General features: G+C 63.1%; 51 protein-coding genes (2 of these 51 cut by a window edge). 36 read left to right on the forward strand and 15 right to left on the reverse strand.

All coding sequences use genetic code 11. The features are described from left to right. Positions 1 to 493, forward strand: partial view of a TRAP transporter large permease gene (locus R1T44_RS09180; RefSeq protein WP_317291903.1) — the 3' end only. It extends 785 nt beyond the left edge of the window; only the last 493 of its 1278 coding nucleotides appear in the window; the start codon falls outside the window, past its left edge; its stop codon occupies positions 491 to 493. Positions 494 to 499: 6 nt separating this feature from the next. Further along, positions 500 to 1261, forward strand: coding sequence for a M15 family metallopeptidase (locus tag R1T44_RS09185; protein WP_084589267.1), 762 nt, complete (start codon positions 500 to 502; stop codon positions 1259 to 1261). Positions 1262 to 1387: 126 nt separating this feature from the next. On the opposite strand, the gene R1T44_RS09190 is transcribed toward R1T44_RS09185, so the two are convergent. Both R1T44_RS09190 and R1T44_RS09195 read right to left on the reverse strand, forming a co-directional pair. Continuing rightward, positions 1388 to 2665, reverse strand: a complete 1278-nt coding sequence (locus R1T44_RS09190) for a Zn-dependent hydrolase (RefSeq protein ID WP_156961857.1) — start codon at positions 2663 to 2665, stop codon at positions 1388 to 1390. Positions 2666 to 2788: 123 nt separating this feature from the next. Then, entirely contained in the window at positions 2789 to 3625 is an 837-nt protein-coding gene (locus R1T44_RS09195; protein ID WP_317291904.1) for a FadR/GntR family transcriptional regulator, read from the reverse strand. 230 nt (positions 3626 to 3855) lie between these two features. On the opposite strand from R1T44_RS09195, the gene R1T44_RS09200 reads away from it, so the two are divergent. Next, positions 3856 to 5301, forward strand: coding sequence for an NAD(P)/FAD-dependent oxidoreductase (locus R1T44_RS09200; RefSeq protein WP_043332111.1), 1446 nt, complete (start codon positions 3856 to 3858; stop codon positions 5299 to 5301). Between the two features lie 188 nt (positions 5302 to 5489). On the opposite strand, the gene R1T44_RS09205 is transcribed toward R1T44_RS09200, so the two are convergent. Then, complete coding sequence (locus tag R1T44_RS09205) at positions 5490 to 6716, reverse strand: alpha-hydroxy acid oxidase (protein WP_317291905.1); 1227 nt, start codon at positions 6714 to 6716, stop codon at positions 5490 to 5492. 258 nt (positions 6717 to 6974) lie between these two features. Here R1T44_RS09205 and R1T44_RS09210 point away from each other — a divergent pair, with 258 nt between their 5' ends. From R1T44_RS09210 to R1T44_RS09275, 14 genes are all read left to right on the forward strand, one after another. Next, a complete protein-coding gene (locus R1T44_RS09210) occupies positions 6975 to 8900 on the forward strand; it encodes a phosphotransferase (protein WP_317291906.1) in 1926 nt (641 codons plus the stop codon). Then, positions 8893 to 9795, forward strand: coding sequence for a GAK system ATP-grasp enzyme (locus tag R1T44_RS09215; protein WP_317291907.1), 903 nt, complete (start codon positions 8893 to 8895; stop codon positions 9793 to 9795). The genes R1T44_RS09210 and R1T44_RS09215 overlap by 8 nt, the downstream gene beginning before the upstream one ends. Next, the gene (locus R1T44_RS09220) at positions 9792 to 10985 is read left to right on the forward strand and encodes an HprK-related kinase B (protein ID WP_317291908.1); all 1194 of its coding nucleotides are present in this window, start codon (positions 9792 to 9794) and stop codon (positions 10983 to 10985) included. Before R1T44_RS09215 ends, R1T44_RS09220 begins: the two co-directional genes overlap by 4 nt. A 2-nt stretch (positions 10986 to 10987) precedes the next feature. Next, positions 10988 to 11980 carry an NUDIX domain-containing protein gene (locus tag R1T44_RS09225; RefSeq protein WP_052384349.1) on the forward strand — a complete coding sequence of 331 codons (993 nt, stop codon included), beginning with the start codon at positions 10988 to 10990 and terminating at the stop codon, positions 11978 to 11980. Between the two features lie 126 nt (positions 11981 to 12106). Next, the gene (locus R1T44_RS09230) at positions 12107 to 12847 is read left to right on the forward strand and encodes a histidine phosphatase family protein (RefSeq protein ID WP_317291909.1); all 741 of its coding nucleotides are present in this window, start codon (positions 12107 to 12109) and stop codon (positions 12845 to 12847) included. Positions 12848 to 13120: 273 nt separating this feature from the next. Beyond that, positions 13121 to 14413 carry a metallophosphoesterase gene (locus R1T44_RS09235; RefSeq protein ID WP_054555997.1) on the forward strand — a complete coding sequence of 431 codons (1293 nt, stop codon included), beginning with the start codon at positions 13121 to 13123 and terminating at the stop codon, positions 14411 to 14413. Between the two features lie 20 nt (positions 14414 to 14433). Next, entirely contained in the window at positions 14434 to 14715 is a 282-nt protein-coding gene (locus R1T44_RS09240; RefSeq protein ID WP_054555998.1) for an amphi-Trp domain-containing protein, read from the forward strand. Positions 14716 to 14881: 166 nt separating this feature from the next. Next, entirely contained in the window at positions 14882 to 15877 is a 996-nt protein-coding gene (gene bla / locus R1T44_RS09245; RefSeq protein ID WP_317291910.1) for a class A beta-lactamase, read from the forward strand. Positions 15878 to 16072: 195 nt separating this feature from the next. After that, on the forward strand, positions 16073 to 17179 hold the full coding sequence (locus R1T44_RS09250) for an NADH:flavin oxidoreductase/NADH oxidase (protein ID WP_317291911.1): 1107 nt from the start codon (positions 16073 to 16075) through the stop codon (positions 17177 to 17179). A 434-nt stretch (positions 17180 to 17613) separates the two neighbouring features. After that, the gene (locus tag R1T44_RS09255) at positions 17614 to 18486 is read left to right on the forward strand and encodes a DMT family transporter (RefSeq protein ID WP_197738730.1); all 873 of its coding nucleotides are present in this window, start codon (positions 17614 to 17616) and stop codon (positions 18484 to 18486) included. Positions 18487 to 18788: 302 nt separating this feature from the next. Next, on the forward strand, positions 18789 to 19745 hold the full coding sequence (locus R1T44_RS09260; protein ID WP_153635634.1) for an NAD(P)-dependent oxidoreductase: 957 nt from the start codon (positions 18789 to 18791) through the stop codon (positions 19743 to 19745). Positions 19746 to 19885: 140 nt separating this feature from the next. Continuing rightward, entirely contained in the window at positions 19886 to 20635 is a 750-nt protein-coding gene (locus R1T44_RS09265; protein WP_197738731.1) for a class II aldolase/adducin family protein, read from the forward strand. An 87-nt stretch (positions 20636 to 20722) separates the two neighbouring features. Further along, a complete protein-coding gene (locus R1T44_RS09270; RefSeq protein WP_317291912.1) occupies positions 20723 to 21397 on the forward strand; it encodes a TetR/AcrR family transcriptional regulator in 675 nt (224 codons plus the stop codon). Between the two features lie 2 nt (positions 21398 to 21399). Continuing rightward, on the forward strand, positions 21400 to 22584 hold the full coding sequence (locus R1T44_RS09275; RefSeq protein ID WP_043332811.1) for a pyridoxal phosphate-dependent aminotransferase: 1185 nt from the start codon (positions 21400 to 21402) through the stop codon (positions 22582 to 22584). Between the two features lie 178 nt (positions 22585 to 22762). On the opposite strand, the gene R1T44_RS09280 is transcribed toward R1T44_RS09275, so the two are convergent. Together R1T44_RS09280 and R1T44_RS09285 are read right to left on the reverse strand one after the other, a co-directional pair. Beyond that, positions 22763 to 22981 carry a TIGR02450 family Trp-rich protein gene (locus tag R1T44_RS09280; protein WP_043332808.1) on the reverse strand — a complete coding sequence of 73 codons (219 nt, stop codon included), beginning with the start codon at positions 22979 to 22981 and terminating at the stop codon, positions 22763 to 22765. A 108-nt stretch (positions 22982 to 23089) separates the two neighbouring features. Continuing rightward, positions 23090 to 23995: a LysR family transcriptional regulator gene (locus R1T44_RS09285; RefSeq protein ID WP_043332806.1), complete on the reverse strand. Its 906-nt coding sequence runs from the start codon at positions 23993 to 23995 to the stop codon at positions 23090 to 23092. 407 nt (positions 23996 to 24402) lie between these two features. Between R1T44_RS09285 and cuyA the strand changes: the two genes are divergently transcribed. The 7 genes from cuyA (at position 24403) to cuyB (ending at position 32056) form a co-directional block, all read left to right on the forward strand. After that, positions 24403 to 25416 carry a D-cysteate sulfo-lyase gene (cuyA, locus tag R1T44_RS09290; protein WP_043332804.1) on the forward strand — a complete coding sequence of 338 codons (1014 nt, stop codon included), beginning with the start codon at positions 24403 to 24405 and terminating at the stop codon, positions 25414 to 25416. Positions 25417 to 25544: 128 nt separating this feature from the next. After that, positions 25545 to 26861 carry a histidinol dehydrogenase gene (gene hisD / locus R1T44_RS09295; protein ID WP_064503251.1) on the forward strand — a complete coding sequence of 439 codons (1317 nt, stop codon included), beginning with the start codon at positions 25545 to 25547 and terminating at the stop codon, positions 26859 to 26861. 9 nt (positions 26862 to 26870) lie between these two features. Beyond that, positions 26871 to 28079, forward strand: coding sequence for a DegT/DnrJ/EryC1/StrS family aminotransferase (locus R1T44_RS09300; protein ID WP_317291913.1), 1209 nt, complete (start codon positions 26871 to 26873; stop codon positions 28077 to 28079). Positions 28080 to 28247: 168 nt separating this feature from the next. Next, positions 28248 to 29186 (forward strand): TRAP transporter substrate-binding protein, encoded by a 939-nt coding sequence (locus tag R1T44_RS09305; protein ID WP_213114127.1) that lies wholly within the window; start codon positions 28248 to 28250, stop codon positions 29184 to 29186. 135 nt (positions 29187 to 29321) lie between these two features. Continuing rightward, positions 29322 to 29879, forward strand: coding sequence for a TRAP transporter small permease (locus R1T44_RS09310; RefSeq protein ID WP_043332799.1), 558 nt, complete (start codon positions 29322 to 29324; stop codon positions 29877 to 29879). Positions 29880 to 29883: 4 nt separating this feature from the next. After that, positions 29884 to 31164: a TRAP transporter large permease gene (locus R1T44_RS09315; RefSeq protein ID WP_043332797.1), complete on the forward strand. Its 1281-nt coding sequence runs from the start codon at positions 29884 to 29886 to the stop codon at positions 31162 to 31164. Between the two features lie 172 nt (positions 31165 to 31336). Then, a complete protein-coding gene (cuyB, locus tag R1T44_RS09320) occupies positions 31337 to 32056 on the forward strand; it encodes a cysteate racemase (protein WP_176676946.1) in 720 nt (239 codons plus the stop codon). A 9-nt stretch (positions 32057 to 32065) separates the two neighbouring features. On the opposite strand, the gene R1T44_RS09325 is transcribed toward cuyB, so the two are convergent. Beyond that, entirely contained in the window at positions 32066 to 32944 is an 879-nt protein-coding gene (locus R1T44_RS09325) for a helix-turn-helix domain-containing protein (protein ID WP_176676947.1), read from the reverse strand. Between the two features lie 156 nt (positions 32945 to 33100). Here R1T44_RS09325 and R1T44_RS09330 point away from each other — a divergent pair, with 156 nt between their 5' ends. Together R1T44_RS09330 and R1T44_RS09335 are read left to right on the forward strand one after the other, a co-directional pair. After that, positions 33101 to 34357: an MFS transporter gene (locus tag R1T44_RS09330; RefSeq protein ID WP_176676948.1), complete on the forward strand. Its 1257-nt coding sequence runs from the start codon at positions 33101 to 33103 to the stop codon at positions 34355 to 34357. 191 nt (positions 34358 to 34548) lie between these two features. After that, on the forward strand, positions 34549 to 36459 hold the full coding sequence (locus tag R1T44_RS09335; protein WP_317291914.1) for a bifunctional 2',3'-cyclic-nucleotide 2'-phosphodiesterase/3'-nucleotidase: 1911 nt from the start codon (positions 34549 to 34551) through the stop codon (positions 36457 to 36459). Positions 36460 to 36624: 165 nt separating this feature from the next. On the opposite strand, the gene R1T44_RS09340 is transcribed toward R1T44_RS09335, so the two are convergent. Next, positions 36625 to 36930: a hypothetical protein gene (locus R1T44_RS09340; RefSeq protein WP_043332791.1), complete on the reverse strand. Its 306-nt coding sequence runs from the start codon at positions 36928 to 36930 to the stop codon at positions 36625 to 36627. Positions 36931 to 37107: 177 nt separating this feature from the next. On the opposite strand from R1T44_RS09340, the gene R1T44_RS09345 reads away from it, so the two are divergent. Next, positions 37108 to 37950, forward strand: a complete 843-nt coding sequence (locus R1T44_RS09345; RefSeq protein ID WP_225996418.1) for an alpha/beta fold hydrolase — start codon at positions 37108 to 37110, stop codon at positions 37948 to 37950. Between the two features lie 127 nt (positions 37951 to 38077). Here R1T44_RS09345 and R1T44_RS09350 read toward each other — a convergent pair whose 3' ends face one another. Then, the gene (locus tag R1T44_RS09350) at positions 38078 to 38776 is read right to left on the reverse strand and encodes a GNAT family N-acetyltransferase (protein WP_317291915.1); all 699 of its coding nucleotides are present in this window, start codon (positions 38774 to 38776) and stop codon (positions 38078 to 38080) included. 339 nt (positions 38777 to 39115) lie between these two features. Here R1T44_RS09350 and R1T44_RS09355 point away from each other — a divergent pair, with 339 nt between their 5' ends. Genes R1T44_RS09355 through R1T44_RS09370 form a run of 4 tightly spaced genes read left to right on the forward strand, consistent with a single transcriptional unit; the run spans position 39116 to position 44089 of the window. Continuing rightward, positions 39116 to 40738, forward strand: a complete 1623-nt coding sequence (locus tag R1T44_RS09355; protein WP_317291916.1) for an ABC transporter substrate-binding protein — start codon at positions 39116 to 39118, stop codon at positions 40736 to 40738. Beyond that, positions 40735 to 41661 carry an ABC transporter permease gene (locus tag R1T44_RS09360; protein ID WP_054556011.1) on the forward strand — a complete coding sequence of 309 codons (927 nt, stop codon included), beginning with the start codon at positions 40735 to 40737 and terminating at the stop codon, positions 41659 to 41661. Before R1T44_RS09355 ends, R1T44_RS09360 begins: the two co-directional genes overlap by 4 nt. Continuing rightward, a complete protein-coding gene (locus R1T44_RS09365; protein ID WP_197738734.1) occupies positions 41658 to 42575 on the forward strand; it encodes an ABC transporter permease in 918 nt (305 codons plus the stop codon). The genes R1T44_RS09360 and R1T44_RS09365 overlap by 4 nt, the downstream gene beginning before the upstream one ends. After that, complete coding sequence (locus R1T44_RS09370) at positions 42572 to 44089, forward strand: ABC transporter ATP-binding protein (RefSeq protein WP_242007776.1); 1518 nt, start codon at positions 42572 to 42574, stop codon at positions 44087 to 44089. The genes R1T44_RS09365 and R1T44_RS09370 overlap by 4 nt, the downstream gene beginning before the upstream one ends. 216 nt (positions 44090 to 44305) lie before the next feature. On the opposite strand, the gene R1T44_RS09375 is transcribed toward R1T44_RS09370, so the two are convergent. Both R1T44_RS09375 and rhtA read right to left on the reverse strand, forming a co-directional pair. Continuing rightward, on the reverse strand, positions 44306 to 44845 hold the full coding sequence (locus R1T44_RS09375) for a TspO/MBR family protein (RefSeq protein WP_240548752.1): 540 nt from the start codon (positions 44843 to 44845) through the stop codon (positions 44306 to 44308). Positions 44846 to 45026: 181 nt separating this feature from the next. Next, on the reverse strand, positions 45027 to 45920 hold the full coding sequence (rhtA, locus tag R1T44_RS09380; protein WP_153635646.1) for a threonine/homoserine exporter RhtA: 894 nt from the start codon (positions 45918 to 45920) through the stop codon (positions 45027 to 45029). A gap of 147 nt (positions 45921 to 46067) precedes the next feature. Between rhtA and R1T44_RS09385 the strand changes: the two genes are divergently transcribed. The 3 genes from R1T44_RS09385 to R1T44_RS09395 all read left to right on the forward strand — a co-directional run bounded on the left by R1T44_RS09385 (position 46068) and on the right by R1T44_RS09395 (position 50038). Next, complete coding sequence (locus tag R1T44_RS09385) at positions 46068 to 46640, forward strand: helix-turn-helix domain-containing protein (protein WP_153635647.1); 573 nt, start codon at positions 46068 to 46070, stop codon at positions 46638 to 46640. 639 nt (positions 46641 to 47279) lie between these two features. Beyond that, positions 47280 to 48743, forward strand: a complete 1464-nt coding sequence (locus R1T44_RS09390; RefSeq protein ID WP_153635648.1) for a Na+/H+ antiporter NhaC family protein — start codon at positions 47280 to 47282, stop codon at positions 48741 to 48743. A 257-nt stretch (positions 48744 to 49000) separates the two neighbouring features. Then, on the forward strand, positions 49001 to 50038 hold the full coding sequence (locus R1T44_RS09395; protein WP_153635649.1) for a hypothetical protein: 1038 nt from the start codon (positions 49001 to 49003) through the stop codon (positions 50036 to 50038). 307 nt (positions 50039 to 50345) lie between these two features. Here R1T44_RS09395 and R1T44_RS09400 read toward each other — a convergent pair whose 3' ends face one another. From R1T44_RS09400 to R1T44_RS09410, 3 genes are all read right to left on the reverse strand, one after another. Continuing rightward, positions 50346 to 50861 (reverse strand): DUF3455 domain-containing protein, encoded by a 516-nt coding sequence (locus R1T44_RS09400; RefSeq protein WP_054556016.1) that lies wholly within the window; start codon positions 50859 to 50861, stop codon positions 50346 to 50348. 292 nt (positions 50862 to 51153) lie between these two features. Further along, the gene (locus tag R1T44_RS09405) at positions 51154 to 51693 is read right to left on the reverse strand and encodes a redoxin domain-containing protein (protein ID WP_153635650.1); all 540 of its coding nucleotides are present in this window, start codon (positions 51691 to 51693) and stop codon (positions 51154 to 51156) included. A 237-nt stretch (positions 51694 to 51930) separates the two neighbouring features. Beyond that, positions 51931 to 52500 carry a manganese efflux pump MntP gene (locus tag R1T44_RS09410; protein WP_153635651.1) on the reverse strand — a complete coding sequence of 190 codons (570 nt, stop codon included), beginning with the start codon at positions 52498 to 52500 and terminating at the stop codon, positions 51931 to 51933. A 384-nt stretch (positions 52501 to 52884) separates the two neighbouring features. Here R1T44_RS09410 and yghU point away from each other — a divergent pair, with 384 nt between their 5' ends. Beyond that, positions 52885 to 53748, forward strand: a complete 864-nt coding sequence (yghU, locus tag R1T44_RS09415) for a glutathione-dependent disulfide-bond oxidoreductase (RefSeq protein WP_153635652.1) — start codon at positions 52885 to 52887, stop codon at positions 53746 to 53748. Positions 53749 to 53920: 172 nt separating this feature from the next. On the opposite strand, the gene R1T44_RS09420 is transcribed toward yghU, so the two are convergent. Together R1T44_RS09420 and R1T44_RS09425 are read right to left on the reverse strand one after the other, a co-directional pair. Next, entirely contained in the window at positions 53921 to 54955 is a 1035-nt protein-coding gene (locus tag R1T44_RS09420; protein WP_242007777.1) for an alcohol dehydrogenase family protein, read from the reverse strand. Positions 54956 to 54981: 26 nt separating this feature from the next. Then, positions 54982 to 55503 carry a TetR/AcrR family transcriptional regulator gene (locus R1T44_RS09425; protein ID WP_153635654.1) on the reverse strand — a complete coding sequence of 174 codons (522 nt, stop codon included), beginning with the start codon at positions 55501 to 55503 and terminating at the stop codon, positions 54982 to 54984. 384 nt (positions 55504 to 55887) lie between these two features. On the opposite strand from R1T44_RS09425, the gene R1T44_RS09430 reads away from it, so the two are divergent. Further along, positions 55888 to 56377, forward strand: partial view of a TonB-dependent siderophore receptor gene (locus tag R1T44_RS09430; RefSeq protein ID WP_242007778.1) — the start only. 1661 nt of this gene lie beyond the right edge of the window; the window shows 490 of its 2151 coding nt (coding positions 1-490); the start codon lies at positions 55888 to 55890; the stop codon falls past the right edge of the window.

Here is a 56377-nt window from a genome sequence, read left to right on the forward strand (position 1 = left end):
CGATGTGTGGGGTGCCATCAAGGACACGGCCCGCCTGACCAGCGCCATCTTCGTGATCATGGCGGTGTCGTCCATCGTCAGCTGGCTGCTGTCCTATGCCCAGGTGCCCAATCAGTTCGTGGCATTGCTGACGCCCTATATCGACAGCCCGATCCTGATCCTGCTGCTGCTCAGCGCCATCACCTTCGGTACCGGCATGTTCATGGAGGAAGTCTCGGCCTTGATGCTGTTGACGCCGATCTTCGTGCCCGTGGCCATGGCCGCCGGCATCGACCCCGTGCACCTGGGTGTCATCATCACGCTCAATATCACCATCGCGCTGATCACGCCGCCGATGGGTGCCTGCGTGTTCGTGGCCGCCGCGGTCAGCAAGCTCGAGATCACCTCGCTGTTTCGCACCATCTGGCCGTTCGTGCTGGTGGCGGTCGCGGTGCTGCTGATGCTGATCATCTTCCCGCCTCTTACCCTGTGGTTGCCGACCCTGTCTGGATAACAACTCATGACGTCAACATTGAATCGCCCAATTCCCCCCATCCCGAGTCATGACGAGCCGGACTGGACGCAGGTTACCCGAATCCCCGTCAAGGGTTGTGACAGTACTCTGGTGCCGACCAGCCTCGGGCCGTCATGTCTGAAGGTCTATCCTGCCTACGCGCGCCTCGGTATCCCCGGGGCGGTCAATGAATGTCTGGTACGGCGCGCGGTGTATCAGCGCCTGTTGCAGGCCGCGCGCGCCTTGCCGCCAGGGCTGTCGTTGGTGGTGATGGATGGCTGGCGACCCTGGCGGGTGCAGCAGTATCTGTTCGAGACGCTGTATCAGTCGCTCAAGACGCATGACCCTGAGCTTGATGAGGCCCAGCTGCTGGCGCGTACGCGCGAATTCGTCTCGCTGCCCAGCCGTGACCCGGACGCGCCGAGTCCGCATCTCACCGGCGGCGCCGTCGATGTCACCCTGTGTGACGCCGATGGCTTGCTGCTCGAGATGGGGACGCTGTTCGATGAGGCGACCCCCGAGTCCCACGCCGATCATTTCGAGCGTCATCCGCCTGCCAGCAATACGCCCCAGGCCGAGGCACGCGACAACCGCCGTCTGCTCTATCACGTCATGACCGAGGCCGGGTTCACCAATCTGCCCAGCGAATGGTGGCACTTCGATTTCGGTGATCAGCTCTGGGCCTGGTACCGCGGCGAACCCGAGGCGCTGTTCGGTCCGGCGGAGATGGACAGCATCGAGAGTCTCTGGAAACGCTCACTGGCGTGAAGGTGTCAGAGCATGCCTGACAGCCGCTGGCCTGCAAGACACGAAAGCCCCGCTCGATGGCGACTCGAGCGGGGCTTTCGTTTCAGCAGCTTATGCGATCAGCGTTCAGCGAGCCGTGCCTGATGCTCAGCTGACGATCTCGGCCTGATCGAGCATGGCATGGAAGAGCACGTTGCAGCCGGCGTGCAGATCCTTGGGCGCGGCGTTCTCGATCTCGTTGTGGCTGATGCCGCCTTCGCAGGGGACGAAGATCATGCCGGCGGGAGCGATACGGCCCATGAAGATGGCGTCGTGGCCGGCGCCGCTGACGATGTCGAGATGCGAGTAGCCGAGCTGGCTGGCGGCGTTGCGCACCGCGTTCACGCAGTTGTCGGCGAAGTGTTCCGGCACGAAGTCGGCGGTGGGGGTGAGCTCGTAGGTCAGACGATGCCGCTGACTGACGGCTTCGACGACTTCTTTCAGCTCCGCGACCATCGCGGTGAGGGAGTCGGGTTCCAGCGAGCGCAGATCGATGGTCATGTTGACCTGCCCGGGGATGACGTTGCGCGAGCCCGGGTGGACCTGCATCACGCCCACGGTACCGCGGCCATGCGGCGCGTGATCGATGGCGATGCGATTGACGGCGACGGTGATCTCGGCCGCGCCAAGCATGGCGTCCTGGCGCAGTGACATGGGCGTGGGGCCCGCGTGCGCCTCCTGACCGGTCAGGATCAGATCGAACCAGCGCTGACCCAGCGCGCCCATCACCACGCCGATGGTAGTCGCTTCATCTTCCAGAATCGGGCCCTGCTCGATGTGGCTCTCGAAGAAGGCGCGCACGTTCTCGCGGGGGATCTCATCGCTGCCGCGATAGCCGATGGAATCCAGTGCCTCACCGGCGGTCACGCCGTCGCTGTCCTGCTGGGCGAGCATCTCATGCAGTGACAACTGGCCGGTATGCACGCCGGACCCCATCATGCAGGGCGCGAAGCGACAGCCTTCTTCATTGGTCCAGACCACCACTTCCACCGGGCAGCGGGTCTTGATGTCGTGCTGGTTGAGGCTGCGCAGGACCTCAAGCCCGGCCATCACCCCGAAGCAGCCATCGAACTTGCCGCCGGTCGGCTGGGTGTCGATGTGGCTGCCGGTCATCACCGCCGGTGCGTCCGGGTCGGTGCCGGCACGGCGCGCGAAGATGTTGCCGATGGCATCGATACGGATCGTGCAGCCCTCGGCCTTGCACCATTGAATGAAGAGGTCGCGCGCCTGGCGGTCCAGCTCGGTCAGTGCCTGGCGGTTGACGCCGCCCTTGGGCGTGGCACCCAGCTCGGCCAGGGTCATCAGTGATTGCCACAGGCGATCGCTGTCGGTGCGCAGCTCGCTCAGGGTATTCGCGGGCGATGTGTCCATCTGGGCAGTGGTCATCGGCTTCATCCTCTCGTGGATATTGTTGTTGTGCTTCCGGTTCCGCTCTCGGTTCTGCTCTTGTATCAATTCCGCTCTTGTTTTGGGCTCCGCTCCTGTTTCGGTCCAGGCTTCGGCTGCGGGTCAGGCTCTGCTGCCGGCCATCAATTGCGCGGGGGTGACGAGCAACTGGTCGGCCATTTCCACCTCGAGTGCCGTCATGTGGTGCTCGGCATCCTGCATATGTTCTGTCATGAGCTGTCTGACCTGCTCATGGTCCTCGTGGCGAAACGCCGTGATCAGGCCGGAGTGGTAATGCTGATTGGCCTGGTCGAACTGCTTGCGCTCCGGCAGGTAGGCTTTCTTGATGACGACCAGCTCATGCAGCATGTCGTTGAGGAACTGGCACATGAAGCTGAGCAGCGGGTTGGGGCAGGCGCGGGCCAGCACCTGATGGAATTCGATTTCCAGGAAGCGCTGGCGCCGCTGGTCCTCGTCCTGTGGCTGGTGGCAACTGCAGTCATGGACATTGTTCTCGAGCGCCACCAGGTCCTCTTCGCTGAGCAGGCCCACCACCGAGACCGCCATCTCGACTTCCAGCAGTCGGCGTAGCTGATAGACCTGGGCGCCATTGAGCGTCTTGAAATGCAGGAAGCTTCTCAGCATGCGGCTGGCCGGTTCCATGCTTGGCGCATTGAGTACGGCGCCGCCATTGGGCCCCGTCTTCAGGGTGATCAAGCCCTCGACCTCGAGAATCTTGAGGGCTTCGCGCAGCGTGCCCTTGGCGCAGCCGTACTGGGCCATCAGCGCCTTCTCGTTGGGCAGCCGGTCGCCTTCGCTCAACCCATTGCGCACGATGCTGCGCCTCAGGTCATCACTGATCAGCTCGGCCAGCTTCTGCCGCTTGGGCAGGTGGGCGTCGGAGGCGTTGGCACTGGTGCTGGCACGTGAAGTGTCCAGGGGGGAGGGCGATGTCGGCATGCGATGTCCTGAGCGGCAGCGAGTCAGTTATATTTATTCGTATAAATAAGCTTTAGTCGCGGACTCGAGTGCTGTCAAACCCCAAGGTGGCCTCAAGCGTTGCGCAGGCGATCACGCCAATGATGCGTCGCATCAAAGGCAGCGCATTGGCGAAGTCATGCGTGTCAGTCTTGAAAAGCACCTGGTCTGACATAAGGTTTCCATATTCGACCCCGCTAAAGGAGGCCCCTATGGAAACGCATGATCCTCAGCGAACGCGCGACGCCGATATCGTCATCGTCGGTGGCGGTGCCGGCGGACTGGAGCTGGCGGTTCGCCTCGCCAAGGCAGGCCACAAGGACGTCTTGCTGATAGACCGCGACACCAGTCACGTATGGAAGCCACGACTGCATGAGATCGCGGCGGGCCTCGGGCGGCGTCAGGTCGATGAGCTGGGGTATGCCGGTCTGGCCGAGCAGTGGGGGTTCCGCTATGAGTGCGGCACACTCGAAAGCGTGGAGCCTGCACAGCGTCAGATCACCCTGGCCGCGATCCCGGGCAGGGAAGATCACGCGAGCGCCGAGGTGCCGGCGCGCGTCAGGGGCTATCGTCAGCTGGTGCTGGCCCTGGGCGGTGTGACGCCGGACATGGGGGTCGAGGGTGTGCTGGAGCATGCCTGCCTGCTGGATTCCCCCGACGATGCCGAGCGCATCGCCCAGCAGTTCTCGCGTGGCCTGCTGGCCAACCATGTGGCGATGGAAACAGCAGCGACAGGCGATGCTGGCGTGTCAGCCAGCCAGGGCGGCGCTCAGGTTGGCACTGAGGGAGGCACTGAGGGCGGCACGCAAGATAGTGCCAAGCAGTCCCCGGGGCGGCCGTATCAGGTGGTGATCGTCGGTTCCGGCGCCACCGGTGTCGAACTGGCCGCCTACCTGCATGAGGCGCGTGGCATGCATGACGCCCCTGCACCCAAGGGCGCGCAGGTCGAGATCACGATTCTCGAGGCCACCGAGACCTTCATGCCCGGTGTCTCACAGGAACTGCGCGAGTCGATCCATCAGCGACTCGAGGAGCAGGGCATCAAGATCGAACTGTCCCGTCAGGTCGCCAAGGTGTCCCCCGGCAGTGTCGAGATCAGTGAAGGCGACGAGTCGGTGACGCGGGACGCGGATCTGGTGGTCTGGGCGGCAGGGCGCGTCGGGCCTGCCATCGTCGAGAAAATCGATGCCCTGGAAAGCAACAAGAAGCGTCAATTCACGGTGACGCCCGGGCTGCAATGCCTTGGCCATGACAGCATCTTCGCGCTGGGCGATTGTGCCAACATCGATGAGGCACCGCTGCCGCCCACCGCTCAGGTGGCCAGCGAGCAGGCCGAGTTTCTCGCCGATGAACTGCCGCGTCGCCAGCAGGGTGAGCCGGCTCAGGCCTTCGAGTTCAAGGACCGCGGTACCTTGCTGTCACTCTCCAGCGCCGGCAGCGTCGGTGAGCTCAGCGGCAAGTTGAGCGACAAGCTGGGCAATGCCCAGGGCAGCAAGGGCAATGATGATCTGCAGGTGAGAGGACGTTTCGCGCGTGCCGCCTATCAAGGGCTGCAGCGCCAGCACCAGTTCCTGCTGCTGGGGCCGCTGAAGGGCTCCGCCGAGGTGGTCAGTGACGTGCTGCGCCGTAGCATGGGGCCGCGTCTCAAGGTGCACTGAGTCTTGAGCGGCTCTTGAGCGGATATTGAGTGTGCCTTGAGAGGCTCTTGAGTGATTCTGGAGAGGCGCTTGAATGAGCCTTGATAGAGCCGCTACCCAGTGATGACAGGCCGACATGCGCCGTGGTGGATTCCACTGGTGCATGTCGGCCTTGTGCCTTTCAGGGCGTTATTGCTGCGCCGTCGTGTTCAGGATGTCGCGCCCAGCGCGTCATGAGGTTCCTGGCGGCGTGATTCTCGCGCTGCTTCGGCTTCGCTCTGCGAGCTGGCCAGTGGATAGGTGCCGGGCCTGAGAATTCGCGTGTCCACGTCGTGGATATCACGCAGTCCGCACAGGGCCAGCGTGGTGTCGAGTTCCTTGTGGATGATCTCCAGGGACTTGGTCACCCCTTGTTCGCCCATGGCGCCGAGTCCATAGAGGAAGGCGCGACCCAGATAGACGCCCTTGGCGCCCATCGCCACCGCCTTGAGCACATCCTGTCCGGAGCGGATGCCGCCGTCCATATGGACCTCTGTCCTGTCGCCGACTGCCGCGAGAATGTCCGGCAGGGCGGAGATGGAGGAGGCGGCACCATCCAGCTGACGTCCGCCGTGGTTGGAGACGATCACCGCGTCGGCGCCTGCCTGCACGGCCAGCTCGGCATCTTCCGGCTCCATGATGCCCTTGATGATCAGCTTGCCGCCCCAGCGGTCCTTGATCCACTTGATGTCGTCCCAGCTCAGGCTCGGATCGAACTGGCTGGCGGTCCATTTCGAGAGGGAGCTCAGGTTCTCGGCATCCTTCACGTGGCCGGCGATATTGCCGAAGGTGTGGCGCCTGGTCTTGAGCATGCCGGCACACCAGCGCCACTTGGTGGCCAGGTCGAGCACGGTTGCCACGGTTGGGCGAGGGGGCACGCTCAGGCCGTTGATCAGGTCCTTGTGGCGCTGGCCGATGATCTGCAGGTCAGCGGTGAGTACCAGCGCGGAACACTCCGCGGCCTTGGCGCGATCGATCAGTCGTCCGATGTAATCCTTGTCGCGCATCACGTAAAGCTGGAACCAGAAGGGCCGTGAGCTGACCGACGCGACGTCTTCGATGGAACAGATGCTCATGGTCGAGAGCGTGAAGGGGATACCGAAGTCACTCGCCGCGCGCGCGGCCAGCATCTCGCCATCGGCATGCTGCATGCCGGTCAGGCCAGTCGGTGCGATCGCCACCGGCATGGCCACCTCCTCGCCGAGCATCTTCGTGCGCAGAGTGCGATTGTCCATGTCGACCATCACCCGTTGGCGCAGCCCGATCGCGGCGAAATCGGCCTCGTTGGCCCGATAGGTGGACTCCGTCCACGAGCCGGAATCGGCATAGTCGTAGAACATCTTCGGCACGCGGCGTTTCGCCAGGCGTTGCAGGTCATTGATGCAGGTGATGGTCATGCGGGTCTCCATCTATGGTGGGTCGCGCGGGGGCTGGCAGGGTCGCTTGCGCTACTGTCACCGAATCCGGTCTTGTCCAGCTATAGGCGATACGTCTAGGGGGGAGCGTTCGGGTGGTGGAATTCAATGAAAAAACCGCTTTCCAGCCCGGCCGACCACCGACAAGACAGCCGATTCCTCCAGCGCGTGTCGCGGATTGTCATCTTTGCGTGGAATACTATGGCATTGGGATGATTTCCGAGTGGATGGAGAGATGGCATGGATCAGGCCTGGCCTGAAAGCACGCGCGACAACCTTCGATTTCTGTGTTCGGAAGTGGATAGCCAATATGGCTGGCTGCAGGCCTTCGTGTCCGCGCCGACGGCGGCCATGGCGCGCAAGCTGCTGGAGCGCCAGGGGTACGCCGAGAATCTCTGCCAGCGTATCGAACAGGCATGCCCTGAAGCCCGAAACCACAAGCGCTCGCACGCGCGGGCCCGCTTCCAGCAGAGCCTGGTCGAGGTCGCCAGTGGTCTGGCACGGCTCAGTGAGCTGGCGCGCAGTTGTCTGGAGCAGCTGATTCGCGTCGATGATGTCCAGCTGGTCGATGATGTCGTGCTGGTCAAGTCGCTGCGCCGTGTGCGTCGCGGCATTCTGCGCAGCGAGATGTCGCTGGAGAACGGCTCCCTGTCCCTGGCCCTGAAGCTCGCGCGCAGTCGCGAGAAGCTGAAGCGGGACAGTGAAGGCCGCATCCGGGCACTCACCGGCCAGCTCAAGAAGAAGCGCGCTCCCGCCGAAGACCTGACACATCTGCTGTTCGTGGCCCGTGAAATCAGCCAGATGGGCGAGGTGCTGGGGCAGTTGGGTGAGGCGGTCATCTCGGCAACCCTCGGTCAGTCACTCAACTTCGAGCGCTATGCCTCGCTGACGCACCTGGTCAATGAACTCGGTGATGGCAGTCAGACGGCGGGCGAGATGCGCGTCGACACTTTGGCCGAGACACGCTCCGGCAGCCGGATCTCGGGGATAGCCAGCGAGAAGCCCAGTGAGAGGGCTGTTGAGAAGGTCAGTGACAAGGGCAATGACAAGGGCAAGCCGGCCAACGACAAACAACAGGGCAGCAAGGCTGGCGAGTCAGGGGGCAGCAAGCAAAAGGGCAGCAAGCAAAAGGGCAGCAAGCAAAAGGGCAGCAAGCAAAAGGGCAGCAAGCAAAAGGGCAGCAAGTCAAAGGACCGCAAGACTGATGCGAGCGAGTCAAAGGGCAGCAAATCCAGGGACCGCAAATCCAGGGACCGCAAGTCAGCCGGTGATCTGCCGCTGACCTCGCCGGAGTATCTGGCCATCTTCAAGGATGGCCTGGGGCGCAAGGTCGAGGAGGAGCGTCAGGGCGTCGAGCGCTGGCACGACATCTATCCCGGCATCGCCCCCCGCATCCTCTCGCACCATCAGCAGGGCGACAGCGCGGCACTCTTGATCGAGCACCTGCCGGGCATGACCCTCGAGCATCTGTTGATCAATGAATCGTCACGTCTCAATCGTACCGCCCAGCAAGCGCTGGTCGAGACGCTACACTCGGTGTGGACCACCACCCGCCGCGACAAGCCGGTCACTGCAGGGCACATGCGCCAGCTGCTCAAGCGGCTGAGTGATGTCTATCAGATCCATCCGGAATTTCGCCACTGCGGTGCCTCGCTGTGTGGGCGCGAGATGCCCTCGCTGGAAGCGTTGATCGAGCAGGCCGCAGGTCTGGAACGTTCGCTCGAGGCTCCCTTCGCCGTCTATATCCACGGCGACTTCAATGTCGACAACATCCTCTTCGATCCGGCGAAGCAGAGCATCCGCTTCATCGATCTTCACCGCTCGGCCTATCAGGACTATGTGCAGGACGTGTCCGTGCACATGGTGTCCCATTACCGTCTTCAATTGACGGATGCGGCGCTGCGGGCCCGTATTCTGGCGCTGGCCCTGAGTTTCGGTCAGCAGATGCGTCGCTTTGCCCATGAGCAGGGCGATACCACCTTTGAATGGCGTCTGGCACTTGGCCTGGCGCGCTCCTTTGCCACCTCGACACGTTTCATCCTCGATGCCGGGCTGGCAGGGCGCATGTTCAACCGCGCACGCTTTATACTCGAGCATGTGCTTGGCGCCGACCCTGAACGGCCGGCCGATTACCGTATTCCCCTGGAGGAGTTGTTCGTTGACTGATTTCAAGATTGGCGTCGTGGGTATTCCCGGCAAGTGGTCGACCGAAGTGCTGGCGGATGCCATCGAAGCACGGACGGGCTTTCGTCTCGTGATCGACATGGCGGCCGTCTCGCTGGACCTGACCCGCAACTGCCTCGAATTCCGTGACTCTGCCGGGGTGCGTCATGACCTGACCGAGCTGGATGCCCTGATCGTCAAGAAGATCAGCGCGGAATATTCCCCGGGCAGCCTGGACCGCCTGGAGCTGTTGCGTGTCGCCGAAGCCAGGGGCGTGCGCGTCTTCAGCAGCGCGGAGAGCATGATTCGCCTGATCGACCGCCTGAGCTGCACCGTCACGCTGGCCAATGCCGACATCCCGATGCCGGCCACGCTGGTCACCGAAGACGTGACGGCGGCCTGCGAAGCCGTCAAGCGCTTCAAGGCCGCCGTCTTCAAGCCGCTTTTCTCCACCAAGGCGCGGGGCATGTGCATCATCGAGGACACCGGCGATGATGCCGCGCTGGAAGCTGCCGTGCGTGAGTTCGCCGCCGAGCACCCGATGATGTATCTGCAGCAGCGCCTCGACCTGCCGGGGCAGGATTACGGCATGGTCTTCGTCGGGGGCCGTTATCTGTGCAGCTACGCCCGCGTCAGTGGGGGCGATGCCTGGAATACCACCATCCACGCCGGTGGCAAGTACGCGCCCTTCGAGCCCTCCGAGGAGCTGATCGCGCTGGCGCAGCGTGCCCAGGCGCCGTTCAAGCTCGACTTCACCACCGTCGATGTCGCGCTGACCGACGATGGCCCGATCATCTTCGAAGTCTCGGCCTTCGGCGGCTTCCGCGGCGCGCTGGAAGGTGCCGGTGTCGATGCGGCCACCGCCTATCTCGATCACGTGATGGAGTGTCTGGCATGAGCGCGACGACCTGTGACAGCCCGGCCAGCCTTGCCACGCTGCCCTTTGCAGAGTGGACGGCCGCCGCCTGCTTCACGGCGCTGACGCCGTCGCGCCAGTGCCTGAGCGAGGCGCTGCTGTTCGAGGTGGATGACTTTCGCCTGTGCGTGATGACGGACATGCCTCGGCTGCTGCAACGTCTGGCGACATATTTCCGCCATTGCGCGCGCATCGTGGCGCTCGACACTGTGCCGGGGGGAGCCAGGCTCGTGCATGTGTTCGAGGCGCCGGCCCTCAAGGACACGCCAGCGGCAGCGAGACTCGGCATCGTGCCCGAGGCCTTCGTCGATTGGATGCCGGAGCCCGGCAAGACACGCCGCAAGGACGCCATCATCGACCTGGCCGACGGGCGCCTGATTCACAAGGTGCGCACGGGCATGGCCTTTCTGCGCAGCAACGACCACAACCTGGCGTTCGGGCCCTGTGAAGACAATGAGAGCCAGGTGATCAACTTCCTGCTCAATCTGCACATGTCGCATCTGCAGCAGAATGACGGCTTGATCTGTCACGCCTCGGCGCTGTCGAAGGGCGATCGCGCGGTGGCCATCGCCGCCTTCTCGGGCGGTGGCAAGTCCACCACCATGGTGAAGGCGCTCGACAATCCTGAGTTCGACTTCATCAGCAATGACCGGCTGTTCCTGGACCGGCCGGGGCGGGAGGGAACGCTGCGTGCCCGCGGCGTCGCCAAGTTGCCACGCATCAATCCCGGCACCATGCTCAACAATCCGCGTCTGCGCCCGCTGCTGGACCCCGCGCGTATCGCAGGCTATGAAGCGATGCCGCAAGAAGCGCTGTGGGATCTCGAAGAGAAGCACGACTTGATCATCGAGGACGTCTACGGCCCCGGGCGTATCCGCGCCAGCGGCGAGCTTGCGGCCATGGTGATACTCAACTGGACGCGTGGCAGCGAGGCGCCACTCGAGGTGCGCGAGGTCGAGGTCAGCCGCAGCGAAGCGCTGATACGCGCGGTGATTAAGACTCCGGGGCCCTTCCACCAGCAGCGGGATGGCCGTTTCGTGCCCAATGGCGCAAGCCTTGATCCCGCGCCGTATCTGGAGCGCCTGGCGGGGACCCGCGTGCTTGAGGTGACCGGGCGCGTGGACTTCGCCGCGCTGGTCGAGAACCACCTGACCCCCTTGCTGGAGGCTTGAACATGCGTCGTGAACTGCTGTTGATGCGCCACGGAAAGTCGGACTGGTCAGTGGCAGCTGACGACTTCCATCGACCCCTCAAGGAGCGCGGCAAGCGCGGTGCCCAGCGCATGGGAGCCTGGCTTGCCCAGGAGGCGCTGGTACCGGATGCCATCCTGAGCTCGCCGGCCCTTCGCGCGCGCGCCACGGCGGAAAAGTGCGTGAAGTCGATGGGCCTCGGCGTTGACATGATCGAGCTCAAGCCTGCGCTTTACTGCGAGGACGAGGCGCCGCTGCTCAAGACGGTGCGCGCCTGCCCGGACAGCGTGCAGCGACTGATGATCATCGGCCATAATCCGGCATTGGAAGATGCGCTGGTCTGGCTGACCGGCAAGCGGCCGCGTCCGCCCAAGGAGACCAAGCTGCTGCCGACGGCGGCGGTGGTCAAGCTGACCTTCGAGGGGCGCTGGGAAGACCTGCGCTCCGGTCAGATGAGCCTGGAGCTGATCCAGCGCGTGCGTGCCTTGCCGGATGGCTTCCCCTGGCCATTCCCGGCCGGTGAGGAGCGCCGCGAACGCCCCGCCTATTACTACCGTCAATCGGCCGTCCTGCCCTGTCGTCTGCAGGGGGAAGGCGAAGATGCCCAGTGGGAGGTGCTGCTGATCGGCTCTTCCTCCAATCGTCACTGGAGCCTGCCCAAGGGGATCGTCGAGCCGGGCATGAGTCCGCTTGAGTCCGCGCTCAAGGAAGCCCGCGAGGAAGCGGGCATTGAGGCGGAGGCGCTGGACCACGCAGCGCTGGAATTCAGTTACGAGAAGTGGGGCGCTCCTGTCGCCGCTAGTCTGCACGCCGTGAGAGTCGTGCATGAGCAGGAAGAGAGCGAGCGGGAGGAACCGCATCGCAGTCGGCGCTGGGTGGCGGCGGAGGTCGTGCCGAGCCTGTTGAAGAACCACGAGATGGGGCACGCCGCCATGGCGCTGCTGGCAAGGCTTGAGCAGTCGCGCCAGGCGACGTGAGCGCGGGAGACTGGCGCCATTAGCTCCATTAGCGCCACTACCGCCACTTGCACCGTACGAGGCGACGCATGGCGAGGACCGCCAGCATGAATCCATACCGAGTGAAGACGGGAAGAGCGACGGCCGATGACTGATGAACCGACAATCCGACGTGTGGCATTGATTCGTCATGCCGACTATCACCAGCAGATTGATACCCCGAGCGCGCTGCAGCCGTTTCCCTTGACCCGTCGCGGTGAGCGTCAGGCGCGTGAGGGAGCCGAGGAAGTGCTGACGCTGTGTCAGGCACATGGCTGGCAACCGGCCAGCACGGTACATGCCTCCAGCCTGTTGCGTGCCTGGCAGACGGCGCAGGTGATGAACGAGGTCATGGGTGACAGGACAGAGCGTGAGTTCTCGCTCATGGAACATGATTCCCTGTGGGAGCGCAGTCTGGGCAGCGCCGCCAATCTGACCACGGCACAGATCGCCGAAGCAGTGCGTCATGACCCGCGCGTGGATTTCCTGCCGGCCGACTGGAAATCCAACAGCCACTTTCGCCTGCCGCTGCCGGGGGCTGAATCCCTGATGCAGGCCGGTCAGCGGGTGGCCGACTTCATTGCTTCGCTACCGGCTTCCTCATCAGCTTCGGCCTCGGCTCCCTCATCAACCCCCACATCGGGCGCCTCGCTGACGCTGGTCGTCGGCCATGGCGCGGCGCTGCGCCATGCGGCGCATCTGCTGGGCGTGCTGGACTTCGACCAGATTGCCGGGCTGAGCATGCACCATGCGCGGCCGGTGGTCATCGAGGAAACCCCGTCAGGGTCATGGCGGCATGTGGCTGGCGAGTGGAAGGTGCGCCAGCGTCACGAGCCCGCGCAGGACTGAGTTGGCGGCCAGCGGTACTGAAGTGCAGAGAATGGGCGGAGTGCTGGAGAGCAGGGGGTGGGCGGAGTGATTTACAGCAGAGAAGCAGGCCAGCGCACCAGCGTGATGCGAGTCTGTCATCTTTCTGTGATCAAACGGTCATAGGCTTGTCGCCCTGTGCTCGTGACCTCATTCCACATTCCCCCGGATGGTCCCCAAGGAGCGGCAAGGCGCTTGCTTGCCACAAGCCGGTGAGTTCAACGAGGCAAGCAGATGCCACAAGGAGATAGCCCAATGACCCTCAGTCCCCCCATGAGCGACGCCGTACCGCGTTACCGAGGCCCGACGCGTTATCTGAAGGCGCTGCCCAGTCACGCGGCTCAGTGGCCCGAGACACATCAGCACCTGCGCGCCGGTGACAAGGTGTCCCGCGCCGCTCGCAAGCTGGGCAGCAAGGACTGGCCACGCCGCGATGTCATCTTCATCTCCGATGCGCATGCCGACGCGGAAGCCTTCATCGCGTCTCTGGTGGCCAGTGGCGGTGTGCGCCTGACCTCGCGGGACAACCTGGTGTTGACGGCGCGGGGCAAGCGCAGTGTCTTCGTCATCGGCGGTGACTGCCTCGACAAGGGCCCCAGCAATCTGGAACTGCTGGAAGCCCTGCGCACCTTGATGCGCAGTGGGGCACGTCTCAAGTTGCTGGCGGGCAATCATGACATGCGGCTGATGCTGGCGCTGATGCGGCTGAGTCATGATGATTCGGCGCGGACCGATCATCTGTTCGTGCGCATGGGCGCCAAGGGGCTGGCGCTGCTCAAGGAAGTCTTCGATCACTATCTCGCGGACAGACCGCGGGCGATGAAGAGCATTCCCTCGCGAAGTGAATGCCGTCGGCGCCTGTACCCGGGGCCGGACTGGGCGGAGCAGTTTCGCAAATCGGCAGGCCATGTGCTCAAGGGGGAAGCGCTGGAGAAGGAGATCACTCGCCTGAGCGCCAAGGCCGATGGCTTCGAGCATGCCTGTGAGAAACATGGTCTCTCGTTGCGCCAGACCTATGCCGCCGCGCTCAAGGCCCACGAGCTGTTTCTCAAGCCCGGCGGGCGCTTTGCCTGGTTCTTCGACGAGATGCGCCTTGCCTATCGCAGTGGCGCCTTCCTGCATGTCCATGCAGGCGTGGATGATGCCTTCGCCAGACGACTCGGCCGCCAGAAGGTCTCGCAGGTCAATCAGGAATTCCGGCGCATCCTGCGCGAAGACCCGTTCACCTTCTATTACGGTGAGCTGGCCAATGTACTGCGCACCAAATATCGCAAGAGCGACATGGTGCTGAGCGCCGCGGGCGTCAAGCGCCTGCACAAGGTCGGCATTCGTGCCGTGATGCATGGTCACGTCAATCATCAGGCGGGCCAGCAGCTGGGCTGGCGCCACGGGCTTCTGCATATCGAGGGCGACGTCACCCTGGATCGCAATTCACGCCGCAAGGAAGGGCTGGATGGCGTGGGCATGGGGGCGACGCTGATAGAAGCCTGTGGACGCATCGTCGGCATCAGCAATGACCATCCCGAGGTCAAGGTCTACGCGCCCTGAAACACGTACAGGAGAGGCTGGTGAAAGACGACAAGCAGGACAAGTCGCTGTTCCGACATGAATCATTGCAATCCATCGATGGCGTTCAGGACATTCTCAAGGCCATCATCAAGGGGCTGGGCAAGGGGCTGCTGTCATTTCGCGATGAGGACGGCGAGATACGGCTGGCACCGCGCGGCCTGATGACCCTCAAGGTCACGGCGCGGCGAGAGGATGATCATCATCGCCTCGATATTCGCCTGTCATGGCATGCCAAGCCCGGCGCCAAGCGCAACAAGACGCTCAAGGTTCTCGATGAGTGAGGGCATCGTGCGCTGGCATTGACCCAGATCAAGTCTCTGCCAGTCCGCGGCCCGTAGTGAGATGGCCGGCATGTCCGCGCTTAAGCGGCTATGGTACATGTAGCATGCTGCATATTGGGTCGTGTCTTGCGAGACGGCCGCTCCCCATGATCAGGACATGTCATTGATGCCTTCAACTCCTCAGCGCCTGTGCGGTGCTGATCACCCCTCGTTTCGCTTGCACTCCGCCAGCCTCGCGGCAAAGCCTGCCGCCAGGCCCACAAGGCGCTGGCAGCAGTGGCTGGCGGCCGCCGCTCTTGCCTGTCTGCCGCTGGGCGCTCAGGCCGCAGACGATGCGTTGGCCGCTGACAAGCCGCTCTCGGGGTCGGCCATTCAGGCCATCGAATCAGAGGTCGGCGCGCGAATCGGTGTCACCGTTCTGGATACCGCCGATGGCACCCGTTTCAGCTGGCGGGGGGATGAGCGCTTCCCCATGAGCAGCACCTTCAAGGTGCTGGCCTGTGGTCATCTGCTCTCACGGGTAGACGAAGGTCAGGAATCGTTGTCACGCAAGGTGGAGATTCGCCCGGCGGATCTCGTGACCTATTCCCCCATCACCGAGCACCACACTCAGGATGGGGGCCTCACGCTTGAAGCGTTGTGCCATGCCACCATCACGACAAGCGACAATACCGCGGGCAACCTGATTCTCGACGCCCTGGGCGGACCTGCCGCACTGACGGCCTATCTGCGGCGCCTGAACGATGGCAGCACGCGGCTGGACAGACGTGAAACGGCGCTCAATGAGGCCACTCCCGGTGACCCGCGCGATACCACCACGCCGCACGCGATGGCGGCCACCCTGCAGCGACTGCTGGTGGGGGATGCGCTGAGCGAGCCATCGCGCCTGGCCCTGCAGGGCTGGATGCTGGCCAACACCACCGGCGATGACAAACTGCGGGCGGCCTTGCCCGATGACTGGCAGATCGCGGACAAGACCGGCGGCGGGGGATATGGCACCAACAATGACGTTGCCATCCTGTGGCCGCCGTTGCGTGCCCCGTTGATCGTGGCGGTCTATCTGACCGAAAGCGAGGCCGATCTGGCGGCACGCAATGCCGCGATTGCCGATGTCGGGCGTCTGCTGGTCAAGGAAGTGCTGGAGGGCGAGGCGAGTCGCTGATGGTGAGGCGCTGGCAGGGCGTGCGTGAAACATGGGCAACTCAGCGTTGCCGTCATCACGGCCAACCTGCGCTTGTGGCGCCTGTCCGGTGCCCGCATTGTGCTTGTACTGCATCGGCATTGGCAGCACGGACCTTCTCGTCATGTTCGCGCCTGCGCCTTCCGAATCCGCCCTGTCTGCATCCAGAGGAACTCCATGTCCACACTGTTTTCACCGCTCACCCTCGGCCCGCTCACGCTGGACAATCGCATCATCATCGCGCCCATGTGTCAGTACTCCGCCGAGGAGGGCCAGATGCAGGCCTGGCATGATCAGCATCTTGGCAATCTCGCCCAGTCAGGGGCTGGGCTTCTGATCTTCGAGGCCAGCGCCGTCGCCCCGGAAGGGCGCATCACCCATGGCGATGTCGGACTCTACGATGAGGCATGCCAGCAAGCCATGCAGGGAGTCGTCGAGCGTATCCGCCGCTATTCGCCGATGCCGCTGGCGGTGCAGATCGGTCATGCGGGACGCAAGGCATCCTGCCAGAAGCCCTGGGATGGCGGTGCTGCCATCGCGCCCGGCAACGACAATGGCTGGCAGGTACTTGCCCCCAGCGCGATTCCCTTCAGCGAAGGCGGGCCGCTCCCCGAGGCGATGAGTGGCGAGCAGATCCGCCGCACCATCGCGGACTTCGTGGCGGCGGCACAGCGCGCCGTCGAGATTGGCCTGGACGGCATCGAGCTGCATGCGGCGCATGGTTATCTGCTGCACGAGTTCCTGTCGCCGTTGAGCAATCAGCGCGACGATGACTACGGTGGCTCGCTCGAGAATCGCATGCGTCTGACGCTTGAGGTCTTTGACGCCGTGCGGGCCGCGATCCCGCAGCACGTGATGCTGGGCATCCGGATCAGCGCGACGGACTGGGTCGAGGGCGGCTGGGACCTCGAGCAGAGCATTGAACTTGCCAAGGCGCTGGACCGCCGTGGCTGCCACTATCTGCATGTCTCCAGTGGCGGGCTCAGCGTGCAGCAGGAGATTCCGGTAGCGTCCAACTATCAGGTGCCGCACGCCGAGGCCCTGAAGGCGCAGGTGAAGATGCCGGTGATTGCCGTTGGCCTGATCACCGAGCCGCAGCAGGCCGAAGACCTGCTGGCGAACGAGCGTGCCGATGCCATCGCGCTGGCGCGTGGCATTCTCTACGACCCGCGCTGGCCGTGGCACGCGGCCGCTGCGCTGGGTGACACCGTCAAGGCCGCGCCCCAGTACCTGCGTTGCCAGCCGCATGGCCTGAAGTCGCTGCTGGAGAATCAGCAGGACTGAGCCGTGTGAAGAGATATTGAGGACTGACGCCCGCGTTCACGAGCTCCTGCTCGCTGATCGCGGGCGTCTTGCTGTGCGAGGACTGACTTGAAGTTCGGGCTTTCCGTGACGTTCTGATTCGAGCGCGCCGAGCGCCTGACGCCATATCTTTCGTCTAACAAGAGCGCTGCCAGCGCATCACTCGAGTGCCGGATAGCGTGACCTTGCGCCATCCTGAGGGTTTCTGAAACGCGTCTTTGCGGCAATCGCGCCTGTTTCACCTCAAGCACAGGGTGCAAGACTTGATGGCGTGGTGGCAGGACGATGCCACCGATGATCAAGCGGACCCGCTGCCTGCCTTGGGGTGATGTTGCAGCGCGATACGCGCTTGATCCTGGCCGCCAGACCCTCTGGTGAATGTGACTTGAAAGATCAAGGTGGCGTGAGTGGACAATATGCGTAGCAGTATTTTCATGGTCATCGCGATGGCAGCATTCGCGGTGGAGGATCTGTTGTTCAAGTTGGCGGCGGGGCATACCTCGACCGGTATCACCCTAATGCTGTTCGGTCTCGGCGGCATGCTGGTCTTCATGCTGTTGACCTGCCTGCGCGGCGAGTCCCTCATGCCTGCGGCGATCTTCTCGCGTCCGATTCTGGTGCGTGTCATCTGTGAAATCATCGCCCGCAGCAGCTTCGCCCTCGCCATCACCCTGATGCCGCTTTCCACCGCCTCCACCATCCTGCAGGCGACGCCGCTGGTCGTGGTGGCCGGGGCGGCACTGTTCTTCGGGGAGCGCGTCAGCCGCAAGCGCTGGCTGGCAATCGGTGTCGGCTTCATTGGCGTGCTGCTGATCGTGCGTCCCGGTCTCGACAGCTTCAACATGTCCTCACTGTTTGCGGTGATCAGCACGATCGGCTTCGCCGGACGAGACCTGGCGACGCGCGGCGCGCCGGCGTCGTTGTCCAACGTCCAGCTCGGCATCTATGGCTTTCTCGCCCTGATTCCGGCGGGGGGGCTGATCGCTCTCTACCAGCAGACTCCGCTTGCGTATGCGCCCGAGGCGACCTGGCTGATCGTGGGTGCCGTGATACTCGGGGTCATCGCCTACAACGCCTTGACGATTGCCATGCGCAAGGGCGAGGTCTCGGTGGTCACGCCATTTCGCTATACCCGCGTCCTGTTTGCCTTGGCGCTCGGGGTCATGGTGCTGGGGGAAAGCCTCGATGCCATGACCTTGCTGGGCGCCGCCATCGTGGTCGCAAGCGGTATCTACATCGTCACCCAGGGCAAGCAGCGCCCGCCAGTGGCGAAGGTGGCCTCGTTGTGAATTCCTTCGCTGCCATCAGGTTGGCAGCGTCAGGCTGTCATCACCGCTGACGCCAGCTTGCACCATTGACCAGGTAACACATGAAAAAGGAGAGGCGCTTGCGCCTCTCCTTTTGTCGTTGTGGCGCGCATGTTTCATCCAGAACAGTGCGGTGACGGAAAAACCCCATCGATCAAGGCATTGGCAAGGCGATGAGGGAGCAGGGGAGCACGTGACGGTTGGCAGTAGTTATACGAGTGTGTAATAGTGAGGAGAAATCCATGGCAACCCACTCGCTGCCAGTCGTGTCACAAGGAGAGCCAATGCCAAGCCAAGCCCCGATTCTGGGTGTCTATCTGAGTGAGTCCCTGGACCTGGACAGCGTCTACGGTGAAGCACTGCGCCAGCTGGGCGACGATGTCGTGCTGCGTCATCCGCATGAGATCGAGGACCCGAGCGAGGTGCGGTTCGCCATCTGCTGGCAGCCGGGGGAGGATGCCTTCGCGCCGTACCCGAATCTTCGGCTTGCCATGTCGATCGCGGCGGGGGTGGATGCCCTGATGAGTCATCCGGGGCTCTCGGCCGAGGTTCAGGTCGCACGGGTGCGCGATCCGCATCAGGCGTATCTGATGGCCGGATTCGCCGCTCACGAGGTACTGCATCGCGAGCGCGAGTTTGCCGTCATGGCCGACAATGCCACGCGTGGCGAATGGCAGCCGTTGGCAATGCGTGCGCCAGAGAAGGCACAGGTGGCCGTGCTGGGCCACGGCAGCATGGGGCGCGCCGTGGTCAGTTCGCTGTCGACCCTGGGGTTCTCGGTGACGGTCGCCTGTCGCAGCGAACCGGCCGCGCCGGTGCCGGGCGTGCGTTACCTGACCGGTGACGCTGCCGTCATGGCGGCGGCCGACGGCGCCGATTATCTGATCAATATCCTGCCGCTGACCCCGGTGACCGAGAACGTGCTGAACGCTGCCTTGTTCGCCCGGCTGCGCCGTGGCGCCTGGCTGGTGCAGATCGGCCGCGGCGAGCACCTGGTGGAAGCGGACCTTGAAGCCGCGCTCGACGCCGGACAACTGGCAGGCGCGACGCTGGATGTCTTCCGCGAGGAGCCGCTGGCGCCCACTCACCGCTGGTGGCAGGACGCGCGCCTGCGCATCACGCCGCATGTGGCCAGTGACTCGCTCCCCGAGGTGGTGGCCGAACAGGTGGTGGCCACGGCGCGTGAGTTGCGCGATGGCCTGCCGCTCATGCTGGGCGTGGATCGCCAGCGCGGCTATTGAGGGCCGCAGCGCTTAAAACCCTCAGCGATTGAGGCCCGCGTCGCTTGAACACCGAAGGTGGACGCTTCAATGCTTCTCAAGGCTCAGCCGAGCCTTTCTCGACCCCAGACAGCGACATTGTGACCACAGGAGACAGCAACATGCCGGCATCGACCATGAGTGACGCGGAGTGGCAAGCACGCCTGGACCTGGCGGCCTGCTATCGGTTGGCAGCGCACTATCGCATGACCGACCTGATCTACACCCACATCACGGCGCGGGTACCGGATGAGGAAGGGCATTTTCTGATCAATCCCTACGGCTGGCGCTGGGAGGAAATCACGGCGTCCTCGTTGGTCAAGATCGACGTCAACGGCCAGAAGGTCGATGACAGTGCCGCGCGGGTCAATCCGGCCGGTTTCACCATTCACTCGGCGATTCATGCGGCAAGTCACTCAGCCAGCTGGATCATGCATACCCATACCCGCGCCGGTGTGGCGGTGTCGAGCCTGGAAGAAGGGCTCTTGCCACTGAATCAGATCGCCCTGCAGTTCCATGGCCGCGTCTCCTACCACGATTATGAGGGTATCGCGCTGGATCTGGATGAGCGCGAGCGCATTGTGGCAAGCCTTGGCGACAATCCGGCACTGATCCTGCGCAATCATGGCCTGCTGACCACCGGCGCCTCTGCCGCCGAGATGTTCAACAACATGTTCTATCTCGAGCGCAGCTGCGAGATCCAGGTCGCGACTCTGTCCATGGGCCAGCCGGTGCGCCGCCTCTCGCCCGAGATCTGTGAGCATGTGGTCGGTCAGTACGACATGGCCATCCACGAGGAGGGAGATCTGGCGCTGGAGTGGGAGTCTCATCTGCGACTGCTGGAGAGCCTTGGCTGTGATTATCGTTGTTAATAGCAGGCGCGCTGTTGAAGGCATCTTCGTTCGAGAGGCCATCGAGTGCCTGATGCGCGGGACAGCGACCGGACGGGAGACATCACGATGAGTCGCAAGGCATTCCAGCGGCTTTCCCAGGATCAGCGTCGTCGCGACCTGCTGGAAGCCACCTTGAGCTGTGTCGCGCAGCACGGTCTGGCCGGTGCCAGCGTTCGCCGTGTGGCGGAGGCGGCCGGGGTCTCGCCGGGACTGATTCGCCACCATTTCGGTACCAAGGACGACATGGTGCGGGCTGCCTACGCCTACATGATGGGCCAGCTGACCTCCGATATCGCCGATGCCAGCCCGGCCAGTGATGTATCCCCGGCGTGTCGTCTGGCGCGCTTCATCGCGGCGAGTCTCACGCAGCCCAACCTGGCCGCCCACAAGATCTCCCTGTGGGCGACCTTCATCGGCCGGGTGCGCCACGATGCCAGCTATTCGGCGGTGCACCAGGAAACCTATCGCGAGTTTCTCGACCTGCTCGCACAGCTGGTCAAGCCGGTGCTGAGTGCCCACGCGCTGCCCGCCACCGAGAGTGAATGTCAGGAGCAGGCGATCGCCCTCAATGGCTTGATCGATGGCCTGTGGCTGGAAGGCGGGCTGGAACACGACCTCTATCCGGTCGAGCGGCTGCCCGCGATCGCCATGCGGGCGGCAGAGGGCATTCTGCGGCTGCCACAGGGCACCTTGCTTGAGCACGTCGCTATCACGACATCACCCCCACCTCACAGGAGTTGAGCATGCGCTACGCCACCATTACCGAACGACTGAGTGATCTGGGCGGTGACAAATGGGCCGTTCACAGCGCCGCCCGCCAGCGTATCCAGGCCGGCGAGCCGATCATCGAGCTGACCATCGGGGAGCCGGATATCGCCACGCACCCGGCCCTGGTCGAGCACTGTGTCGAGGCGCTGCGGGCTGGCCGTACCCGCTACTCCGATAGCCGTGGTGAACCGGGGCTGGTCGCGGCACTGGCCGAGCGCTACGCCGCGCGCATGCCCGAGATCAGTGCAGACAACGTGCTGTGTTTCCCCGGCACGCAGACGGCGCTGTTCGCGGTGATGCTGGCGCTGGTGGAGGAGGGGGCCGGCGTACTGACCGGCGACCCCTACTACGCGACCTATGAGGGCGTGATCCGCGGCGCCGGCGGTGACCTGCAGCCGGTACCGCTGCGCATGGAGCATGGCTTCGTGTTGCAGCCAGACGATCTGGCCGCGGCCATCACGCCGCAGAGCCGTGTGTTGCTGCTCAATACGCCGCACAACCCCACCGGGGCGGTGATGGACCGAACGACCCTCGAGCATATCGGCGCGCTATGTCGCGAGCATGATCTGTGGATCGTCTGCGATGAGGTCTATGAAGCGCTGATCTTCACGGGCGAATTCGTCTCTCCGCTGGAAATCGAGGCACTGCGTGAGCGCACCGTGGTGGTGTCCTCGATCTCCAAGAGTCACGCTGCCACCGGTTTTCGCAGTGGCTGGGCCATCGGCTCGGCGGAATTCTGCCGTCGGCTGTTGCCTGTCTCGGAAACCATGCTGTTCGGCAACCAGCCCTTCATCGCCGACATGACCGAGGCCGCGCTGCGCGGGGATTTCGATACCACCGAGCGTCTGCGCGACTCTCTCGGGCGCCGCGCGCGTCTGGTCCACGAGGCGCTGGCGGCCATCCCGCAGCTGTCCTCCAGCCTGCCCCAGGGCGGCATGTTCCTGATGGTCGATGTCTCACGCACCGGCCTGAACGGTGAGCAATTCGCCTGGCGGCTGCTGGAACAGCAGCAGGTGGCGGTGATGCCCGGCAGCGTCTTCGGTGATTGCGGTACGCCGCTGGTACGTGTCGCCCTGACCGTGCCGGACGACAGCCTGCTGGAAGCGGTGCAGCGCATGGCGCTGCTGTGTGACCAGCTGGAAGCCGAGGTCGTGGCCTGAGATCTTTTCTCAGTGACTTTCGGTCAGTCTCAAGGCCAGGCAAGGCCAGGCAAGGCAAGGCCAGTCAAGATCAGGCTTCAATCCGTCTCACCCTCTGTTGCGTAGACGCAGAAACGCCGCCCGAGGGCGGCGTTTCTGCGTTCAGCGATGCTCAAGTCAGGTCATCATTTCCAGCCCGTCATTTCCAGCCCATCTGCCAGACATCATCTGCCTTGAGCTCGCGCCAGGCGAGGGTGTAATCCCTGCGTGTCAGCACCGCCTGCAACACGACCTCGACCACATGTTCGTCCTGCTCATCACGAATCAAGCGTGTGACGATGAAATGGCGCTCACGCTCCCGGGGCGACACGGCGGTCCATTTGCTCTGCAACAGCTTGTCGGGGTTGATGCGATTCATGCTGGTTCCTCAAGAAACGGTTGGCAGCTGCGTGCTGCTCGAGTCAGTGCCAGTCAAGTCAGTGCTGGTCAAGTCAGAGCCCAGCAGACAGGTGAGCGCCAGGTGGGCTTACACCGAAGGTGGGCTCTCGTTGAGCAGTTGCCACAGCGACTCGGTCGCCGCGCTGTGCTTGCCACGGCGACAATAGCAGGCCACCTCGAGGGTCGGGCCGCCCAGATCATCCAATAGCGAGACCAGTCTGCCGCTCTCCAGATCATCCTCGATCAGGCCGTGGGGCAGCCAACCGACTCCCAATCCGGCCATCACCAGTTCACGAATGCCCAGCGTAAAGGACGTCTCGCAGATGATGTCGATGTCCTGGGCGCGCTGCAGGTCCATCAGGTAGGGCGAGGCCAGAATCTGGCCCAGAAAACTCTCCGGATCATAGGCGATCAAGGGCAGGCGCTGGTCACTGCGCGGCAGGTGCAGGGGGCGCCCCTGGGCGTCCGGAGCACACACCGGCAGCAGCCGCTCCAGCCCCAGCGAGATGCGCTGGGTGTCGCCGTTGTCATCGAAGATCGGCGCGCCCTGCAGTTCTGAGCACAGCAGCAGGTCTGCCTGATCATGCTCGAACAGTTGCAGGCATTCGCTGCGATCCAGTGATTTCACCTGCAGTCCGGCTTCGGGGGAGTTGTGCCGGAAATAGCGCAGCAACCGCGGCAGATAGCTGACGGTGAGGGTGTGCTGGGTGGTGATGATTGCCTTCGGCCCCTGGCGGGCCTCGCTGCGCAGGCGGCTGCGCAACGTGTAGAGCCGCGCCAGCCATTCCCGCATTTCCTGCTCATATTCCAGCGCGTGCTCGGTGAGGATCATGCGCTGCGACTGACGATAGACCAGCTCGACGCCCAGCCACTCTTCCAGCTGCCGTATCCGGCGCGAGAAGGCGGGTTGCGTCACGTTGCGTCTCTCGGCTGCCAGCGAGAAGGTTCCGGCCTCGATCAATGCGAGAAAGTCTTCGATCCATTCGATCTTCATGCGTCGCCTGAGGAGATGTCGGTTGTTGTTGGAGGTCGGCCATCATGCACCGAGTGCTTGTTGGGGTGAAGACCGCAAGCACACCCCCGGAGCATGAACCATCCATGGTTCGTCAATGGTAGGGCAGCGCCGAAGGGCCAGGGGCCACAGGCCACAGGCAATGGATATGACTGCCGGTCGGCGTCGCGGGCATGACGATCTTCTGGATGCCTGAGTCGGACAAGAGCAAAGAGCTGGTCATGCAGAAAAGTAACAAACTTTGAGAAACATGGCATTGGGACTGGCGAGAATCGCGGCTTACTGTTGAGAAGACCGCTCGGCGGCGTGCCGGAGTGATGTCACACATTCGACGAACGTCGTTATGAGAGTAACCCCCTATGACAACAATGACTCGCCTGGAGGCTCGTATGCATCTGTCCCGTTTTCCCCGTGTTCGCCTTGGTCACCTCTCGACTCCGCTGGAGCCGATGGACAACCTGAGCAAGCTGTTGGGTGGGCCGCGTCTCTGGATCAAACGTGATGACTGCACCGGGCTTTCCACCGGTGGCAACAAGACTCGCAAGCTGGAATTCCTGATGGCAGACGCGCTGGAGCAGGGCGCCGACACCATCATCACCCAGGGCGCTACCCAGTCCAACCACGCGCGTCAGACCGCTGCCGCTGCCTGCAAGCTGGGTCTTGAGTGCCACATCCTGCTGGAAGACCGTACCGGCAGCGACGACCGCAGCTACAACTACAACGGCAACGTCTTCCTCGACCAGTTGCATGGCGCGACGGTCGCCAAGCGTGAAGGCGGTGCCGACATGGCCGCCGAGATGGAAGCGCTGGCCGACAAGCTGATCGGCAAGGGCAAGAAGCCCTACATCATCCCGGGGGGTGGTTCCAACGAGATCGGCGCGCTGGGTTACGTGAATGCCGCCCTCGAACTGCTGTCCCAGGCCAACGACATGGGCCTCAAGATCGATCACCTCGTGCACGCCACCGGCAGCGCCGGGACCCAGGCGGGTCTGGTGACGGGCCTGACCGCCTGCAACTCCGGCATTCCGGTACTCGGCATCGGCGTGCGGGCCCCGAAGGACAAGCAGGAAGGCAATGTCTTCGCGCTGGCACAGAAGACCGAAGCCAAGCTGGGCCTGTCTGACGTGGTCAAGCGTGAAGATGTCGTCGCCAACTGCGATTACGTCGGTGACGGCTACGGCATTCCGACCGAAAGCATGATCGAGGCCGTCACGCTGCTGGCTCAGCAGGAAGGCATCCTGCTGGACCCGGTCTACTCCGGCAAGGGCATGGCCGGTCTGATCGACCTGGTACGCAAGGGGCACTTCAAGGAAGGCGAGAACGTGGTTTTCCTGCACACCGGCGGTGCCGTGGCCCTGTTCGGCTACCCGGATGCCTTCAACTTCGCGGATTACCAGGCCTGATAGCGTTTGCGGCCAGTGATGCGTCCCGCCTGACGACAGCGGCGTGACTGACGCATCCCGTAACGACACGCTCCCCGGCCCAGCTGGCAAGGGAGCGTGATGATCACAGCAGTTTTCGGGGAATCACAATGACAATCAGACACCTCAAGCTGGCTGAAGCAGCCGACGGCGTGGCAGAGGAAGATCAGCGCACCACGGCCATCGTCCAGGACATGCTGCAGGACATTCGCTCGCGTGGTGAAGACGCCGTGCGCATGTATGCCGAGAAGTTCGACAACTGGAGCGGCGATTTCGTCCTCAGCGAGGAAAAGCTGGCCACGCTGATCGAAAGCGTGCCGCAGAGCGTCAAGGACGATATCGATTTCGCCCATCGCCAGATCCGTCGTTTCGCCGAAGCGCAGCGCGACAGCCTGACGTCCTTCGAGATAGAGACCGAGCCGGGTGTCGTGCTGGGGCAGCGCGTGCTGCCCATCGATGCCGCGGGTTGCTACGTGCCGGGCGGACGCTACGCGCATGCCGCCTCGGCGCTGATGAGCGTCGCCACGGCCAAGGCCGCCGGCGTCAAGTACATCACGGCCTGTTCGCCACCGCGCGGTGACAGCATCAATCCGGCGGTGGCCTACGCCATGCATGTGGCCGGTGCCGACCGCATCCTGGAGATGGGCGGCGTTCACGCGGTCGCCAGCATGGCCTTCGGCCTGTTCGGCGGGCGCGAAGCCGACATCCTTGTCGGCCCGGGCAACGCCTTCGTGGCCGAAGCCAAGCGCCTGCTGTTCGGGCAGGTCGGCATCGACGTCTTCGCCGGCCCCACCGAATCGGCGGTGATCGCCGATCACACGGCAGACCCGATGACCATCGCGGTGGATCTCGTCTCCCAGGCGGAGCACGGCCCGAACTCGCCGGTCTGGCTGTTCACCACCAGTGAAGAGGTCGCGCGCCGCGTCATCGAGCTGGTGCCGCTGGTCGGCAACGACATGCCCAACGCCGAGGTCATCCACGCCGCCTGGCGCGACTACGGCGAAGTCATCCTGTGCGACACCCGCGAAGAAGTGGTCCAGATCAGTGATCAGTACGCCTGCGAACACCTGCAGGTGCTGTGTGAGGACCTGGAGTGGTGGAAGCAGAATCTCAGCAACTACGGCTCTCTGTTCCTCGGCGAAGGCAGCACCGTCACCCACGGTGACAAGTGTTCCGGCACCAACCACATCCTGCCGACCAAGCGCGCCGGTCGCTACTCCGGCGGTCTGAATGTCCACAAGTTCATGAAGGTACTGACCACCCAACAGCTCAGTGTTGAAGCCAATCTCAAGTTCAGTGCCATCGGTTCGCGCATCTCGCGCACCGAAGGGATGGAAGGCCATGCGCGTGCCTGTGACTGGCGCCTCACCAAATACTTCCCCGAGCAGGATTGGGATTTCCCCGTCTATGCCCAGAAGCGGTATTGAGGAGGCCACATGCGTCGTTTTGCCAAGTCATTCACCCAACAGGAAGCCATCTCCGACACCGCCATCGAGGCTGCCGTCGCCGTGATGCGCAGTGGTCGCCTGCATCGCTACAACCTGGCGGAAGGCGAGCAGGGCGAAACGGCGCTGCTGGAGCAGGAATTCGCGGCGAGTCTGGGCATTCCCCATGCGCTGGCCTGTGCCTCCGGCGGCTATGCCCTGCAACTGGCGCTGCGCGCCTGCGGACTCGAGGCCGGTGACAAGGTGCTGTGCAACGCCTTCACCCTGTCCCCGGTGCCCGGCAGCATCGTCGCCGCCGGTGGCGAGCCGGTGCTGGTGGACATCCTCGAGGACACCACGGTCGATCCGGAGGATCTGGCGCGTGCGGCAGATCAGAGCGGGGCCCGCTTCTTCATGCTCTCGCACATGCGCGGCCATATCGGCGACATGCACGCGATCATGCAGGCCTGCGACAGCCGCGGCATCACGGTGATCGAGGATTGCGCGCATACCATGGGTGCGAGCTACGACGGCAAGCCCAGCGGCACCTTCGGCAAGGTCGGCTGCTACAGCACCCAGACCTACAAGCACGTCAATTCCGGTGAAGGTGGCCTGCTGGCGACCGCCGATGATGAGGTGATGCGACGCGCCATCATCCTGTCGGGCTCCTACATGCTGTACGACCGCCACCTGGCGGCACCGGCCGCGGAGAGCTTCGCCGAGACGCGCCTGCAGACCCCCAACATGAGTGGTCGCATGGACAATCTGCGTGCCGCCATCCTGCGCCCGCAACTGGGGGAGCTGGCAGAGCGTCGTGAGCGCTGGAATGCCCTCTATGCCCGCATGCAGGACCGGCTCGCGGCCATGGAGGGCGTCACGCCCATCCTGCGTGGCCCGCTGGAAGGCTACGTCGGAAGCTCCATCCAGTTCACGCTGGCGCAGTGCTCCCACGAGCAGATCGCCGCCTTCATCACAGGCTGTGAAGCGCGTGGGCTGCCGGTGAAATGGTACGGCAAGCCGCTGCCGGAGGATTACACCAGCCGCTACGACAGCTGGGCCTATCTGGGCAGCCATCGTGCAGTGCCCAATGCCGACCGGGTGCTGGCGACGCTGTGTGATCTGCGTCTCCCGCTGACCTTTGACGTGCAGGACTGTGAGGTCATCGCGGACTTGATCCTGGACGCTCTGCACAGTGCACGACCTGTCTCGACCGTCGCGTGACTATGCCCGGCGGCAGCACGTGACGGGGATGAACCCATAACGATAACGCTTTGAAAGCCACATGATCTTCAATCCGCATGTCCTGATGACAGGCCATGCGGACCCGCAACCAGTGGAGTAATAACAATGTTCAATAAAGCTCTCTTGGCAACCGCAGTGATGTTGGCGATGTCAGCGACCGCTCAGGCGAAGACCTTCAAGGTCGGCATGGGCGATCCGATGGATTCGGATCAGGGCGCGCTTGCACAGCGCTTCGAGGAACTGGTCGAGGACCTTTCCGATGGCGAGATGCAGGTGGAGTTGTTCCCGGGCGGTCAGCTGGGCTCCGAGACCGGCATGATCCAGGACACGCGCATCGGCAAGCTGGACTTCGCGCTGATCGGCGTCGGCAATCTGACGCCCTACGCGCCGCGCCTCGGCGCGCTCACCATGCCCTATGCACTGCGTAGCCATGCGGATGCCGTCAAGGCCACCACCGGCCCGCTGGCGGATGAATGGAACCAGATCGCCGAGAAACAGGCCGGCGTCCACATCGTCAGCTGGCTGTATTCCAACTTCCGTTATCTGACCAACTCCAAGCGTCCGGTGACGTCGCTGGAAGACCTTGAAGGCATGAAGATCCGTGTGCCGCAGAACAAGATCATGCTCGCCACCTATCAGGCCTGGGGCGCCAGCCCGATCAGCATGTCGTGGCCGGAAGTCTTCACCGGTCTGCAGCAGGGCGTGATCGATGGCCAGGACAACCCGGACATCGTCAACTACACGATGAAGTTCCAGGAAGTGCAGAAGTATCTGACCGAGGTCCACTACCAGTACTCCCTGCAGCCGATCGTCATGGGGGTGCGTACCTACAACAAGCTCTCTGACGAGGAGCGCGAGATCATCGATCGCGCCGGCCTGGAAGCCCAGCTCTATGCGCTTCAATTCCAGCTGACCGAGGCCTCTCAGGCGCGTGCTGCCATGGAAGCTGAAGGGGTGCAGTCCGCCCAGCTGACCGACGAGGACAAGTGGATCAGCATTGCCAAGGAAGAAGTCTGGCCGCAGTTCTATGAAGAGATCGGCGGCAAGGAATCCTTCGACGAATTGCAGAAAGCATTGGGCCACTGAGCCCGAGTGGGCGGGGTCGCTCGCGGCGTCAGCGTGAATGACGCCTGAGCGACCCCCGCTGCGTTCAATGCTATCGAGCAGGGATACCAGACAGTGCTGGTATCCCTCTCACAGTTCATCGTGAAGGAGGCTCGCATGTTGGCCAGATTGAACAATCTCGAGGATTACGCCTGCCGCTTTCTACTCGCGGTCTTCGTACTCCTGCTGTTTTCCCAAGTGGTATTGCGTGTCGTGTTCGGTATCGGCATGGCATGGATGGAAGAGCTGGCACGCTACGCCTTCGTCTGGTTCGTCTTCCTGGGGGCTGCACACGCGGCTCACCTGAGTGCCCACAATCGGCTGCAGACCCATATCAATCTGCTGCCGCGCAAGGTGGCCAACGCCATCCTGCTGTTTGTCGACCTTATCTGGGCGCTCTTCAGCCTGATCATCGCCTACAAGAGCCTGGATCTGATCGGGCTTCTCACCGAGTTTCCCTATGAGTCCCCAGCGCTCGGCTGGTCGCTCGCCTATGTCTATTACATCTTCCCCGTGGCCTTCACCTTGATGGCCTTTCGCGTATTGCAGGTGCAGTTCCTCAAGCTGGTCAGAGGCATCGAGCCCGGCAACGTGGACGACGAGGAAGTGAAGCGCATCACGGAAGCGGCCCCGGATGCCGCCGATGACACCCGCACCGCCAAGATGGGAGGCTGATGCCATGGCCGCGACTATTCTGTTCTCTCTGTTCGGTGCACTGCTGTTTCTGGGCTCACCCATCGTCGTTGCCCTTGGGGTGGCGTCCATGGCGGTCTATGTCGTCAGTGGTGATGACATCACCTCGCTGGTGGAGCTGGCGTTCTCGGCGATCAACTCCTTCCCGCTGATGGCACTGCCATCCTTCATTCTGGCGGGCGCCCTGATGGGCGACGCCGGCATCGCGCGGCGTCTGATTCGTATCGCCGAAGAGCTGGCGGGCCCGGCCGCAGGTGGCCTGGGGGCGGCAGCGGTGATGGCCTGCATGTTCTTCGGCGCCATCTCCGGCTCGGGGCCGGCGACCACGGCGGCCGTGGGCATGCTGGTGATTCCGGCGATGATCGAACGTGGCTACGGCCGCAGCTATCCGGCGGCGATTACCGCCACCGCTGGCGGACTGGGCGTCGTGATTCCGCCCAGCATGCCGTTGGTCATCTACGGGGTGACCGCCAACGAGTCGATCTCGGCGCTGTTCATGGCGGGTGTCATCCCGGGCATCATGCTGGGGGCGGCCCTGATGATCGCCAACTACATCACCGCCAAGCGCAACGGCTATCAGGCCCAGGGCGAGCCGTACGACAAGGCGCGTGTCTTCAAGGTACTCAAGGAGGGCTTCTGGTCACTGATGGCACCGGTGGTCATCCTCGGCGGCATCTACAGCGGTCTTTTCACACCGACCGAAGCCGCCGTCGTCTCGATCTTCTATGCGCTGTTCGTCGGTGTCTTCATTCACAAGGAGTCCTCGCTGCTGGGCTTGAATGAAGCCTTCCAGAACACGACTTGGCTGACCGGTCGCGTGCTGATCATCATGTTCACCGCTACCGCCTTCGGTCGCATCCTGGTGGAGCATCACATTCCGGCCATGATCGCCCAGGGCATCCTCAACATCACCGACAGCCTGTGGCTGGTGTGGGTGCTGGTGATCGCCTTCCTGCTGATCGTCGGCATGTTCATCGAGATTCTGGCCACCATCATGATCGTCACGCCGGTGTTGCTGCCGGTCATGGTGGAGCTGGGCGTCGACCCGGTGCACTTCGGGATCGTGCTGGTGGTGAGTCTCGGGATCGGCTTCTCGACCCCGCCACTGGGCGAGAACATGTTCATCAGCTCCAGCATCGCCAACGTGTCCATCGAGAAAATCTCGGTGCGGGCGCTGCCGCTGGTCGGCACCATGGTGCTGATCGCCTTGCTGCTGGCCTTCGTGCCGCAGCTGACAATGTGGCTGCCGGACATGATGGGCTTCTAGCGGCCCAGCGGAGGGCAGTGGCTCGTCATCACTGTTTTCGTCAACACAGTGGCTCGTAAACACAGCCCTTCGTGAACAGTGCCTCATGAAACAGTTTCTCGAGAGGATGCCGGCCACGTCGCCATCCTCTCGAGCCTTGATCTTCAGTGAGAGTTTTGTCGGAGAACGACCAATGAGAAGCTCGCATGACGCCTCGGGCGCAGAACATATCGTCGTGGGCGTGTTGGGCGGCATGGGGCCGGATGCCACGGTGGCCTTCATGCAGCAGGTGATCCAGGCCACACCGGCCGAGGACGACATCAATCATGTACACATGGTGGTCGACAACAATCCCAAGGTGCCGTCGCGCATCAAGGCTCTGCTGGAAGGGGGCGATGTCTCTCCGGGGCCTGCCATCGCGGAAATGGCCCAGCGACTGGAGCAGTCCGGGTGTGATTTTCTGGTCATGCCCTGCAACACGGCCCACTACTACTGGCAGGATGCGCAGGACGCCGTCTCGATTCCGGTGTGGCATATCGTCGAGCGCACCCTGGACTGGGTGGCGGCGCAGTGGCCGGGCGCACGTGTCGGCATGCTGTGTTCCCCGGCGCTGCGCAAGATTGGCCTTTACGAAGGCTTCATCGAGTCGCGTGGTCTGTCGCTGGCCTATCCCCAGGATGAGGACGCGATGCTGGAGGTGATCCGCAGCGTCAAGAAAGGCCAGGTGAGTGATGACGCCGTCGGGGGAGCCTTCCGTCAGGCCGCCGCTGACCTGGTGGCGCAGGAAGCCGATGTGCTGGTGCTGGCCTGCACCGAGCTCTCCATTATCAGCCATCTGCTCGATGACCGGCTGCCGATCGTGGATTCCGTCGAAGCGCTGGCCGTCAGCGTGGCACAGGCGGCCACTCAGTAAGCGTCGCCGTCACGCGCCGCCCATGCCACTGCCCGAGCGGCGTTGCTCGCGTTCCTGCAGGTAGCGGGCGGGTGTAGTGCCGAGCAGCTTCTTGAACATGCTGATGAAGGCGTTGACGGACTGATAGCCGACGTCTTCCGAGACGCGCTGCACGCTCATGCCTTCGGCCAGCAGGCGAATCGCCACCACCAGGTGCAGTTGCTGACGCCAGCGGCTGAAGCTCAGGCCGGTGTCACGCTGGATAAGCCGGGCGAGGGTGCGTTCGCTCATCGCCAGTTCGCTCGCCCACTCGGCCAGGGTGCGTCGGTCGTCCGGGGTCTTGATCAGGGCATCGCTGATGCGGGTCAGCCGCGGGTCTTCGGGCAAGGGCAGGTGCAGACGTTCGCTTGGCATGCAGGCCAGCTCTTCCATCAGCACGCCGACCAGCCGCGCTGTCGGCCCCTGTTCAGGATATGGCTGGGGTAGCTCCGCCAGACGCAGCACCAGCTCACGCAGCAGGGGCGAGATCGACAGCGTGCAGCTGTGGCTTGGCATCTCGAGCGCACCGGGCTCGATGAACAGGTGGCAGACGCGGCCGCCACGGGTCAGATGATTGCTGTGGGGCAGGTTGCCGGGAATCCAGACCCCGCTGTGCGGCGGCACCATCCACAGACCTTCCGGTACGCGACTGGTCACCACGCCATGCAGGGCGATCACCAGCTGTCCCTTGCGATGCTGGTGGATCGGCACCTCCATCACCTGCTGGCCGGTCTCGACATGCAGGGCGCTGGCCGGAATCTCGTAGATGTCCGGGTCGTGCTCGCAGACGCTGCTGGAGAAGGGCACCTGATCGGGGCCGCGGGTGCTGACCCCGGGCGATGGCGGTAGAACGGGTGTGGTCACTGACATAGCGGCTCGCAGATTGTCTGATTTCAGTGATCTGATGTCATGATGGCTCAATTCTGCAGTGGGCGAGGGGATTAAGCTAGCCTCACTCTGTGTGCGGACTCATCTCTTGGGTGTCGTCCCGCCATTACCCCGTTTCACGATCGCTGCGAGCGCCTCATGACTGAACTCTGCCACTCATCTCCTGTCCGGCGACTGAGCCATCCGGCCGTATTGATCGCCGGTATCCTGTTGATCGCCATGAACCTGCGTGCGCCCTTCACCAGTATCGCGCCACTGCTGGAGCGCCTGCAGGCGGCGCTGGGCTTCAATGCCACGGCGGCTGGCCTGTTGATGATTCTGCCGCTGCTGGCCTTCGTCGTCGTCTCGCCCTGGGTGCCGCGCCTCGCCAGAGGTCTCGGGCTTGAACGCAGTCTCTTCCTCGCCTTGGTGACGATCGCCGCGGGCATCGTGCTGCGGGTGCAGGGCAGCATGCTGGCCCTCTATCTGGGTATCGGCCTGATCGGGGCGGGCATTGCCGTGGGCAATGTGCTGCTGCCCAGTCTGGTCAAACGCAGCTTTGCGCAGCATGTCGCGCTGCTGACCTCCTGCTATGTGCTGACCATGGGCATCATGGCCGCCATCGCCTCGGCGCTGATGGTGCCGTTGGCACAGGGCAGCAGCGCTGGCTGGCAGTACGCGATGCTCATAGTGGTCGTTTTGCCATTGGTGACGATGGGGGTGTGGTGGCCGCAGTTGTCACGTCGCTCCCTGCCGGCGGCGGCGAAGGAAGCCGAGAAGGGTGCCGAGAAGGACGTCGAGAAGGGTGCCGCGCGGCCGGTGCGTCAGGCAGCCGTGTGGCATTCGCCACTGGCCTGGCAGGTGACGCTCTTCATGGGCATCAATTCGCTGCTGTTCTATACCGTCAACAGCTGGCTGCCGAGCATGCTGGCGGACAATGGCTTCTCAGCCGAGAAGGCGGGCTCGTTGCATGGTCTACTCCAGCTGGCTTCGGCCTTGCCGGGATTGATTCTGGTGCCCCTGATGCCGCGCCTGAAGGATCAACGCCTGATCGCCTTCGCGACGCCCTGCATGTCGCTGGCGGGATTCATCGGGCTATGGCTGATGCCAAAGTGGGCACTGGTGTGGGTGCTGTTGCTGGGCGCGGGCTCCGGGGCCAGCTTCATTCTCGCCTTGTCATTCATGGGGCTGCGGGCGCGTGATGCCATGCAGTCGGCTTCACTGTCGAGCATGGCGCAGACGCTGGGCTATCTGCTCGCGGCCATGGGGCCGCCGCTGATCGGCGCGCTCTACGATATGCAGGGCAATTGGCAGCTGGCACTGATGGTCTGCGCCGTCCTCAGTGTGCTGATGGCAGGTGTCGGCTGGCTGGCGGGCAGAGACCGCCAGTTGCCTGAGGCGTCGGCATCTGAATAATGGAGCGCTGCCCCCAAGGGGCACTGGCACATCCCCCCATGACAAGGAAGTGAGAGATGGCGAATGCTTCATCGGCTAGCGAAGATCAACGGGCGTCTGACTCGCCAGCTGTTGCGCAGCACCCCGGACGTCGGCGCAAGCCGCCTTTGCGGGCAGCCATCCTTGGCCTGGCCAGTCTCGGAGGTATCTTCATGATCGTTCAGCCAGCCAATGCCGCGACGCTGTCACTGCGCGTGATCGAGACCACCGACATCCACGCCAACGTGATGGATTACGACTATTACAAGGACCGGCCCAGCGTGCGCATCGGCCTGGTACGCGCGGCAGGTCTGATCAAGCAGGCGCGTGCCGAGGTAGCCAACAGCGTGCTGCTGGACAATGGCGACCTCATCCAGGGCAGCCCGATGGGCGATTACATGGCGGCAGAAGGTCTCGAGGAGGGTGATGTCTTCCCGGCCTACAAGGTCATGAATCAGCTGGATTACGATGTCGGCAATATCGGCAATCATGAATTCAATTACGGGCTCGAGTATCTCGAACGGGCGCTGTCCGGCGCGCAGTTCCCCTATGTGAACGCCAACCTGCTGGACGCCACGACAGGCGAGCCGTACTTCACGCCCTACCAGATCACCGCCCATGCCTTCACCGACAGTGAGGGCAACGCTCAGACATTGAAGATCGGCTATATCGGCTTCGCACCGCCGCAGGTGATGACCTGGGACCGCAAGCACCTCCAGGGCCGCCTGACGGCCGAGGACATCACCGAGAGCGCCAGGCGCTGGGTGCCCGAGATGCGCCGGGCGGGCGCGGATGTGGTGATCGCCATCCCGCACTCCGGCATCTCGACCGACCCCTACCGGGTGATGGCCGAGAATTCGGTGTATTACCTCTCGCAGGTCGAGGGCATCGATGGCATCGCCTTCGGGCATGCCCATGCCGTCTTCCCCAGCGAGGAATTCGCCGAGGTACCGGGGGCCGATATCGCCAGGGGCACCCTCAATGGCGTGCCGGCGATGATGCCGGGGCACTGGGGCAGCCATGTGGGCGTGATGGATCTCGAACTGAGCAATGCCTCGGGCCAGTGGCGGGTAGTGAGCGGCCAGACAGAAGCCCGCCCTATTCAGGTAGGGGGCGAGGCGCAAGTGGCGGAAGATGCCGAACTGGCGGCGCTGGTCGATCATGAGCACGACGCCACGCGCGAGTACGTCAATCGCAGCATCGGACGCGCCAGTGCGGCGATGAAGAGCTATCTGGCGCTGGTGCAGGACGACCCGACGATCCAGATCGTCAATCGCGCCCAGGCCGATTACGTCAAACGCTTCGTCGAAGGCGACCCGGACCTGGAAGGCTTGCCGATTCTCTCGGCAGCCGCGCCGTTCAAGGTCGGCGGCCGTCACAATGATCCGACCCAGTTCACCGAGATGGAGGCGGGCGAGCTGAGCTTCCGCAATGCCGCCGATCTCTATCTCTATCCGAATACGCTGGTGGCGCTCAAGGTCACCGGCAGGGAAGTGCGGGAATGGCTCGAGTGCAGCGCCGGCCAGTTCCATCGCATTGATCCGGATCTCGCCACGCCCCAGCCCTTGATCAACTGGGAAGGTTTCCGCAGCTACAACTTCGACGTGATCGATGGCGTCGAGTACCGGGTGGATGTCACGCAGCCGGCGCGTTACGACGGCAATTGCGCGCTGATCGACGCCGATGCCCACCGTATTCAGGGACTCGCCTACCAGGGCGAGCCGGTCAAGGACGACGAGGTCTTCCTGCTCGCGACCAACAACTATCGCGCCTACGGCGAGGACTTCCCCGGCACCGGAGAGTCGCATATCGCTTTCGCGTCACCGGATGAAAATCGCAGCATTCTGGCCCAGTACATCTCGCGCCAGACGCAGCAGCAGGGCGCGGTGGACCCCGCGGCGGATCACAACTGGCGGCTGGCCGCGATCGACACCGATACCCCGCTGGACATTCGCTTCACCACCGCCCCCGGCGAGGATGCGCAGCAGTTCATTGATGCCCAGGCGGTCTACCCGATGACGTTGGTGGATCAGGACGAGATGGGCTTTGCCCGTTATCGCGTCGGGCTGGACCGGATGGAATAGCCAAGGCAGCACATTGTCGAGCACGTCGTTCCTGGCCTGGATTCAGGTGGGAAAAAACGCCAGTCAGCAATTGCTGACTGGCGTTTTTTTGTCACTTGGCGCTACCCGCTATCTGTTTCATTATTCGCTTTTGCCTCAGGTTCTTTTGCGCAGTCCCATTGCGGGTCAGCGCCAAGGTGCGTGCAAGGCGATGCTCAGCAGCACGCGTTTGCCGCGCTCGATGCGGCTGACGCTGTGTTCGTGAAGGTCGGGGCGAAACAGCACCACGCGGTCCGCGAGGCGAAAGAGGCTGCCATCGGTCTCGAAGACACCGCCCCGGCGGGGCTTCTTGAGCACGATATTGAGCTTGTAGTAGCTGCCGCTGCCCATCGGGTCGTTGTGGCGCATCACGCTGTGGCCTTCGGGGTAGGTCACCAGGTTGATGGTCAGGCGACGAAGATCGAGCAGACTGCGGTTGATGACACGGGCCATGGGCGTTTCCCTTGAATTTGATGGGGCCATTAAAGCGTATTTTGAGCAATCAATCAAAATCGTGCTTGAGTGATCGCTCAGGAATCCGTAAGGTGGTCCCACGTTCACGGCATCACCGCGATATAGCACTGTTTCGCCAGGCCGTGATTGAGTATTCATCAAGCGAAGAGGTCAGCAATGAGCCACGACAACGTGACAATGGAAGCCCTGGAAACCCGTTATGCGATGATCGAAGGTCACCGCATTGCCTACAAGGAAATGGGTGAAGGTCAGCCGCTGTTGTTGATTCACGGTATTCCGACCAACAAGCTGATGTGGCGTGATGTGATGCCGGAATTGGCCAGGCATTATCGTGTCATCGCACCGGACATGCTCAACTATGGCGAGTCGGACATGCCGGTGGATGCTGACGTTTCCATCAATGCCCAGACACGCATCTTCATCAAGCTGATGGATTCACTGGGTGTGGCGAGTGCGGATGTCGTCTCGCATGATATCGGCGGAGGTATCGGTCAGCTGATGGCCGTCAATCATCCCGAGCGTGTTCGCCGTCAAGTACTGATCGACAGCGTATGCTTCGATTCCTGGCCGATTCCGGAGTTCAAGCAGCTGCTGGAGCCGGGCGTCGAGGAAGCGACCAGCGTCGAGGAATTCATCAGCACCATGCGCGGCTTCATGCCCAGTGGTGTGCATGATCCGGCCGTCGCGACCGAAGAGATGGTCGAGCGCTATGTGTCCCAGTGGAACAGCGAGCAAGGCAAGGCGGCTTTCTTCCGCAACATGCGTCGTCTCAACAAGGAATACACCCAGGCCATCGCCGGTGAGCTCAAGAATATCGAGATCAAGACTCTGGTGCTGTGGGGCGACAAGGACAACTTCCAAAAGCCGGATTACGCCCCGATGCTGGCAGATGCCATTCCGGGTGCCGAGCTGATCTGGGTGAAGGATGCCGGTCACTGGGTGACGGATGAAAAGCCGCAGGATACCGTGCGCTATATCCTGGACTTCCTCGCCCGCTGAGGAGGAGCCCATCAGCCATAAGCGCAGTAAAATCTCACCCCTGATGGTGAATGAGCCCTGAACGACAATGCCCGGTCCTATGACCGGGCATTGTCGTATCTGGCGGAAATCGCGCACGGGAAATCGCCTAATGATGCGCGATGTTCCGCGCGGCCGGAGGGGACTGTCGCTTGCGCTTGGCGGTGATCGTCAAGGCCTCTTCCTCGGTAAGGTCATCGATGATCGTGTCGAGAGAGGCATTGCCTACCGGGGGCAGGGGCGCGTGATCACTCCGCGGGGCAAGCGTCGGCGCTGTCTGGAAGGCGAGGGGTCTTTCCAGTGCCATGATGCTGCCACTGCGCGTCGGGGTGCACTGCTCATTGACCAGGGTGAAGCCGTGGCGCTGGTAGAGCGCCAATGCCGGGCTGTCGGAGAAGACTCTCAGGCGCAGCGCGCGCGGGCAGGGCTGAGCGCCCGGGGAGAGCTCGGAGGCGCGGTCTTTCATCAGCGACTGGCCGTACTCCTGTTGCGTTGCCAGCTGGATCAACCAGTTCAGGCAGGCGGAGCCGACGCCACGGCCTTGCCAATGTGGCACCAGTTGCAGGTCGCGCAGATACAGGATGTCCGGCAGGGCCTTGAGGCTGATGAAGCCGACCCATTCGCCATTGATACGTATCGCGTAGTTCTCGTTGTCCTGCCAGCGCTCGCTGAACAACTCCTTGTCCCAGCTCATGCCATGCCGTTTGTAGGTCGCGAGCATGTTGCCGCAGCACAGTCGCCGAGCCGCGGCGCTCAGATAGCTGCTGCAAGCCGAATCGCTGATAGGGGTAATGCTGAGATCATCCATGATCCTGTCGCTTATTGTTGAGGGTAGGGGCACAGATGCGCGGACTGATGACCATTCGTCCAGAATAGCGGACCAGTCGGTTAGCGCATACTAATGTAGTTTGCCATCTATCATCGGATGTTGGGTTGCCGCTGACAAGTGAATGCCTGTCCAGTGCTTGTCCTGCACCTTTCAAGCGCCCCTCAAGTGCCCCTCAAGTGCCCGTCCAGCTTTGCCCAGTCGTAGAAGGTGAGTCGAGAGTTGCCAAAACGTAATAGTTACACTATAACATTGCGTTTTTGTTCGTCGGCGGCGGTTGCGCGTCGGCATCCATGCTCTTGCTCGGGACTCGCGATATCGATGGTCAAATTGCTCTCAAGGCTTCGGTGGCAATACCGAACCTTCCTTCACGATCGCAGGCAGCTGGCCGTCGCCAGCGTCGCGCTGAGCCTGGCCGTGGTGCAGCCCAGCCATGCGCAAGATGCCTCAGCGGCGCAAGCGTCGGCGGCTGACACACGACGTCTGGAGATTGTCGCGCCCTTCGACATTAAGGGGGCGGACCCGCTGCTCAGCGGCATTCTTTTCCAGCGCATGCAGATCGTCGAGACACTGGTCGAGGTGGATGCCACGGGAGAGCTGCAGCCGGGATTGGCGACCGATTGGGAGGTCTCGGATGACGGCCTGGAGTGGCGCTTCACGCTCCGCTCCGGCGTACAGTTCCATGATGGCAGCCAGCTGGATGCCGAGGTGGCGCGTCAGGTGCTCGAGATCGCAAGTGCCAAGCCGGGTCTGTTGAAGTCGGTGCCGGTCGAGCGGATCGTCGCCGAAGATGCCCAGACGCTGGTGATTGCCCTCAGCGAGCCCTTCGCCGCATTGCCCGCCTATCTGGCCGATTATCGCCAGCAGATACTCGCGCCGGCAGCCTTCGATGAGACGGGCACCGCCCAGCAGGTCATCGGCACCGGCCCCTATCGCATGCTGCGCATGACGCCGCCCTTGAGCCTGGAAGTCACCGCCTTCGAGGACTACTGGGGCCCGCAGCCCGAGGTGCGCCAGGCGCGCTATCAGGCGGTGAGCCGCGCCGAGGGCAGGGCATTGATCGCCGAGAGCGGAGATGCCGACTTCACCTATGGGCTGGACCCCGCCAGTCGCCAGCGTCTCTCCCAGTCGCCGCGTGTGACTCTGGCAGCGGCCGCGACGCCGCGCACGATGCTGTTGAAGGTCAACGCCAATCATCCGGCCTTTCAGGACCCCGCTGTACGGCGTGCATTGAGTCTGGCGATCGATCGCACCGCCATCGCTCAGGTCGTGCTGCGCTATCCGCGTGGCGCCAGCCAGCTGTTCCCGCCGATGGTGGAAGGCTGGCATGACCCCGCACTGCCCGAGCTGCATCAGGACGTCGCCGAGGCGCGTGCACTGCTGGACGCCGCAGGTTGGACCGTCGGCGAGGAGGGTATCCGCCACAAGGATGGCCAGCGCCTCGCGATCAGCCTGATCACCTTCTCGGACCGTCCGGAGCTGCCGCTGGTCGCCACGGTGCTGGAGCGCCAGTTCCACGCCATCGGCATCCAGACACGTCTGGATATCACCAACTTCTCGGCGATTCCGGCCGGCCATCATGACGGCAGCCTCGACATGGCGCTGTTCGCGCGCAATCTGGCCATGGTGCCGGACCCCATCGGCAACGTGCTGAGCGATTACGCGGGAACCCCCGAGGCCCCTGGTGGCGACTGGGGCGCGATGGGCTGGTTCGATGCGGACTTCACCGCCGAGCTTGAGCGCATGGCACGCGAGGGCTATGGGCCCACACCGGCAGGGCAGGACCCGCGCGCCCAGGCCAGCGGCGTGATCCAGCGGGCGCTGCCCGTGATCCCCATCGCCTGGTACTACCAGAACCTGGCGATCTCCAATCGACTGCAAAGCGCTCAGGTAGATCCCTGGGAGCGTAGTTTCTGCCTTTCAGAATTGCGGTGGGCACAATGAATCTCCCTTCACGTCTGTTGCAGCTATTGATGGTGGTGCTGATGGTCGGCGGCGCCAGCTATCTGATGATGCAGAGTCTGCCCGGCGATGCCGCCTGGCGTATCGCGGCCGGCCGCTATGGCTATGATGCGCTGGATGCGGCCGCTGCGGCCTCGGTACGCGCCGAACTGGGCCTCGAGGCACAGGGCGGCTTGCACTTCCTTTACTGGCTGGGCGATATCCTGCGCCTGGAGCTTGGCACCTCGCTGATTTCCGGTGAATCGGTGTGGGTGGAGATTCGTCATCAGCTGGGCAACTCCCTGTCGCTCGCCGGCGCGGCGCTGGGCATCTCGCTGCTGATCGGCCCGCCGCTGGGGCTGCTGGCCGGTCTGCGTGCCGGTGGCTGGCTGGACCGTAGCCTGCTGGCCGTCTGCAGTCTGCTGCGTGCCACGCCGCAGTTCCTGCTGGCGCTGGTGCTGATCCTGCTGATCTCGGTGGAGATGGGCCTGCTGCCGGCCGCCGGTCACGGTGAGCCGCAGCACTTCATTCTGCCGGCGATGACGCTGGCGCTCGGGCTGGCAGCGGTATCGGCACGCCTGGCACGTGATGCCATGGCCGCCGTCACCCAGACGGCCTTTCATGATTTCGCGCGCTGGAAGGGCCTCAGCAACGCCCAGACCTTCTGGCGTCACGGCCTGCGCCATGTGGCCTTGCCGCTGGTGACCTATCTGGGACTGCAGTTCGTGACCCTGGTGGAGGGTGTGGTGGTGATCGAGAGCATCTTCGGCTGGCCGGGCATCGGCCATGCGCTGGTGCACGCCATCTTCTCGCGCGATGTGCCGATGGTGCAGGGCACCGCCCTGGTGCTGGGCGTCGGCTTTGTCTTGATCAATCTGCTGGTCGATCTGCTGGGTCGCCAACTGGACCCACGGGGTGTGAAATGAATCAGGTGGTGGAAGGGCTTGCGCCGCAGCGCGTGGAAGCCGTGCGTCGTCCACGTCTTGACTGGCCGTTGCGCCGGGTGATCGGGGCCGCGATGGTCGCCAGTCTGGTGCTGCTGGCCTTGCTGGGCAATCTGGTGATACCGGGAGACCCGCTGGAGCAGCATCTCTATCGTGCACTGCAGGGCGCGGATGCCGTCGGTGTCTCTGACGCCGGCGAGGTGATCACCAGCGCCCCGCTGGGCTATGACCACCTTGGGCGCTCCCTTTATCACCGCCTGGTGGCGGCGCTCGGGCTGTCGCTTTCCATTGCCGCGGGGGCGGTGATTCTGGCGGCTTTTTCGGGCATTTCGCTGGGCCTGCTGGCCGCGGGACGCGGTGGTTGGGCCGAGCGCCTGTTGAGCCTGGTGGCAGACAGCCTGCTGGCATTGCCGGGGCTGCTGCTGGTGCTGATGGTCAGCGTCATCCTGCCGTCGACGCCGCTGGCATTGTGGTTGGGTCTGTCGCTGGTGCTGTGGGTGGAATTCTTCCGCCTGGCTCGCGCCACCGGTCGCAGCGTGCTGGCGAGTCCCGGTGTGGAGGCCAGCCGTCTGCTGGGCTTCGGGGCCTGGTACCGGTTTCGTCATCACCTGTGGCCGGAAATGGCACCCGTGATGATGACGGCGATGGCCTTCGGCATGGCCAACGCCCTGATGGCGATTGCCGCGCTGGGCTTCGTGCATGTCGGCATTCCGGAGCCCACGCCGGAGCTGGGCACCATGATGGTCGAGCTGTTGCCGTACTGGCGTGAAGCGCCATTCGCGCTGCTGACGCCGGTGCTGGTTACCTTCCTGCTGTTGCTGGGGCTGTTGCTGATGTCCGGCAGCAAGGCCAGAACGTCAACCGCCGCGGACACCCTCGAAGGAGCGCGCCCATGAATGTCGCGACAATGACCACGCCAGCCTCTCACACGCGGGATGGGGCAACGGCGGATGATGTGGTGCTAAGTGCCGAGGATGTGAGCGTGCGGGTCCAGGGCGCGCAGACGGCGCTGCTGGAGCCTGTCTCGCTTGCGCTCAAGGCGGGAGAGCCGCTGGTGGTGATCGGTGAGACGGGGTCCGGCAAGAGTCTGCTGGCTCAGGCACTGCTGGGCACGCTGCCCCCGGAGCTTGTGGCCTCCGGCAGCCTGTGGCTCGACGGCGAGCCATATCCTCTGCATACGCCAGAGAATCGTCGCCCGCTCTGGGGTCGCCGCCTGGCGGTATTGCCCCAGGAGCCCTGGCTGGCGCTGGACCCGTTGATGAAGGTGATTCGTCAGGTCGGTGAGGCATATCGACTGGTCGCGGGGCGTTCGGCACAGGCCTCCCACGCGGCCGCGCGCAGTGATCTGGAGCAGTTGGGTGTCGCCGCGGCCAGCGAGCAGCTGCCGGGCAAGCTGTCCGGTGGCATGGCGCAACGTGTGGCCTTTGCGGCCGCCCGCGCCGGCGGCGCACCGCTGTTGATCGCCGACGAGCCGACCAAGGGGCTGGACGCCGCCCGCGTCAGCGAGATCGGCGAGCTGCTGCTCAAGTCATTGGCCGAGACACCGCGTGCTGGTTTGATGGTCATCACCCATGACATGGCGCTGGCGCACCAGATCGGTGGCCGGCTGATGGTGGTACGCAGGGGGCAGGTGATCGAGCAGGGCGCTACGCGTGACGTGCTGGCCGCGCCGACACATGCCTATACCCGACGCCTGGTGAATGCCGCGCCGCAGGCCTGGCCGGAGGCCGCCTTCAAGCCGGCAGCCGACAGTGCAAGCCGTGATGGCAAGGCGGCAGGCGAGACCATCATCCGCGCCGAGAATCTGACCATCGCGCGCGGGGACACCACATTGCTGCGTGACGTGGAACTCAGCGTGAAGGGCGGTGAGATCATCGGCGTCCAGGGCGCTTCAGGCTGTGGCAAGTCATCGCTGGGCGATGCACTGCTCGGCCTGTTGCCACCGCATTCAGGACGCGTGGTCCAGCATGCCGAACGCCTGGAATATCAGAAGCTCTACCAGGACCCCGTGGCGACCTTCCCGCCACGCCGGACACTGGGGCGGCTGTTGAAGGATCTCAGCGCACGCCATGGTCTCGACGACAGCCAGCTGCCGCAGCTGATGGAGCAACTGAGCCTGGCGCCGGAATTGCTCTCGCGTCTGCCGGGACAGGTCTCGGGTGGCGAGCTGCAGCGTTTCGCGCTGTTGCGTCTGATGCTGATCAAGCCGCGCTTCGTGTTCGCCGATGAGCCGACCTCACGCCTCGACCCGCTGGTCCAGCAGGAGGTGATCGCCTGCATGGTGAAGATGGTGCGCGAGCAGGGCACGGCGCTGGTGCTGGTCAGTCATGATGCGGCACTGCTGCGCAAGGTCGCGGATCGCGTGCTGGTAGTAGAGGAAGGTCGCTTGAAGGCGCGTCAGGAGATCTGATCGCTCACCTGCCCGCACGGCGGCACCAGAGGACCGCAAGGCATCATCGCAACAGCAAGAATTGCACTAGAAAGACGACGCTTGATACGCCAACGCCCGGCCGAGACTCTGCAGGAGTCTCGGCCGGGCGTTGGCGTTTGGTATCTGCGGGGGATGTTCTGGCGTCGGGGCCCGAGTGCTGGCCGCTCATCTGCCGTCAGGACGGTCGCTTAGGGTTCAGCCGCCCAGCAGGGCCGGATTGGCTTGCCAGACGGACCAGGTCAGCGCACTGGCCAGCGTCACCCACGCCAGATAGGGCAGCATCAACAGCCCGGCCAGGCGACTGATACGCCAGAAGGCGATCAGGGTGACGGCGATCAGCGTCCACAGCACCAGCACGTCGATGAACGCCGCCTGACCGAGATGCCAGGCGAAGAACAGCCAGCTCCACAGGCCGTTGACGACCAGCTGCACCACGAACAGCCCGAGCGCCAGACGATGGCGCCAACGGAAGCCATTGCTGGCATGCAAGCCATCGCGCGCGACACGCCAGGCGGCGAGCGCCATCATCACGAACAGCGCCGTCCACACCGGCCCGAAGGCCCCCGCCGGCGGGGCCCAGGCCGGTTGGGTAAGGCTTGCATAGAAGGTCTTCGCGTCAACCGAGGCCAGCGCGCCGATGGCGGCAGTGAGGAAGCTCAACCCGAACCACACCACCATCTGGGCGGTGGAGCGTGCAGCGGAGGGTGAGGAAGACGCGGAACGTGGCGATGTCATCTGGCGGTCTCCTGTCTCGAAAAGCGTGATAGAGAAAGACACGATATCCCACGCTGCGTCTTGGTTCACCGTCCCGTTCTTCCTGAAAGGTGTACATGAACGGTTTAGCTGAGAGGTACGTCTGCACGGTTCAGCTGAACGGAACATCTGAACGGCTCAGCTGCGGGCGGCAGCGCCATCCTCAATCCGGCACCGGTCCATCGAAGACTTCCTTGCTGCGACCGGTCAGCGTCGTGCCCACCGAGGCGGCGATGACCAGACCGATGGCGAGCCACTGGAAGATGCCCAGCGTCTGACCGAGGAACAGCAGGCCGGAGAGCGCCCCGATGGCGGGTTCCAGACTCATCAGGGTGCCGAAGGTGTGGGTCGGCAGGCGCGGCAAGGCCACCATCTCGAGGGTGTAGGGCAGCGCGGTCGAGAGCACCGCGACGGCCAGTGCCAACGGCAGGATATCGACCGAAAACATGGCGCTGCCGGCCTCCATCAGGCCGACGGGCGCGACGACCACCGCCGCGATCGTGATGCCCAGCGCCGCGCTCTGGGTGCCATTGCCTGCGCCGGCCTTCTGGCCGAACAGGATATACAGCGCCCAGCAGAGGCCAGCGCCGAGGGCGAAGGCGGCACCGACGGGGTCGATCGGCGCGGCGGTGTCCTCACCCAGCAACAGCAGCAGTACCAGCCCGGTGATCGCCAGTGCCACCCAGCCAAGGTCGATCCAGCGGCGCGAGCTCAGCAGCGCCACGGCCAGCGGGCCGGTGAATTCCAGTGCCACGGCGATGCCCAGCGGTACCGTCTTGAGGGCCTGGTAGAACAGCAGGTTCATCACGCCCAGCGCCACGCCGTAGATGGTGATGGACTTCCAGGCCTTGCGCGTCACCGGCTTGCGCCACGGGCGCAGAATGGCCAGCAGCAGAATCGAGGCGATGATCAGACGAATCGCCGTCGCGCCCGCCGCGCCGATCATCGGGAACAGGGAAGTGGCCAGCGAAGCACCGCTCTGGATCGAGCACATGGCAACCAGCAGCATGGCGACGGGCCACAGACGAGAAGAGGAGGCGGCGACGGCAATGGACATTGAAGTCTCCTTGAGCGATCCAGTGGATGACGGGCATGGTCAGTCAAGAACACATGCGGCATGATTCAGGGACATTGAGGTAGCAAGGGAAGGGAGCTTGAGGCCAGTGGGATGCCGGCTTCCCTCATCGTCAGCGGGATTGTACGGATGCGCACTATATTGCACAACAGTAAAGATCGACCCGATGTTCTGGTCCATGTCGCGGCCAATGTTCGCCGTCTGCGTCTGGCCGCCGAGCTGAGCCAGCAGGCACTCGCGGATCAGGCCGAGATCAGCCGCCGCATGCTGGTGAACATCGAGAAGGGCGACGTCAATGTCAGCCTCGGCACGCTCGACAAGCTCGCCGAGGCACTTGGGGTGCTCTTCTACGCGCTGGTGCAGCCCCCGGAAAGCGAAGACTCGGCACGCATCAATGAGGTGGCGTGGGTCGGGCAGGCGCCCGAAAGTCGCGCGGTGCTGCTGGCCAGCAAGCCGGCGACCCAGGAAGTCGAGTTATGGGACTGGACCCTCGCCCCCGGCGAGCACTATGACTCCGCGCCCGATGATGCCGGTTGGCATGAGATGCTGGTGGTCACGCAAGGCGAGCTGACCCTTACGCTGGAACGTGAGGAAATCGTCATTCACGCCGGGGATTTCCATGTCTATCCCAGTGATCAGGCCTACCGCTACCAAAACACGGGCACCGGGATGCTGCGCTTCATCCGCAACGTGCTGCACTGATCACCCGGCATGAAGTGAACTGCCATGTGTCCGGGCTCCTGCGCTGACTCTTCGATTCATGAAGATGGTGCAGGGGGTCGGTGTAGAGGATCGGTGCAAAAGATCAATGCGTGCCCCTTTATCGCGCATCTGCCGATCACAAGCTGCGCTCCCGCGCGGCGCTGGCGTCAGTCCTGCCTTCACCCACGATCATCATTCCGGCGTTTCACTTGTCCGCATGCGCCCCTGCAAGCCTTTGCAGGGGCGAGTGTTGAACCGCGTTCTGCCTCAAGGCCCCAGCTCAGCGAGCTTTCGCAGCTGATACCTCTCGCCAGGATGGTCTCTCTCCAAGACTTTCTCCCGCCAATATTGTCTCTCACCAATACTGCCTTGCGGCAACGCTGATTGATGCGGCAGCACCCTGACAGATCACTGGCTTGTTAGCGCTTTAGTATGTGAAATTCCTGATTTTCTAATGTTTGGCAGAGAGATTGCTTGGTCATGTGAAAAAGTAATCGCTTGCCACTGATTTTGGCATTGGTCGTCACGCAAGTGGCTCGCATAGCCTGTGGCTGTCTGGCTGGGGCCTGGGCCGTCATGTGCAGGCCCGCCAGGCAAGGATGACTCCAATAACAAGACTCGCGTGTGAGGGACAGGAATATGCAGCAACAGGACACGAAGGAACTGGTGTTTCGGGGTGGTGTGGTGGGCGCCCTGGTGCCGCTGATGGTGCTGGTGGCGGGGCTGATCTACCTCTCGGTATTCGAGCGTGCAGGCACCCAGCCTTTCTGGGCCTGCGCCTGGCTGGCGATGGGGGTCGGGCTCTTTCTGTGTCGTGACCGCTCGGCCTACTGCGAGAGCCTGCTGCGTGGCATGGGCAACCACACCGCGACCGCCATCATTGCCCTATGGCTGCTCGCCGGGGTCTTCGGCAAGCTGATGATGGCTGGTGGGCTCATCGATGGCCTGCAATGGATTGGTGCCTCGATGGGCGCCACCGGAGGTGTCTTCGTGGTGCTCGCCTTCGCCATCTGCATGGTGTTCTCGCTGGGTACGGGTACCAGCGTGGGCACTGTCATCGGCCTTGGCCCCGTGCTGTATCCGGCTGGGGTGATGCTGGGCGCGGACCCGACGATGTTGGCGGTGGCGCTGCTCTCGGGCGCTGCCTTCGGTGACAATCTGTCGCCAGTCTCGGATACCACCATCGTGTCGTCCTTCACCCAGGGGGCGCAGGTCGCGGATGTCATTCGCACGCGTCTGCCGCTGGCACTGTCCGCGGCGGCCATCTGCGTGGTGATCTTCCTGGTGGCCGGTGGTAGCGAGACGGCGCTGACCGAGGTGCCTGCGCTGGCATCAGGCAATGCGCTCGGCCTGGTCATGCTGTTGCCTCTGGCCGTGGTGGTCGGCTTGGCCCTCAAGCGTCGCCATATCATCGAAGCGATGTTCTTCGGCAATCTGGTCGCCATGCTCTGCGCTCTCGTGATCGGCGCCATCAGTCTGGACGATATCTTTGCGCTGCCGGCACAGCGCGGTGAAAGCACCGGCTTGATCGAGAATGGCATCGCCTCGGTGACCGGCGCCGTGCTGTTCGCCCTGATGGTGCTGGCGCTGACACAGGTGATTCTGGATGCCGGCCTGATGCGTCGTCTGCTCGACAAGGCCAATGACAGCTTGATCACGTCGCGTACGGGGGCCGAGACAGGCATCGTGGCGGTGACGGTCGCGGCGTCCATCCCGCTGTCCGCCAATGCGCCGGCACTGTTGCTGGTCGGCCCCGGGCTGGTGCGCAAGCTGGCCGAGAAGTTCGGGATCGCGCCGGAGCGCAGTGCCAACCTGATGGACTGCGCCGTCTGCACGGTCTTCTTCCTGCTGCCCTGGCATATCGCGGTGGCCGTCTGGCAGCAGGTGATCGCTGCCAGTGCCGCCGAGGCGGGCGTCGCGGCGCCGAGTGCCATGGCGTCCTTCTTCACGCCTTACCCCTGGGCGATGCTGGTGGTGCTGGCCATCTCCATCACCTGGCGTGCGCGCAGCTCTCGCAAGCAGAGCACTCACACACAGCAGGCCGCAGCCGCTGGAGGTGGCAATCACGAGACGGTGCTGGCGGCGCCGGCCAGGGAAGTGTGAGCCGCACACCGCTAGCCTGTACGCAAGCCAGTGCCCTGACGTTTGAGGCTTGATGCACACAGCGCCCTGCGACACTCCTGACTGATGGAGTCTCGCGGGGCGTTGTGGTGTCTGGCAGACGCTTTTCTGCTTCTGTCTCAGTTTCTGGGTATGTCCCTGTCACTGGCCCAGCTATCGCAAGGCGGCGTGCATTGCCTCGAACTCAATCCCGCATGGCCTGTCCCAATATCATGACGTTTCATTTCAAGGAGCCATGCATGGCGAAGGTACGTATCACGCAACAGGGCACGATCCATTGTTTTCCGGCCGGCTTGAAGGATGAGGAGGGCAAGCTGGTGAACGCCGAGATTTCCGCCGTGGCCTATGACGGCGAGCGTCTGTTGATGGCGAGTGACAAGCCGATTCCGGGCGAGGGACGCTCGGCGGTCTTCTCCTTGCCTCTGGATTCGCAAGGGCCCGATGACAGTCAGCTCGAGTATCTGACCACGCCGTTGATCCGTCAGGCGGTCAAGTATGAAGACTTCGCGCTGACCACCGATGGCCGTCACATGTTGGCAACCACCGGGTTTGATCGTATCGACAGCGAGAGCCATGCCCTGAATGCCTACAACCACCTGTTGATCTGGCCGCTGGGTGAGCCGGGCAAGGTGCAGGTGGTCGACCCGGACCCGCGTGACGGGGTCGAGGGCTCACTGGAATTTCGTCAGAAGTTGGAGGCGGCCATTGGCCAGCCGTACTACAAGATCGAAGGTCTGGCGGTCGTTCCGAGTGACAAGGGTGATGGGCTGATCCTGTTCGGGGTGCGCGAACAAGGCAACTCGCATGATGACTTCGCGTACGTGCGACGCGTCATCGGGGCGCGCTATGCCATGACCGACAGCGACAATATCGAGTTCATCGAGGACCTTCACGACGTCTATGCGTTTGATCCCGCCGAGTATGAGGGCGTGAATCACGAGTGTGGTCTTTCGAGCCTGGAATATGACCCCTATCACGCACGCCTCTATCTGGTAACCAGCTTCGAGACCGAGCAGGGCAGTGAAGAGGTGATCGGGGGCTATCTGTGGGTGCTGTCGCTGGCCGACTTCCATGCAGGCAAATCCCCGACGCTGGTGACGCATGAGGATGGTCGCGTGCTGGAGTTCGAGCACAAGGCGGAGGGGCTTGCGGTACTGGATCGCGAACGGCTGTTCGTGGTCTATGACAATGATCGCAACCATGAGCTGGGTAGCGTGGATGAACGCGATGAGCGCCACTCCTGTGAAGCGCCCTATACAATGCTGGCGCTGGTCTGACGGCAGCTCGCTGGATTAGAGATCGGTTCACAGGCCGGGGAAACAAACTCACGGCTTTTGCACCGAAATGGGGGGCTGACTGTCTTCGTGATGGCCTCCCTGATCTTCTCTGTTAGCACTTCTGTTATCGCCTGCGCGTTGCTGGTTGAGCTCCACGCTGAATCATTACTTCCCCGCCGGGATTGATGACGACAAAGCCCCGACATGCCTGTGCATGCCGGGGCTTTTCATGATCTCACCTTCCCTGTGTCAATGCGCTTTGTTACACGACATCGAGTGGTGAATCCATTCTATTCAAGGCTTGAGATTACATGGCCTTGTAGAACAGATAATCGGCCTGGTACATCACGATTTCGACCTTGTCCTTGTGAGCTTCATCGCAGGCCATGTCAGGTGCGGCACCGCCCTGGGTATTGAGGCGCTGAACATAGGTGACGCCTTGCATATGCCCTTCACCTTCGGCCGGATTGGCCTCGACCAGCTGCAGCGGAATATTGCCCTTGCCGTTGGGCTCAACCGCCAGCTGTGTGCCGGTGATCTTGGAGCCATCCATGGACTCCCAGGTGGCGGGCGGACCATAGTATTTGCCGACCTGCTTGCCATCGGCATCATTCAGAGCGGCATCCGGACCCTTGAAGACCCAGCCCATGGTGCCATCGTCCTTGGCTTCGCAGGCCCATTTGATCTTGCCGACACCGACGGTTTCCATGGCGACTTCATTGCCTTTTGGCACCGTGACGCTCTCGGGAACCTCCATGGCTTGAGCCAGCGGGCTCAATGCGAGGGCAGCGAAAATACCAGAGATACAGGCGATTGTTTTCATCTTGACGACTCCGTAGACAGATAAGGTTCAGCTAGCGGTTGCAGGTGTGTCGTTGTCTCCCTTGCACTGTTCATAACGCTGGCCTTTCTCGTCTGGATGTCACGGGATCAGATTTTTTTCGTGGTTTTTTCGTGGCCTGTTTTCAGCGCCTATCAGCGGCGTCATGAAAAGAGGCCAGAAGCGCAAAGCGGGCAAGGTGAAAGCCAGGTGGCAAGCAACAGGCCCAGACACACAGACGCCCCGCAGCACGAGGCTGCGGGGCGTCTGTGTGACGGCGTGAACCCTGAAGGATTCAGTCGTAATCGCGGGTGCCGCGAATCGGGTAGTCGTTATCCGGCTTGCGGATGAACTCGATGCCACCTATGAGGGTATCCAGATCAGGGCGCACGAAGGGCGCGTTGGCGATCTCCTGAATCTGGATCTTGCCTTCGCCATTGACGATGAAGAAGGCAGGCTCCGGGAAGTCGTGATCGGTTTCCTTTTCGCTGCGCGGCGTCGAGATGAACAGTCCCAGCGATTGCATCTGTTCGAGGGTCAGCCCATACGCGAGCGGGAAGTTGACCTCCAGCGACTCGCGATGCTGCGTGAGCTGCTGCTCATCATCGGCAGACACGGCGACCAGATCGATGCCCTGGGCGCTGAAGCGCTCGCGATCGCTCTCCAGCTTGTTGAGAAACTTGGTGCAGATCGGGCAATGCTTGCCGCGATAGACCACGACCAGCTGCCAGTCATGTTCGCCCTGGGGCTTGCCGAGGGTCAGTGCCTCACCGTCGCTGCGTTTGACCTGGATGGCCGGGAATTCACTGCCTGGATGAAGCTTGCGTGTATACATGCAATCTGGCTCCCTTTGGAAGATCACGGCGTTGACTTTCATGTCACAGCTGATCAGGCGGCGGATATCACGTGTCTGGATATCAAGCGCCTTGAATGACCAGCGACAGGATACGCCATGCGTCCCCCTTGAATGACGCCATTGTCAGGGTTTTCAAGGGCCCCTTGGCGCAACACGAGGGTGCGTTCATCGCCAGGGGCCGCCACGGGGCCGTTCGGGGCGCTTTTCAGCAGAGGATCAACCCAGGTAGCCGGTGTGATCCAGCAGGATGGTCGTGCCGATGCCGATCAGCACCAGGCCACCGATGATTTCCGCGCGCTTGCCGACCATCTTGCCCAGCACACCGCCCAGCATCACGCCGGTGGTGGCCATCACGAAGGTGGCGGTGCCGATCGCCAGCGCAGTGGTGACGATGTTCACGCCCGCAAAGGCAAGCCCGGCACCCACGGCCATGGCATCGATACTGGTGGAAAGGCCGGTCAACATCAGGCGGGGCAACGACTGCGGCGTGGTGCAGTCCTCGTCTTCCTCGTCCTTGGAAAGCCCCTCATGAATCATGTGCAGACCGAGCAGCAGCAGCAGGGCGAAGGCGATCCAGTGGTCCCACTGTTCGACGTAGACGGCCAGTGAGCGACCGATCAGCCAGCCGATCATGGGCGTGATGGCTTCGATGACCCCGAAGATGAGGCCGATACGCAGGGCGTCTTTCAGAGAGGGACGACGTATGGCGGCTCCCTTGCACAAGGCGGCAGCAAAGGCGTCGCAGGACATGGAGAAGGCGAGCAGAAATGTCGGTAGCAGAGGCATGAGTCAGGATGTTCCAGGCCGGTTGCGAGTCAATAACAGAAAGACACCACCGGCCGGAAGCGTCTGACTGTCATTGGTCTCGCCGAACCTCGTCCTGACTGATCACGGGCATGATCGGATAGGCGGGTCCTCGGTGCCACGGCAATGCCTGCCGACTATGTTGACATCCGAGACTCTCGTTGGGTGACGAGAGCGGGCTACTCCCCAAAAACTGGTGGCATACTAGCAACAAAATCTTGTCATTTCATCCCCTTGTGTCACGAGCGCTTGACCTTCATAACTTGTCTACCGAGTCAGAGCGGCACCAAGCCGACGTGTCTGACGTCACCGAAGTCTTGAAACTTCAGTCTTGAAGCTTCAACAGGATGCCAAGGAGTCAAGGGTATGAGCGACAGTTATCAGCCACCCAAGGTCTGGACATGGGAAAGCGAGAGTGGCGGCAAGTTCGCCAGTACCAATCGGCCGATCGCGGGCCCGACGCATGACAAGGAGCTGCCGGTCGGTGAGCATCCCTTCCAGCTTTACTCCATGGCGACACCCAACGGCGTGAAGGCCACCATCATGTTCGAGGAGCTGCTGGCGCTCGGGCATAGCGGCGCCGAATACGATGCCTGGCCGATCCGTATCGGCGAGGGCGATCAGTTCGGCAGTGATTTCGTCGCGATCAATCCCAATTCCAAGATTCCCGCGCTGATGGACAGAAGCGGCGAGACGCCGATTCGCGTGTTCGAATCCGGCTCCATCCTGCTGCATCTGGCCGAGAAGTTCGGCGCCTTGATCCCCAAAGACCCCGCCAAGCGTGTCGAAGTCATGAACTGGCTGTTCTGGCAGATGGGCTCTGCGCCGTACCTGGGCGGTGGTTTTGGCCACTTCTATGCTTACGCCCCGGAAAAGCTCGAGTACCCGATCAACCGCTTCGCGATGGAGACCAAGCGTCAACTGGACGTGCTGGATCGTCAGCTGGCCGACAATGCCTACATCGCCGGTGACGAATACAGCATCGCGGATATCGCCATCTACGCCTGGTATGGCGCACTTGTCGAAGGCAAGCTCTATGACGCTGCCGAGTTCCTCTCCGTGCAGGACTACACGCACGTGCAGCGCTGGGCCAAGTCGATTGCCGAACGCCCGGCGGTCAAGCGGGGTCGCATGGTCAATCGTTTCTGGGGAGAGCCGCAGGAGCAGTTGATCGAGCGCCACTCGGCGAGTGACTTCGAAACCAACACCGAAGACAAGCGTAGCGACTGATTATCGCGACGTGATCGTTAGACAGAGATCGTCTGGCAGTGACCGTCGAGTAATGACCTTCAAGCAATGCCCGTCGAGTAATGACTGCCGAGCAATGAGCGTTCAGTCACAGGAAGGGCTACCCATCGGGTAGCCCTTTTGCGTTCTGGCCAGTCGTCCGAGCAGGGCGCTTTCAGTCCTGACGGACCTTGAGCACGACCTTGCCCACGTGACCTTTCTGCTGGAAGACCTCCTGGGCGGTGGCTATCTCGGCCAGCGCGAAGGTGTCAGCGACCAGCGGCTTGATGTTGCCTTGCTCGATATGGCGCACGAGATTGGGGAAGACCTCCGGTTCCAGCACCGTGCAGCCGAAGAAGCTCAAGTCCTTCAGGTACAGCGTGCGCAGGTCGAGTTCCACCATCTCGCCACCGATGGCACCCGCGACGGCGTAGCGCCCCTTGTAGCCCAGGATATCCAGCAGTTGCGGCCATTGCGGGCCGCCCACCAGATCGATGACCACCTCGACACTGTGGCCCTTGAGCGCCTCGTCGAGAGGCTGATCGCGCAGCACGATGTCATCGGCTCCGAGATCGCGCAGGGCATCGGCCTTGGCCGCGCTGGTGACGGCAATCACATGGGCACCACGGGCCTTGGCGAGCTGGACGGCCGCGGAGCCGACCCCACCGGAGGCGCCGGTGATCAACACGCGCTCGCCCTTGGCAAGCTGTGCGCGAGTCAGCATGTTCTCGGCGGTGGAGTAGGAGCAGGGGAAGGAGGCGAGTTCCACATCGCTGAGTGAGCTCTCGACGCGCAGGGCATGGCGCGCCGCTACCCGGGTGTATTCGGCAAAGCCGCCATCGCATTCGGCGCCGATATACCAGGCGGACTCCAGCGTCTGGCCGTCGTGCTCCCTCAGGCAGGGCTCGATCAGTACACGCTCGCCGAGGCGCGCCTGGCTGACGTCTGAGCCGACCGCGACGATCTCGCCGCAGATATCGGCCCCCTGGATGCGCGGGAAGTGGATCGGCTGCCCGGACCAGCTGGCATCCTCTGCCTCGCCATCGCCCTTGGAGTACCAGGCCAGCCGCGTGTTGAGGTCGGTATTGTTGACGCCAGCCGCGCCGACCCGCACCAGCACGTCACGCGGGCCGGGAGTCGGGCGAGGAATGTCGTCACGCACTTCCAGCACTTCCGGGCCGCCATGCCCGGTCAGGTAGACGCCGTGCATGCTGTCTTTGCTTGTGGCAAGTGAGCTCATCGGTGGGGTGCTCCCAACAGGGTCAGTGTGGTGGAAAGTGCGGCCTCGATGGCCTTCTCGCCCAGCACCAGCCAGGCGGAGGAGGCGCCTTCATGGATCAGGAACAGCTCGGTGGCGAGGTCTGGGCGGCGGCTGCGTTGGCCGAGCCACTCGAGAATCTCGTGCTTGTGGCGGTCGACGGCCTCGCGCACCTGCGGGTTGTCGGGAAAGGCCGCCAGGGCATTGACCGACATGCAGCCGTTGGGTGCCTCGAACGCCATCCAGTGACCCAACCGCTGGTAGAGGTGGCTGAGCGCCGCAGCGCCATCCTCGGGCACTCCCTCTTCGAGGAAGGCCATATAGCGCTCGTGGCGATGCTGAAGCGCACCGATCACCATGCTCTCCTTGGAGGGGAAGTGGCGATAGAGGGTGCGCAGACTCACGTCTGACGCTGCCTTGAGCTCGGCAACACTCGGTTCTGCGAAGCCGCGCTGGCTGAAGAGCGTCTCCAGGCGGGCGGCGATATCGTGCTGGATCATGTCGGTGCCATGGTCGAATCAACGAGGGAGAGTGTTCGTTCTACCTGTGCAGGGTAGAGCGCCCATTCTCCCTGTGTCAATGCGGCGTTTCCCAAGCCTTGTGTCATTGCGCCCATGGTCTGACGTCGCGCATTGCGCGTGTGACGGTTCGACGTCAGTACAATTACGCAAATAGAGGTTTGCTGAGCGTTAAATAAGGCAAAGCTCAGGTCATTCCGCGGAAAAATCACGCACTTTTCGTTGCGGTAGCATTTGATAAAGATTAGCATTCGCGACTCATTTACTGGCGCGGGGGGCGTCAGTCATGGCCACTTTCTGCTCATCGAGCTGATGAAAGGTGTGGTTCAGCAGGACGCTGTCGCATCGCGTACAAAGGGTTTTCAGGTGCCAAATCATTCTCGGGATAGCGCTGCAAGCACGAACAAGGGACATTTCTCCTGCCTGATCTTCAGCCTGATGGCATTGCCGGGCACTTCGCTGGCGGCAGAGGGCGCCACCTCAAGCGAGTCGCCGGTCGCGAATTCGGTGATCGTGGTGACCGGAGAGCGTGAAGGCGAAGTGGCGCCGGGCAGCTACCGCGCCGAGGCCTCGAGCCTGGCCAACAAGCAGTCGGTGGACTTCCTCGAGCAGGCGCGCACCATCAATGTCGTGACCCAGCAGGTCACGCATGATTTTAATCTGGATGATCTGGAAGAGGCGCTGCAGCCGGTCGCGGGTATCCAGCTGGGCAACACCCTGGGGGGCACCGAAGACGGCTTCGTCAAGCGAGGCTTCGGTAGCAACAGCGATGGTTCGATGCTGATCGATGGCATCCGTCAGCCGCGCCGTACCTACACCACGGCGACCGTGGACCGCGTCGAGGTGCTCAAGGGAC

It is taken from the genome of Cobetia amphilecti (assembly GCF_032923285.1).
Classification (GTDB): domain Bacteria; phylum Pseudomonadota; class Gammaproteobacteria; order Pseudomonadales; family Halomonadaceae; genus Cobetia; species Cobetia amphilecti.

Excerpts from the sequence above, each read along its gene's own strand:
- R1T44_RS09345 (WP_225996418.1), top strand. The coding sequence starts at position 37,108 with ATGAGCCACGACAACGTGACAATGGAAGCCCTGGAAACCCGTTATGCG.
- R1T44_RS09310 (WP_043332799.1), top strand. The coding sequence starts at position 29,322 with ATGTTGGCCAGATTGAACAATCTCGAGGATTACGCCTGCCGCTTTCTA.
- R1T44_RS09350 (WP_317291915.1), bottom strand. The coding sequence starts at position 38,776 with ATGGATGATCTCAGCATTACCCCTATCAGCGATTCGGCTTGCAGCAGC.
- R1T44_RS09395 (WP_153635649.1), top strand. The coding sequence starts at position 49,001 with ATGGCGAAGGTACGTATCACGCAACAGGGCACGATCCATTGTTTTCCG.
- R1T44_RS09190 (WP_156961857.1), bottom strand. The coding sequence starts at position 2,665 with ATGACCACTGCCCAGATGGACACATCGCCCGCGAATACCCTGAGCGAG.
- R1T44_RS09205 (WP_317291905.1), bottom strand. The coding sequence starts at position 6,716 with ATGACCATCACCTGCATCAATGACCTGCAACGCCTGGCGAAACGCCGC.
- cuyB (WP_176676946.1), top strand. The coding sequence starts at position 31,337 with ATGAGAAGCTCGCATGACGCCTCGGGCGCAGAACATATCGTCGTGGGC.
- R1T44_RS09375 (WP_240548752.1), bottom strand. The coding sequence starts at position 44,845 with ATGACATCGCCACGTTCCGCGTCTTCCTCACCCTCCGCTGCACGCTCC.
- R1T44_RS09390 (WP_153635648.1), top strand. The coding sequence starts at position 47,280 with ATGCAGCAACAGGACACGAAGGAACTGGTGTTTCGGGGTGGTGTGGTG.
- R1T44_RS09250 (WP_317291911.1), top strand. The coding sequence starts at position 16,073 with ATGTCCACACTGTTTTCACCGCTCACCCTCGGCCCGCTCACGCTGGAC.
- R1T44_RS09420 (WP_242007777.1), bottom strand. The coding sequence starts at position 54,955 with ATGCACGGCGTCTACCTGACCGGGCATGGCGGCCCGGAAGTGCTGGAA.
- R1T44_RS09185 (WP_084589267.1), top strand. The coding sequence starts at position 500 with ATGACGTCAACATTGAATCGCCCAATTCCCCCCATCCCGAGTCATGAC.
- hisD (WP_064503251.1), top strand. The coding sequence starts at position 25,545 with ATGACAATCAGACACCTCAAGCTGGCTGAAGCAGCCGACGGCGTGGCA.
- R1T44_RS09425 (WP_153635654.1), bottom strand. The coding sequence starts at position 55,503 with ATGATCCAGCACGATATCGCCGCCCGCCTGGAGACGCTCTTCAGCCAG.
- R1T44_RS09225 (WP_052384349.1), top strand. The coding sequence starts at position 10,988 with ATGCGTCGTGAACTGCTGTTGATGCGCCACGGAAAGTCGGACTGGTCA.
- R1T44_RS09285 (WP_043332806.1), bottom strand. The coding sequence starts at position 23,995 with ATGAAGATCGAATGGATCGAAGACTTTCTCGCATTGATCGAGGCCGGA.
- R1T44_RS09195 (WP_317291904.1), bottom strand. The coding sequence starts at position 3,625 with ATGCCGACATCGCCCTCCCCCCTGGACACTTCACGTGCCAGCACCAGT.
- R1T44_RS09385 (WP_153635647.1), top strand. The coding sequence starts at position 46,068 with ATGCGCACTATATTGCACAACAGTAAAGATCGACCCGATGTTCTGGTC.
- R1T44_RS09235 (WP_054555997.1), top strand. The coding sequence starts at position 13,121 with ATGACCCTCAGTCCCCCCATGAGCGACGCCGTACCGCGTTACCGAGGC.
- R1T44_RS09210 (WP_317291906.1), top strand. The coding sequence starts at position 6,975 with ATGGATCAGGCCTGGCCTGAAAGCACGCGCGACAACCTTCGATTTCTG.
- R1T44_RS09315 (WP_043332797.1), top strand. The coding sequence starts at position 29,884 with ATGGCCGCGACTATTCTGTTCTCTCTGTTCGGTGCACTGCTGTTTCTG.
- R1T44_RS09280 (WP_043332808.1), bottom strand. The coding sequence starts at position 22,981 with ATGAATCGCATCAACCCCGACAAGCTGTTGCAGAGCAAATGGACCGCC.
- R1T44_RS09360 (WP_054556011.1), top strand. The coding sequence starts at position 40,735 with ATGAATCTCCCTTCACGTCTGTTGCAGCTATTGATGGTGGTGCTGATG.
- R1T44_RS09410 (WP_153635651.1), bottom strand. The coding sequence starts at position 52,500 with ATGCCTCTGCTACCGACATTTCTGCTCGCCTTCTCCATGTCCTGCGAC.
- R1T44_RS09335 (WP_317291914.1), top strand. The coding sequence starts at position 34,549 with ATGATCGTTCAGCCAGCCAATGCCGCGACGCTGTCACTGCGCGTGATC.
- bla (WP_317291910.1), top strand. The coding sequence starts at position 14,882 with ATGCCTTCAACTCCTCAGCGCCTGTGCGGTGCTGATCACCCCTCGTTT.
- R1T44_RS09330 (WP_176676948.1), top strand. The coding sequence starts at position 33,101 with ATGACTGAACTCTGCCACTCATCTCCTGTCCGGCGACTGAGCCATCCG.
- R1T44_RS09230 (WP_317291909.1), top strand. The coding sequence starts at position 12,107 with ATGACTGATGAACCGACAATCCGACGTGTGGCATTGATTCGTCATGCC.
- R1T44_RS09270 (WP_317291912.1), top strand. The coding sequence starts at position 20,723 with ATGAGTCGCAAGGCATTCCAGCGGCTTTCCCAGGATCAGCGTCGTCGC.
- R1T44_RS09300 (WP_317291913.1), top strand. The coding sequence starts at position 26,871 with ATGCGTCGTTTTGCCAAGTCATTCACCCAACAGGAAGCCATCTCCGAC.
- R1T44_RS09305 (WP_213114127.1), top strand. The coding sequence starts at position 28,248 with ATGTCAGCGACCGCTCAGGCGAAGACCTTCAAGGTCGGCATGGGCGAT.
- R1T44_RS09200 (WP_043332111.1), top strand. The coding sequence starts at position 3,856 with ATGGAAACGCATGATCCTCAGCGAACGCGCGACGCCGATATCGTCATC.
- R1T44_RS09220 (WP_317291908.1), top strand. The coding sequence starts at position 9,792 with ATGAGCGCGACGACCTGTGACAGCCCGGCCAGCCTTGCCACGCTGCCC.
- R1T44_RS09275 (WP_043332811.1), top strand. The coding sequence starts at position 21,400 with ATGCGCTACGCCACCATTACCGAACGACTGAGTGATCTGGGCGGTGAC.
- R1T44_RS09365 (WP_197738734.1), top strand. The coding sequence starts at position 41,658 with ATGAATCAGGTGGTGGAAGGGCTTGCGCCGCAGCGCGTGGAAGCCGTG.
- R1T44_RS09370 (WP_242007776.1), top strand. The coding sequence starts at position 42,572 with ATGAATGTCGCGACAATGACCACGCCAGCCTCTCACACGCGGGATGGG.
- R1T44_RS09400 (WP_054556016.1), bottom strand. The coding sequence starts at position 50,861 with ATGAAAACAATCGCCTGTATCTCTGGTATTTTCGCTGCCCTCGCATTG.
- R1T44_RS09265 (WP_197738731.1), top strand. The coding sequence starts at position 19,886 with ATGCCGGCATCGACCATGAGTGACGCGGAGTGGCAAGCACGCCTGGAC.
- rhtA (WP_153635646.1), bottom strand. The coding sequence starts at position 45,920 with ATGTCCATTGCCGTCGCCGCCTCCTCTTCTCGTCTGTGGCCCGTCGCC.
- R1T44_RS09325 (WP_176676947.1), bottom strand. The coding sequence starts at position 32,944 with ATGTCAGTGACCACACCCGTTCTACCGCCATCGCCCGGGGTCAGCACC.
- R1T44_RS09255 (WP_197738730.1), top strand. The coding sequence starts at position 17,614 with ATGCGTAGCAGTATTTTCATGGTCATCGCGATGGCAGCATTCGCGGTG.
- R1T44_RS09340 (WP_043332791.1), bottom strand. The coding sequence starts at position 36,930 with ATGGCCCGTGTCATCAACCGCAGTCTGCTCGATCTTCGTCGCCTGACC.
- R1T44_RS09405 (WP_153635650.1), bottom strand. The coding sequence starts at position 51,693 with ATGTATACACGCAAGCTTCATCCAGGCAGTGAATTCCCGGCCATCCAG.
- yghU (WP_153635652.1), top strand. The coding sequence starts at position 52,885 with ATGAGCGACAGTTATCAGCCACCCAAGGTCTGGACATGGGAAAGCGAG.
- cuyA (WP_043332804.1), top strand. The coding sequence starts at position 24,403 with ATGCATCTGTCCCGTTTTCCCCGTGTTCGCCTTGGTCACCTCTCGACT.
- R1T44_RS09260 (WP_153635634.1), top strand. The coding sequence starts at position 18,789 with ATGCCAAGCCAAGCCCCGATTCTGGGTGTCTATCTGAGTGAGTCCCTG.
- R1T44_RS09355 (WP_317291916.1), top strand. The coding sequence starts at position 39,116 with ATGGTCAAATTGCTCTCAAGGCTTCGGTGGCAATACCGAACCTTCCTT.